At 66.0% G+C, this 45,405-nt stretch carries 34 protein-coding genes; 27 read left to right on the top strand and 7 right to left on the bottom strand.

The annotated features are described in order from the left end of the window. Window positions 1–242 precede the first annotated feature (242 nt). The 5 genes from rpmH (at window position 243) to mnmE (ending at window position 6,906) form a co-directional block, all read left to right on the top strand. A complete protein-coding gene (rpmH, locus tag AC1PLA_RS21150; protein ID WP_002805908.1) occupies window positions 243–383 on the top strand; it encodes a 50S ribosomal protein L34 in 141 nt (46 codons plus the stop codon). Between the two features lie 38 nt (window positions 384–421). Next, the gene (rnpA, locus tag AC1PLA_RS21145; RefSeq protein ID WP_039512801.1) at window positions 422–868 is read left to right on the top strand and encodes a ribonuclease P protein component; all 447 of its coding nucleotides are present in this window, start codon (window positions 422–424) and stop codon (window positions 866–868) included. Between the two features lie 15 nt (window positions 869–883). Next, on the top strand, window positions 884–2,605 hold the full coding sequence (gene yidC / locus AC1PLA_RS21140) for a membrane protein insertase YidC (protein WP_481105307.1): 1,722 nt from the start codon (window positions 884–886) through the stop codon (window positions 2,603–2,605). A 93-nt stretch (window positions 2,606–2,698) separates the two neighbouring features. After that, window positions 2,699–5,401 carry a polysaccharide deacetylase family protein gene (locus tag AC1PLA_RS21135; RefSeq protein WP_481105306.1) on the top strand — a complete coding sequence of 901 codons (2,703 nt, stop codon included), beginning with the start codon at window positions 2,699–2,701 and terminating at the stop codon, window positions 5,399–5,401. A gap of 164 nt (window positions 5,402–5,565) precedes the next feature. Further along, window positions 5,566–6,906 carry a tRNA uridine-5-carboxymethylaminomethyl(34) synthesis GTPase MnmE gene (mnmE, locus tag AC1PLA_RS21130; protein ID WP_481105305.1) on the top strand — a complete coding sequence of 447 codons (1,341 nt, stop codon included), beginning with the start codon at window positions 5,566–5,568 and terminating at the stop codon, window positions 6,904–6,906. A 102-nt stretch (window positions 6,907–7,008) separates the two neighbouring features. Here the strand turns inward: mnmE and AC1PLA_RS21125 are convergent, their stop codons facing one another. Next, window positions 7,009–10,041, bottom strand: coding sequence for an outer membrane beta-barrel protein (locus AC1PLA_RS21125; RefSeq protein WP_228600272.1), 3,033 nt, complete (start codon window positions 10,039–10,041; stop codon window positions 7,009–7,011). 721 nt (window positions 10,042–10,762) lie between these two features. Beyond that, window positions 10,763–11,623, bottom strand: coding sequence for an acid phosphatase (locus AC1PLA_RS21120; protein WP_481105304.1), 861 nt, complete (start codon window positions 11,621–11,623; stop codon window positions 10,763–10,765). Window positions 11,624–11,818: 195 nt separating this feature from the next. Between AC1PLA_RS21120 and AC1PLA_RS21115 the strand changes: the two genes are divergently transcribed. Beyond that, a complete protein-coding gene (locus AC1PLA_RS21115) occupies window positions 11,819–14,119 on the top strand; it encodes a TonB-dependent receptor (protein ID WP_016901849.1) in 2,301 nt (766 codons plus the stop codon). Between the two features lie 250 nt (window positions 14,120–14,369). After that, window positions 14,370–15,470 carry a glycerophosphodiester phosphodiesterase gene (locus AC1PLA_RS21110; RefSeq protein WP_481105303.1) on the top strand — a complete coding sequence of 367 codons (1,101 nt, stop codon included), beginning with the start codon at window positions 14,370–14,372 and terminating at the stop codon, window positions 15,468–15,470. Window positions 15,471–15,556: 86 nt separating this feature from the next. Here the strand turns inward: AC1PLA_RS21110 and AC1PLA_RS21105 are convergent, their stop codons facing one another. Next, window positions 15,557–16,342: a rhomboid family intramembrane serine protease gene (locus AC1PLA_RS21105; RefSeq protein WP_481105302.1), complete on the bottom strand. Its 786-nt coding sequence runs from the start codon at window positions 16,340–16,342 to the stop codon at window positions 15,557–15,559. A 356-nt stretch (window positions 16,343–16,698) separates the two neighbouring features. Then, window positions 16,699–17,655: a TerC family protein gene (locus AC1PLA_RS21100; RefSeq protein ID WP_016901852.1), complete on the bottom strand. Its 957-nt coding sequence runs from the start codon at window positions 17,653–17,655 to the stop codon at window positions 16,699–16,701. Window positions 17,656–17,916: 261 nt separating this feature from the next. Between AC1PLA_RS21100 and AC1PLA_RS21095 the strand changes: the two genes are divergently transcribed. Together AC1PLA_RS21095 and AC1PLA_RS21090 are read left to right on the top strand one after the other, a co-directional pair. Further along, window positions 17,917–19,083, top strand: a complete 1,167-nt coding sequence (locus tag AC1PLA_RS21095; RefSeq protein ID WP_104624473.1) for a class I SAM-dependent rRNA methyltransferase — start codon at window positions 17,917–17,919, stop codon at window positions 19,081–19,083. Window positions 19,084–19,114: 31 nt separating this feature from the next. After that, a complete protein-coding gene (locus AC1PLA_RS21090; protein WP_039816449.1) occupies window positions 19,115–19,432 on the top strand; it encodes a membrane protein in 318 nt (105 codons plus the stop codon). A 223-nt stretch (window positions 19,433–19,655) separates the two neighbouring features. Here AC1PLA_RS21090 and AC1PLA_RS21085 read toward each other — a convergent pair whose 3' ends face one another. Then, complete coding sequence (locus tag AC1PLA_RS21085) at window positions 19,656–20,150, bottom strand: hypothetical protein (protein WP_481105301.1); 495 nt, start codon at window positions 20,148–20,150, stop codon at window positions 19,656–19,658. 27 nt (window positions 20,151–20,177) lie between these two features. Here AC1PLA_RS21085 and AC1PLA_RS21080 point away from each other — a divergent pair, with 27 nt between their 5' ends. From AC1PLA_RS21080 to AC1PLA_RS21015, 14 genes are all read left to right on the top strand, one after another. Continuing rightward, a complete protein-coding gene (locus AC1PLA_RS21080) occupies window positions 20,178–20,501 on the top strand; it encodes a DUF3088 family protein (RefSeq protein WP_481105300.1) in 324 nt (107 codons plus the stop codon). Window positions 20,502–20,602: 101 nt separating this feature from the next. Further along, on the top strand, window positions 20,603–21,196 hold the full coding sequence (locus tag AC1PLA_RS21075) for an RNA polymerase sigma factor (protein WP_104575382.1): 594 nt from the start codon (window positions 20,603–20,605) through the stop codon (window positions 21,194–21,196). A gap of 2 nt (window positions 21,197–21,198) precedes the next feature. Then, the gene (locus AC1PLA_RS21070; RefSeq protein WP_481105299.1) at window positions 21,199–22,167 is read left to right on the top strand and encodes a FecR family protein; all 969 of its coding nucleotides are present in this window, start codon (window positions 21,199–21,201) and stop codon (window positions 22,165–22,167) included. A gap of 156 nt (window positions 22,168–22,323) precedes the next feature. After that, window positions 22,324–25,086, top strand: a complete 2,763-nt coding sequence (locus AC1PLA_RS21065; RefSeq protein ID WP_481105298.1) for a TonB-dependent receptor domain-containing protein — start codon at window positions 22,324–22,326, stop codon at window positions 25,084–25,086. A gap of 11 nt (window positions 25,087–25,097) precedes the next feature. After that, window positions 25,098–27,230 carry an acylase gene (locus AC1PLA_RS21060; protein ID WP_481105297.1) on the top strand — a complete coding sequence of 711 codons (2,133 nt, stop codon included), beginning with the start codon at window positions 25,098–25,100 and terminating at the stop codon, window positions 27,228–27,230. Window positions 27,231–27,311: 81 nt separating this feature from the next. Next, window positions 27,312–27,788 (top strand): hypothetical protein, encoded by a 477-nt coding sequence (locus AC1PLA_RS21055; RefSeq protein ID WP_102596594.1) that lies wholly within the window; start codon window positions 27,312–27,314, stop codon window positions 27,786–27,788. 121 nt (window positions 27,789–27,909) lie between these two features. Beyond that, entirely contained in the window at window positions 27,910–29,166 is a 1,257-nt protein-coding gene (locus AC1PLA_RS21050) for a dipeptidase (RefSeq protein WP_481105296.1), read from the top strand. 468 nt (window positions 29,167–29,634) lie between these two features. Beyond that, entirely contained in the window at window positions 29,635–30,945 is a 1,311-nt protein-coding gene (locus AC1PLA_RS21045; protein WP_184230769.1) for an MFS transporter, read from the top strand. A gap of 25 nt (window positions 30,946–30,970) precedes the next feature. Continuing rightward, window positions 30,971–32,140: a glycerate kinase gene (locus tag AC1PLA_RS21040; protein WP_481105295.1), complete on the top strand. Its 1,170-nt coding sequence runs from the start codon at window positions 30,971–30,973 to the stop codon at window positions 32,138–32,140. Window positions 32,141–32,303: 163 nt separating this feature from the next. Then, complete coding sequence (locus AC1PLA_RS21035; protein WP_046345186.1) at window positions 32,304–33,482, top strand: sugar diacid recognition domain-containing protein; 1,179 nt, start codon at window positions 32,304–32,306, stop codon at window positions 33,480–33,482. A gap of 142 nt (window positions 33,483–33,624) precedes the next feature. Then, the gene (locus AC1PLA_RS21030) at window positions 33,625–35,355 is read left to right on the top strand and encodes a sensor domain-containing diguanylate cyclase (RefSeq protein WP_372469989.1); all 1,731 of its coding nucleotides are present in this window, start codon (window positions 33,625–33,627) and stop codon (window positions 35,353–35,355) included. 137 nt (window positions 35,356–35,492) lie between these two features. Next, a complete protein-coding gene (locus AC1PLA_RS21025) occupies window positions 35,493–35,885 on the top strand; it encodes a DUF2628 domain-containing protein (RefSeq protein WP_016902101.1) in 393 nt (130 codons plus the stop codon). 577 nt (window positions 35,886–36,462) lie between these two features. Next, complete coding sequence (locus tag AC1PLA_RS21020; protein ID WP_481105294.1) at window positions 36,463–36,723, top strand: hypothetical protein; 261 nt, start codon at window positions 36,463–36,465, stop codon at window positions 36,721–36,723. Window positions 36,724–36,843: 120 nt separating this feature from the next. After that, window positions 36,844–39,321, top strand: coding sequence for a GH92 family glycosyl hydrolase (locus tag AC1PLA_RS21015; protein ID WP_481105293.1), 2,478 nt, complete (start codon window positions 36,844–36,846; stop codon window positions 39,319–39,321). Between the two features lie 454 nt (window positions 39,322–39,775). Here the strand turns inward: AC1PLA_RS21015 and AC1PLA_RS21010 are convergent, their stop codons facing one another. Together AC1PLA_RS21010 and AC1PLA_RS21005 are read right to left on the bottom strand one after the other, a co-directional pair. Further along, complete coding sequence (locus AC1PLA_RS21010; protein WP_016902104.1) at window positions 39,776–41,191, bottom strand: amino acid permease; 1,416 nt, start codon at window positions 41,189–41,191, stop codon at window positions 39,776–39,778. Window positions 41,192–41,372: 181 nt separating this feature from the next. Continuing rightward, complete coding sequence (locus AC1PLA_RS21005) at window positions 41,373–41,753, bottom strand: hypothetical protein (RefSeq protein ID WP_016902107.1); 381 nt, start codon at window positions 41,751–41,753, stop codon at window positions 41,373–41,375. A gap of 306 nt (window positions 41,754–42,059) precedes the next feature. On the opposite strand from AC1PLA_RS21005, the gene AC1PLA_RS21000 reads away from it, so the two are divergent. The 4 genes from AC1PLA_RS21000 (at window position 42,060) to AC1PLA_RS20985 (ending at window position 45,326) form a co-directional block, all read left to right on the top strand. After that, a complete protein-coding gene (locus AC1PLA_RS21000; protein ID WP_179464962.1) occupies window positions 42,060–43,595 on the top strand; it encodes a DNA recombination protein RmuC in 1,536 nt (511 codons plus the stop codon). A 183-nt stretch (window positions 43,596–43,778) separates the two neighbouring features. Next, a complete protein-coding gene (locus AC1PLA_RS20995; RefSeq protein ID WP_481106245.1) occupies window positions 43,779–44,183 on the top strand; it encodes a hypothetical protein in 405 nt (134 codons plus the stop codon). Between the two features lie 153 nt (window positions 44,184–44,336). Continuing rightward, entirely contained in the window at window positions 44,337–44,882 is a 546-nt protein-coding gene (locus AC1PLA_RS20990) for a glutathione peroxidase (RefSeq protein ID WP_481105292.1), read from the top strand. A gap of 3 nt (window positions 44,883–44,885) precedes the next feature. Then, entirely contained in the window at window positions 44,886–45,326 is a 441-nt protein-coding gene (locus AC1PLA_RS20985) for a hypothetical protein (RefSeq protein WP_481105291.1), read from the top strand. Window positions 45,327–45,405: the final 79 nt, after the last annotated feature.

The following is a 45,405-nucleotide window of genomic DNA, read 5'->3' as shown; positions in this document are numbered from 1 at the left end:
CAAAGTATGATCATCTGTTGCTGGCTGCGGCGCGCAGAAAAGCGCCGTGCTCGCAGCCCGGTAGTGAAAAGAGGATGCGCCAGACTAGCACCGAGGGCAGGGTTTTCCCAGACTTATTCACAGGTCCATCCACAGGGCTAGACCGCCGTCACTACCGCTAGCGTGTCCAGGGAGTTGACCCGGCCGTTGGAGGCCCTATAGAATTGCTGGTTCTATTCGTCTCCATTCATGCAGAGGGCCCCATGGCCACCAAGCGTACTTTCCAACCCAGCAACCTCAAGCGAGCACGCGACCATGGCTTCCGCGCACGTATGGCAACTGCCGACGGCCGCAAGATCCTGGCTCGCCGCCGCGCCAAGGGCCGCAAGCGCCTGAGCGCTTGATTGCCGCGCCGCTCCCTGCGGCCGAGGCAGTCCCTAACGTGAACGCATCGAACCCGTGCAGGCGATTTCCTCGCTCTGCGCGGGTTCGTACGCGTGCGCAATATACGGTCGTTTTCGATACTGCACGTCGTACCTCGGACCCGTTGCTCAGCCTGCACTGGCGGACCGGCGATACGCCGCCGCGCCTGGGCATGGCGGTGTCGCGCAAGGTCGATACCCGTGCGGTGGGACGCAACCGGATCAAACGCGTATTGCGCGATGCCATGCGGCATCTGCTGCCCGAGCTTGCCGGCGGCGATTACGTGATTGTGGCGCGCTCCGCAGCCGCAAAAGCGACCAATCCACAGATTCGCGACGCCTTCCTGCGTCTGCTGCGCCGTGCCGGCGCATTGCCCCTGCCTGCTGCGCCCGGCACAATGCCGCCCGCCAGGACGATGCACCCATCCTCCCTTTCCCCGACAGAGCCGGAACCCAGTTCCGACTGAGCGAGTTGCTGCCCGATGAACCAGACCCGTGTTTTCCTGATTTTTGCCTGGCTGATGGTCGCGGCGCTGCTGTGGATGGAGTGGGGCAAGGACAAGGCCGCCGCCAATGCGCCGGTGGTTGCGGCGACACAGTCGGTGCCGGCTGCGCGCGATCTGGACGCTACGGCACCGTCGGCCAATGTGCCGGCGGCCCAGGCCATTCCGCAGGCAGGCGTGCCGGGCGCTGCACCGGCGACCAGCACGACTGCCGCGACGCCGGCCGCTGCCGGCGCCGCGCCGGTGATCACCCTGACCTCGGACGTGCTGCGCCTGAAGCTGGACGGCCGCAGCGTGCTCGATGCCGAACTGCTGCAGTTTCCGCAGACCAAGGACGGCAACGCGCCGGTCAGCCTGCTGACCGAAGATGCCGCGCACCCTTATAACGCCACCAGCGGCTGGGCCAGCGAGCATTCGCCGGTACCGGGCGTGGGTGGCTTCCGCGCCGAACAGCCGGGCACCGCGTTCGAACTTGCCAAGGGCCAGAACACCCTGGTGGTGCCGTTCGTGTGGAATGGCCCCAACGGCGTGTCGATTCGCCGCACCTTCACCCTGGAACGCGGTCGCTATGCGATCTCGATCAAGGACGAGGTGATCAACAAGAGTGGCGCGCCGTGGAACGGCTACGTGTTTCGCAAGCTGAGCCGGGTGCCGACCATCCTCAGCCGCGGCATGACCAACCCCGATTCCTTCAGCTTCAACGGGGCGACCTGGTACAGCCCGCAGGAAGGCTACGAGCGTCGCGCGTTCAAGGACTACATGGACGACGGTGGCCTCAATCGCCAGATCACCGGCGGCTGGGTGGCGCTGCTGCAGCACCACTTCTTTACCGCGTGGATTCCGCAGAAGGACCAGGCCTCGCTGTATGTGCTGAACCAGGACGGCCCGCGTGACGTGGCCGAACTGCGTGGACCGGCCTTCACCGTGGCGCCGGGCCAGACCGCGACCACCGAAGCGCGCCTGTGGGTGGGCCCGAAGCTGGTCAGCCTGATCGCCAAGGAAGACGTGAAGGGGCTGGACCGGGTGGTCGACTACAGCCGCTTCTCGATCATGGCCATCATCGGCCAGGGCCTGTTCTGGGTGTTGAGCCATCTGCACAGCTTCCTGCACAACTGGGGCTGGTCCATCATTGGCCTGGTGGTGCTGCTGCGTCTGGCGCTGTATCCGCTGTCGGCTGCGCAGTACAAGTCCGGTGCCAAGATGCGCCGCTTCCAGCCGCGCCTAGCGCAGCTGAAGGAGCGTTACGGCGACGATCGCGTCAAGTACCAGCAGGCGACGATGGAGCTGTTCAAGAAGGAAAAGATCAACCCGATGGGCGGCTGCCTGCCGCTGCTGATCCAGATGCCGATCTTCTTCGCGCTGTACTGGGTGCTGGTGGAATCGGTGGAACTGCGTCAGGCGCCGTGGCTGGGCTGGATCCAGGATCTGACCGCGCGCGATCCGTACTTCATCCTGCCGGTGCTCAACATCGCCATCATGTGGGCCACGCAGAAGCTGACCCCGACCCCGGGCATGGACCCGATGCAGGCCAAGATGATGCAGTTCATGCCGCTGGTGTTCGGCGTCATGATGGCCTTCATGCCGGCCGGCCTGGTGCTGTACTGGGTGGTCAACGGCGGCCTGGGTCTGCTGATCCAGTGGTGGATGATCCGCCAGCACGGCGAGAAGCCGAGCAAGATCATCCAGGCCAACGCCAAGTAAGCGCAGTTGCACAGAGCCCGCCGCAAGGCGGGCTTTCTGCATGTCGCCGCAGCTACTGTCTGCCCTGTTGTCTTCATCGCCAAGGACGCCGTCGTGATGTCATCGCCGCTGTATCGCCTGTTGCTGTGCGCCGCTTGCGCCGGAATGCTGGCGATGGCCGGCTGCGGCAAGCACACCGCCGGCGAGGCAGCGTCTGCCGCCAGCACCGCTGCGCCGGCCGCCGCTGGTGCGCCAGCCGAAACCGACAACGACGACGCACGCGCACTGATCGCGCAGCTGCGCGAGCAACTGGACCGGCATCGCCGCATCATCGTGTTGCTGGCCGACGCGGATGCCCAGACGCCACGCGATCGCGCCACCTCCAGCAGCGTGGGGCAGCAGCTGTTCCATGAAAACCTCCAGCAGCGCGAACGCATCGCTGCGCGATTCGAGACGGTGCTGACGTCGAACGCAGCGCGTCGCTTCGCAACGATCGCCACGGTGCTGGACGAGATCGAATCGGCACCGGATCTCTACGATGCCGACCGCCTGGCGTTTGCCGAAGTGTTGCGCGACCTGCACGCACGCATTGGCCGCGATTCGGCACTGCCGGCGGTGAAGCTGCATCAGCGCATCGGCGAGGATCTGGAAGCGCTGGACGAGATCGAGCGCAGTTACAACAAGGAACTGACGCAGATTTTCAGCCGCTTCGATCGCAGCCGCGCGATCGTGCCTAAGCGCGAGAAGTGGGACGACTACGTGGCGCATCTGCGCAGCCTGTACACGCGCGAAAAGATCCTGCGCGATCATGGCGTGGTGGAGCCGTACCCGTTCTCCGCGCGCGATAGCGACAGCGAGATCTTCGGCCGCGACCTGCCGCCCAAGACGGTGGTGCTGACCTTCGACGACGGCCCGCACAAAGCCTATACCGAGGAGATCGTGGCCATCCTCAAACGCTACGACGTGCCGGGCGTGTTCTTCGAAGTGGGCCACAACCTGGGCAGCCTGGACGCGCAGGGCAAGCCGACACTCGCGCCGCTATCCAAGATCAGCCACGCGCTGATGGAAGAGGGTTATGCGGTGGGCAACCACAGCCTGACCCATGCGCAGTTGTCCAAGACCACCGGCGATGCGTTGCGCAGCCAGGTGCTGGACACCGACACGTTGTTGCGCGCGGTGGACGACAAGCGTGCGCCGTTGTTCCGGTTTCCGTATGGGGCGCGCAATGCCGAAGGCTTGCAGCTGCTGGGCGAGGCAGGCCTGAAGTCGATCATGTGGAACATCGACTCGATGGACTGGGCCGACCCGGTGCCCGAGTCGATCGTGCAGCGCGTGCTCGACCAGGTGAAAAAGGAGCAGCGCGGCATCGTGTTGTTCCATGACATCCACGACCGTGCAGTGAAGGCGCTGCCGCAGATCCTGGATCGCTTGATCGCCGATGGCTACCAGTTCGCCGGCTGGAATGGCCGCGAGTTTTCGGTGGCGCACGCGCCCAGTGCGGCGGCCGAGGCGACCGTGACCACCGGCTACGCCAACTCCTGGGCGATCGTGATCGGGATCGACGACTACGCGCACTGGCCCAAGCTCGAATATGCCGCCAACGATGCGCAGGCCATCGCCAGCACCTTGACCGGCCCGTTGGGGTTTCCGTCCTCGCAGGTGATCGTGCTCAAGAACGGGCAGGCCACGCGCAACAATATTCTTGCGGCATTCCACGATCGCCTCGGCGAAGGACGCGCGCAGACCAACGACCGTGTGTTCGTGTTCTTCGCCGGGCATGGCGCCACGCGCCGGCTGGCATCCGGGCGCGACCTGGGCTACATCATTCCGGTCGACTCGGATCCGCAGCAACTGGCCAGCGATGCGATCGCGATGAGCGACCTGCAGAACATCGCCGAAAGCCTGCAGGCCAAGCATGTGCTGTTCGTGATGGATGCCTGCTATAGCGGACTGGGATTGACGCGCGGCGGGCCGACGCCCGGCGCCTACCTGCGCGAGAACGCACGACGCATCGCCCGCCAGATGCTCACTGCCGGCGGTGCCGATCAACAGGTGGCCGACAGCGGCCCGAACGGGCATTCGGTATTTACCTGGGTGCTGCTGCAGGCGCTGGCGGGCAAGGGTGACCTCAATGGCGATGGCCTGATCACCGGTACCGAACTGGCGGCCTATGTCGCACCGGCGGTGTCGGCAGTGTCGGCGCAGACCCCGGCGTTCGGCAGCCTGCCCGGCTCGCAGGGCGGCGAGTTCGTATTCCAGGTACCGAGCGGCGAAGAGTTCCTGACCGCCGGCACCGCGCAGCTATCTGCCGATGCGATCGCACTCAACGGACGCGTGGATGCGGCGCGTCCTGCCGCCGCGGCCAGCGGTGCTGCAACAGCTGCGGCGCCGGTGACGGTCAAGACGCTGCAAGGTGGCGAAGCCAGGCTGGTCTTGCCGACCGCGGTAAAGAGCAGCGACCGCCAACGTGCGCAGCTGGCCAACGAACGCGGACTGCAGTTGTACAAGGAAAAACGCTACGCCGAAGCGGCCGAGCAGTTTGCCGAGGCCTTGAAGCTGCGTCCGGACTTCGCCTTGGCCGCCAACAACCTGGGCTTTGTGTATTACCGCCAGGAACGCTTTGCCGAATCGGCGCGGTGGCTGGAAAATACCTTGAAAATCGATCCATCGCGTGCAGTGGCCTATCTCAATCTTGGCGATGCCTACGCAAAAGCCGGCGATCGCGACAAGGCGCGCAAGGCCTATTCCACCTACCTGGAATTACAGCCGCAAGGCAGCGGCGCCGCGCAGGCACGCATGCAGTTGCAATCGCTGTGATTCGCGGCGGCTGACGCAGCGTTGCGAACAGGCGTCAGGAGAGCGCGTGCCGCGATGGAGGCTTGATACACCAGGGACCCGGGCATCGGCAGGATGCCGCTGCCGGCCGCGCAGTCGCTGCATCGCCGCGCTTGTCTTCTTCAATCCACCTCAGAGCAATGCCCATGTCGTCTTCCACGTCTACCATCGTTGCCATCGCCAGTGCCGCCGGAGCCGGTGGGGTGGGGATCGTGCGCCTGTCCGGGCCGCAGGCGGTGCAGATTGCCGCCGGGCTGGGCGTTGCGCAGTTGCAGCCACGGCAGGCGCAGTACGCACGCTTTCGCGATGGGCAGGGCGAGGTCATCGACGATGGCATCGCGTTGTGGTTCAAGTCACCGCGCAGCTTTACCGGCGAAGACGTGGTGGAGCTGCAGGGACACGGCAGCCCGGTGCTGTTGCGGCAGCTGGTGGCACGTTGCATTGCACTGGGTGCGCGGCAGGCACGCGCGGGCGAATTCAGCGAGCGCGCGTTTCTCAATGGCAAACTCGATCTGGCGCAGGCCGAAGCCATCGCCGACCTGATCGCCGCCGGCGATCTGCGCGCGGCACGTGCTGCGCGCAGATCACTGGACGGTGTGTTTTCGCAACGTGTCGATGCGCTCAGCGACAGTCTCACCCGGCTGCGTATCCATGTGGAAGCGGCGATCGACTTTGCCGACGAGCCACTCGACACCCTGGGCGGGGCGCAGGTGCGCGACGGGCTACAGCAGGCGCGCGCATTGCTGGCACACCTGCTGCGCGATGCCGAGCGCGGGCGCAAGTTGCGCGACGGCCTGCACGCGGTGCTGATCGGCCCGCCCAATGCCGGCAAGAGTTCGTTGCTCAATGCACTGGCCGGTAGCGAGCGTGCCATCGTCACCGATGTCGCCGGCACCACCCGCGATACCTTGCAGGAAGCCATCCAGCTCGATGGCTTCGAACTCATGTTGGTTGACACCGCCGGTTTGCGCGAGGGCGGTGATGCGATCGAGCGCGAGGGCATGCGTCGCGCGCGTGCCGAGCTGCAGCGCGCCGATCTGGCGCTGGTGGTACTGGATGCACGCGACCCGCAAGCCGCGCGCGATGCGCTCGGCGATGCCATCGATGCGGTGCCGCGTCAGCTGTGGATCCATAACAAATGCGATCTGCTGGCCGGCCCCGCAGCGCTCGATCGCGACGCGGTCGCGGTCTCGGCGGTGACTGGGCAGGGACTGGAGCAGTTGCACGCCCGGTTGCGCGAGCTCGCGCTGGGCGACGGAGCGGACAGCGTGGAAGGCGAATTCTCTGCACGCACGCGGCATGTCGAGGCATTGCGCCGCGCCGAACAGCATGCAGACGCAGCGGATCTGGAGCTGGGCTTCGAACAACTCGAACTGGCCGCCGAAGAATTGCGCCTGGCACAGGAAGCACTCGGCGAGATCACCGGCAAGCTGAGCGCCGACGAACTGCTGGGCAAGATCTTTTCGAGTTTTTGTATCGGCAAGTGATGCGGCGCGGCACCACGTGCAGAGATGAATGCAGCATTCGCCAAATAAAAATCCGGCCTCTCACGAGGCCGGACATCGTATGTAAGACACGGATACTGCGACTTAGAAGTCGTAGCGAGCGGTCAACCGGAACGAACGAGGCGTCTGATAGTTCTGATCGTTCAAATAGTTCGGGCTGATCACATCGCGAGACGCTTCACTGAACTCGTTGTACTCGGTGACGCGGTCATTGTTGAACAGGTTGAAGACATCCAGCTTGATACGCAGCTTGTTATCAGCCCAGTTCGGCATGTACACCGCAGCCAGGTCGAACGTCCAGGTCCAGGGTGTCCGCCCCTCATCGCCACGCTGACGCAGCACACGCGTGCCTTCAGCATCCAAGCAATAGAAACTTGAACCACTGTAGTTGGTCAGCGTTCCTTGGTCGGGCTGCGGGATGTCGTCCAGCGGGATATAACCTTGGCAATTGACCGGACGGCCGGACTGCAGAATCAGGTTGCCGCCGAGCTGCCATTCCGGTGTGAGCGCGTAAGCGCCGAACAGCTTGAGTGTGTGCTGGCGATCGTTGGGTGTCGGCCCGTAGGTGCCGTCGGTGAACAGACGGTGGTCGAAGTCCTGCGTCAGGCCCGGATCTTCCTGCTCCAATGTGGAATTGACGTAGCCCTCCACATTGCCGCGCGTTCTGGCAAATGTATAGGAGCCCTGGAAATTGAATTTTTCCCCGGTGCGCTCCCAGAAGAACTCCAGTGCGGTGTGAATGCGCCGGTACTCGGGAAGGCCGAGATACGAGGCTGGCAGGGTTGCCAGTTCCACTTCACCATCGCCGTTCAAGTCGACATTGATGGTGACGTCGCTACCCGGATTCAGGAAGTAGCAGCTCGGGACCGAACTCGGATCAAAGTCGGTAAAGCCATTGTCTGCGGCCCAATCGATCCACGGATTGGTCGTGCAGGTATCGTCCATGCCCGATTTCACTTCGCGGCGGATCATACGTGCGCCCGCCATCCAGTTTTCCGTCAGCTGCAGTTGCCCACCCAGAATCACCTCGTCCTGATACATGGGCGAAAGATTGGTGGATGCAACCGAAGCCGGGTTTGGCGCAACCAGCGAGCCGTTGGTCTGAGTCGCACCGATCTGCGCGCCCTGGCCGACCGGTGTGCCGTCTGCTTCACTCCAGCCGTTGACGAAGTACCAGTTGGAGACCGTGGATTCGGCACCCGTTGCACGGATGCTTGAGTTTGTGGCGACCGGAATGTAGTACCGACCGGCAGTTCCGAACAGCTTCAAGCTGGCATCGCCGAGCACGTCCCACGAGAAACCAAGCCGTGGCGCGAGTTTGTAATCCGATTCTACCCAGGCGATACCGTCGCCGTTCTTGTTCTCGAACTTCTCGCCGCGCAGACCGAGCACGGCGAGGAAGTTTTCCGTTACCCGCCAATTGTCTTCGACATAGAAGGCGCTGTTGATGTTTTCATAGGTGGAGCTGCTGGTCTGATAGACACGGGAGCGCGCGTAAAGCGCACCACGTGGTACCAATTGACCATTCACCGTCCGCCCCGGCTGGCCAGCAAAAGCGCCAGTGGCCACGGCATTGCCAGGAACCGTGTAATACGCCCAGTTGATTCCGCCGGCGTAGGTCTGACCGCGATGACTGGACTCGTACTTTTCCTGATCCACACCAAAGCGCACGCGGTGGTCGCCCAACACCCACTCGCCATCAACGCGAAATGCCTTGCGGATGTCCTCGTCCGGCTCAGCATTGCGATCGGCAACCGTTGAGATCGTGCCAGGGTTACAGCCGATGTAGCGATCGACCACGCTGGTAGTCAGGCCGAAGCTGTAGGCCCACGGACACTCACTGCCGGCCGGATCGGTCGGCAGGCGTGAGTCAATGAGATTGCTCAGATAGCCGTATTGCGCCGACAGGGTGAAGTTGTCAGTGAAGTAGCCGGTGTATTTGAGGATGCCGACCTTGCCGCCGTTTTCCATCTCGTACTGTTCGATCGGCGCTTCGTGTCGACCGACGTTGTAACGGCTCTCGCCGTTGGCGTCCGGGTTGTATTCGTAGGTGCTGTACTTGGTTTTGGCCTGGTTGTAGATGCCGGTGAACTCCACCAGGTTGCTGTCGTTGATGTACCAGTCGAGTTTGACCAGACCTTGCGGCGTGGTGTCGCGCCGACGTTCGCTGTTGACCGATCTGAAAATATCGATCGTTTCGTTGCGGCCCTCGGCCATGGCGAAGAAGAACAATCTGTCCTTGATGATCGGACCACTCGCATACGCCGAATAGATGGTGCTGTCGAACTGGTTGTCGCTGCGATATTGGTAGAGCGGATCCGCAGCATCCGGATCACGATCACGCACGTTCTTGCCCTTCGCAGCCCCCCAATCCGGAGCCCACTCGACGCTGCCACCGTAATGCCAGTCATTGGAGCCGGACTTGGTCACGATGCTTACAATGCCGCCCAGCGAGCGACCGTACTCGGCCCCATAACCACCGGTCTTCACCTGCAGCTGCGCGATCCCCTGGAACGGCACATTGGCGAACGACAGGAACGTACGCATGTTGGTGACGTCGAAGCCGTTGATGTAATAGCCGTTTTCGGCCACTGAGGAGCCACCGAACGAAGCAAGATTGCCGTTGCCGAGACCGTTGTCGCCCAGGCCGCCATCGCCTCTGGTGGCACCAGGAGCCAGCAAGGCAACCGAGGAAACGTCGCTGGCCACAGGCAGCGAGATCATCTGTTCGGCCGTGAATACCGTGGTGGATTCCACCGAGGACACGTCGATGGGATTGAGCGCGCGTGTACCCACCACATTGATCCTGTCCAACTCGGTGGTTTGCTTCCCGAACAGCACCTGCGAGCCGCTACCGACCTTGACCTCGACCTCGCGGGTGACCCCGTCTGCGGTGATCACATATTTGCCCGGAGGCAGCTGACTGAAGGTGAATCGGCCATCGGCAGCAGCGGTGGCCGAGCGGCTTACACCTGTCTGGGGGCTTTGGATGGCAATGGTGCTGCCAGGCTCCACGCTACCGAAGATGGAGCCAACCGCGCTCTGTGCTTGCACACCGCCGGCAACGCACATGCTCAGCGCAATGCTCAACGCGCTGCGCGTGATGTTCTTCGACAAAGACCTACGAACCCCTGGACGTGTCATTCCTCTCTCTCCTGATGAAGTACCGTCACAACGACTGCAAACCGTAGAACCCAACTGCATTGCCGCAGCTGAGGGGGGGAGCCTCTTCGAAGGGAGCCGACCAGCCCAGCTCGTCACTTTCCTGAAGGGTGTCTGAAGATTAACCCAAGATTTACGGCCGTGTCATTTTTCGGGAACTTTTTCGTGAAACAGGGCTTACGGACCAGGACTTGCTGATCCGTTTCGTGTATGGCTGCTGGTCCGGTTGAATACGGATGTCGTCCGCGTCCCGGGTCCTGTACAGGCGACAGGTACTCGCTCTCCCAATAGTCATGAGCTGACCGATCAGCTAGGCGCAGCTAGATTGCGAAGGGGTCTTCACAGTACGGGCGGCAGTGAGACGACGATTGCCGTGAACGTGCCAGCGCCACGCTGGATATCCGGGTCGGCAGCGATGTGCTTGCATCGATCCTGCGGAACTCGTGCAAGCAGTCGGCGGCGTGCGTGCGCGCAGAAATAGCGGGGCCAGGTGGTCTCGATCAGCGCATGGCTGATCTGGCTGTTGTGTCTGCGGCCGGCCTGTGTCAGTGGAACGACATGCATCCGGGATCAGACAAAAATCCGGTGACGCTGGACAACAGAGCGCGGATGCACGTCCGACACTCTCTGTACTGCGCGAGGTCAGCAACAGCGCGCAGGCGGAGTCATCCTGCTGCTACATCACACCCGGCAACACCGTCTGCAATGCCGCGTTCTCGGCATCGCATGCTGGCGATGCAGCGGCGGTGGCAGGTTGCTTTGCACGCGCCTTGTCGATCTCGCCGCGTGCGGCAGCCAGATCTTTCTGGAACTCGGGGTTGTCGTGCAGGGCGGCGACGGTGGCGGCGCCCATGATGCGGCCCTGCAGGACATCGCTCTGCCAGTGCACGTTGCAGACCAGGCGGCTGTCGCCGAAGGCGCGGCCGCGGGCGAGCAGGGTGTCGCGCTGGGCGGGAGCCAGCTCGGCCAGGATCAGGCCCCAGCTCCAGCCGATCGCGGTGTGGCCGGATGGGTAGGAGCCGTTCTTGCGCAGCGCCGCGTCATCGTCGGGCGTGCACATCGGCTGGTCGTTGCGCATGAACGGGCGTGGCCTTTGGTAACGGGCCTTGGCTGCGCTGGTGCTGGTGCTGGCGTCGCGCATGCTGCGTTCGAGCAGGTGCAGCAGGTGCGGGGTGTGTGCCTGGTCGATCTGGATGCCGAGCGCGCAACTGAAGTGATTGGCGGCCGCCGGGAAACTCAGCGCAGCGTCCTGCGTGGCCAGGTCCCAACGCGGTGTGCCGCGCAGGGCAAGCATGGAAGTGGCGATGGCCTGATCGTTGGCGAGCGCGGCGCTGCCGTCCTGTGGCGGTGGCGGTACCAGGCGCAGGCTGTCGGGCACCTGTGCTTTTTCCAGGTAGCCATGTGCATCGGTGGCGATCACCGAGCCCGTCGGGGCCACCTTGTCGCGCGCGCTTGCACTGCCGCATCCCACTGCCAACACCGCGATGGCGACGCTGGTCAGCGTCCGGAAACAAGCGCGGGCAATACGATCGGACATGCAGCAACCCTCGGACAACACGGATGGATGAGGGCGCAGATTACGACGCGCAGATGACATCTGCATGCCAGCGCAACGCAGCTGCGGCGCGGAATGCGCAGCCGCTGTCGCAGCACTGTCATGTCCCGGTCGCATCGACGCAAGACAGCTGTCGCACGCTTGCCGTCATCTTTTGACTCGTCCCCCCTGCCGCTCATGCCCAAGACCCATCTGTTAAGTGCCGCCGTCCTTACCGCGCTCGTGCTGTCGCCGGCCGCCCATGCCGCCGATCCCGAGGTGACTGCCGACACCGGCACGACCGTGCAGCAACTCGACGCGGTCTCGGTGATCGGCCAGGGCGAAACGCGTCAGGTGCAGCGCATCACCCAGCAGGACATTCCGGTGTTGCCGCCGGGCACCAGCATCCAGAAGCTGCTCAACCGCATGCCGGGCGTCAATGTGCAATCCAACGATGCCTTCGGCGCCAACGAGGAGTCGCAGACGATCAGCCTGCGCGGCTTCAACGGCACGCGCCTGGGTTATACGCTCGACGGCCTGCCGCTGGGAGACAACGCCTACGGCAACTACAACGGCCTCAATATCAGCCGCGCCCTGATTGCGGAAAACTTCGGCGGCGTGGAGCTGGCCTCGGGCATCGGCGCACTGGGCACCGCGTCCACCAGCAACCTGGGCGGCACCATCCAGTACTACTCGGCCGATCCGTCCAGCGTGTTCGGCGGGCAGCTGTCGCAGACGGTGGGCTCCGATGCCAACCGCCGCACCTTCCTGCGCGTGGACACCGGCGACTACAACGGGTTTTCGGCGTATCTGTCCGGCATCAATGCCGAAGCCGACATGTGGGCGCGTCCGGAGTCGCCGACCACCACGCGCCAGTTCAATGCCAAGGGCGTGTACCAGTTCGATGGCGGCAAGCTGACCGCGTTTGCCGACACCTCGCGGACCTCGCAGGCCGATTATTCGTATCTGTCCAAGAGCGGCATGGCGCGTGGCCTGGGCTGGGACTGGAACCTGTACGCACCGGACTGGAACCGGGCGTTGGCCGCAGCGTACTGCGCACCGGCCACGCGCAATGCGGCGCGCTGCGGTTTCAGCGGCGGCGTGGACAACATCGACGATGCGTACTACCAGAGCCGCGCGTTGCGCGACGACGATCTGTTCTATGTGGCCGGCGACTTCCAGCCCAACGATGCGATCAGCCTGCACACCCAGGTCTACCACCACGAAAACAAGGGTCAGGGCCACTGGTGGTCGCCGGGCCAGGCGTCCAACCCGGGCACGCCGCAGGCATTGCCGATCTCCATCCGCAGCACCAATTACTGGATCAACCGCACCGGCGGCATCGCCTCGCTCGGCTGGAACCTGGGCCCGCATCATCTCGAAGCCGGGCTGTGGTATGAGCGCAATCACCACGATGTGGAGCGCAATTTCTACTGGATCGATGGGCCGGTCAGCGACGACAAGTTCCTGCAGGATCCCGATCGCCGGCTGTTCTCGCAGAACTACATCATCACCACGCGGCAGTTCTACGTGCAGGGCAACTTCAAGTTCCTCGACGAGCGCCTGAGCGTGGATCTGGGCATCAAGAGCCCGAGCACCGAAATGACCGCGCGCGAAACGCCGGGGCTGGCGGTGGAAGCGCCGGTGGCGACGGGCTCGATCAAGGCCAGCGAGTCGGTGCTGCCGCAGGTCGGTCTGGGCTATCGCATCGCAGACGGGCAGGAAGTGTTCGCCTCGTACGCGGAAAACATCGCCGCGTTCCAGGGCGGTGGCGCCGGTGGTCCGTTGCTGGTGACGCAGGCCTCCTTCGATGCCAGTGTCGGCGCACTGGAGCCGGAGAAGTCGCGCACCGTGGAAGCCGGTTACCGCTTCGTGCGTGACCGCTTCGAAGCCTCGCTGGTGGGTTACGACGTGACCTTCGACAACCGCCTGCTCTCGCTCAATCCCTGCGCCAGCATCCAGCAGGGCACCACGCCGGCCTGCACCACGCGCTTCTTCAACGTGGGCTCGGTGAGCAGCCGCGGCGGCGAACTGACCGTGATCTGGAAGCCGACCAGCTACCTGCAGTGGTACAACTCGGCCTCGATCAACCGTTCGACCTACGACGACAACTACGTGCAGAATGGGGTGATCATTCCGACCGCCGGCAAGACCACGGTGGATACGCCCAAGCGCATGTTCGCCAGCGAAATCGCCTTCAACTACGCCAACTGGAACATCAACCTGCGCGGCAAGTACACCGGCCAGCGTTATTACACCTACACCAACGACCAGGGCTTCGGCGGTTACACCTCGTTCGATGCGGGCGCCGGGTACGACTTCGGCCAGGCCGGCGTGCTGCAGGGGCTCAAGCTCTCGCTCAACGTGACCAACCTCACCGACAAGCGCTATGCATCCAACCTCACCGCGTTCGCCAACAGCGATCCGAATGGCCGTCAGCTGGCATTCCATGCCAGTGCGCCGCGGCAGGTGTTTTTGACCTTGGATGCGAAGTTCTGAGTTAGGGATTGGGGAGTCGGGATTGGGGATTGGTAACAGCGGGTCTTGTGGCTGCTTATTGATTTCCGGTGGCGATCGACGTGGATGGTTTTAGAGTAGCTGGCAAGACTTAGGGAATGATTGTCAGGTTAGTGCGGACGATGCGGAGAAAGCGGGATGTACACGTCGTACATCCCGCACCAACCATCGGCAGCGCTCGCCTGGCGGTCGTGCCGTGGTGTTGATGGCTGCTTTTTTGTTGGAGAAAGGCATGATGCAGTTCCACCGTGCGTTGGTGTTGGGGGCGATGATGGTCGGCATGAGCGGGCCCGCGTTGGCAGAGGCGCCGTTGGCGAAGACGGTACAGATCTTTGCGCACCGTGGCGCCAGCGCGTTGCGCCCGGAACACACCCTGGCCTCGTATGCCAAGGCGATTGTCGATGGCGCCGATTTTGTCGAGCCGGACCTGGTGTCCAGCAAGGATGGTGTGCTGGTGGCGCGCCATGAGAACGAGATCGGCGGCACCACCGATGTGGCCAGTCACCCGGAGTTCGCCGCGCGCAAGACCCGCAAGACCATCGATGGCCAGGCGATGGAAGGCTGGTTCACCGAAGACTTCACTCTTGCCGAATTGAAGACCTTGCGTGCGCGCGAGCGGTTGCCGCAGTTGCGCGGCACGCGTTGGGATGGGCAGTTTCAGATCGTCACCTTCGACGAGATCATCGATTTTGTCGCAGCCGAATCGGCAGCGACCGGGCGCACGATCGGGCTGATTCCGGAGATCAAGCACCCGAGCTATTTCAGTGCGCTGAATCTGGCGATGGAAGACAAGGTGCTGGCGAGCCTGCGTGCGCATGCCTACACGCAGACGGCGCCGGTGGTGATCCAGTCGTTCGAAACCGGCAACCTGCGTGAGCTGCGTGGCAAGATCGGGCGCAGCAGCAATATCCGTTTGCTGCAGCTGTTGGGCGGCGCGCAGATGGCGCTGCCCGATGCGGGCGTAGGCAGCGCACCGCGCACCTACGCGCAGATGATCACGCCCGAAGGGCTGAAACAGGTTGCCAGCTATGCCGATGCGATCGGCCCGGACATCCGCAGCATCATTCCACTGGATGCGCAGCAACGCCTGGGCACGCCGACCAGCCTGGTGCACGACGCGCATGCGGCAGGATTGCAGGTGCAGCCGTATACCTTCCGCCCGGAGAATTATTTCCTGGCCGCCAACAACCGCAGCAGTGGTGCGGTGACCGAGCGCAACGAGGCCGGCGCATTGGCCGAGTTGAAGGCGTACCTGGATGCCGGTATCGATGCGTTCTTTGCCGATGATCCCGGCTTGGCGCGGCGTGCGTTGAGCGAGCGTGCAACGCGTTAAACGTTGGACGCATATGCGGTCTGTAGGAGCGCGCTTGCGCGCGATGAAGCGTTCCCGATAACGCTCCATCGCGCGCAAGCGCGCTCCTACGTCCCAGGTGGCCGTTCGCGTGGCGGGAAGTGCAGCACCACGTTGTGCGAGCCGTCTTCCTGGCGCTGCCACAGCACTGGCACCTGGCGTGGCGGCGGCGGTTCCAGCACGTCGCGTTCGGCGTTGCTGATCTCCCAGGCAGCGTCTTCGTCCTCGTCTTCCCAGCTGTAGCGCGGCCTGGCCTGTTGCGGGTCGCGCAGGCGCAGCAGCAGCGCGGCGATCAGGCCGGCCACCGCGCCGCCCAGATGCGATTGCCAGGACACGCCGGCCTCGTGCGGCAGGATGGTCAGCAACATGCCGCCGTAGAACAGGAAGGCGATCATGCTGGTGGCAATCGCCGGGCGGTCGCGGCGCAGCAGGCCCAGCACGAACACCAGGAACATCAGCCCGTGGGTGACGCCGCTGGCGCCCAGATGCCGGCTCCCGGGCTCGCCCAGCAACCACGCGCCCAGCCCCGAGCCCAGCCACAGCAACGGCAGCGCCAGGGCGGTGGCGCGCGGATACACGCTGCCGGCCAGTGTGCCCAGGATCAACAAGGCGGCGGCGTTGGCGCCCAGATGCGCGAGCGAGCCGTGCAGCAGCGGCGCGGTGAGGATGCCGAGCAGGCCGTCGGCCTGCAGCGGTGCCACCGCCCAGGCGCGCCAGTCGAACATGCCCTGGGCGGTGAACACCGCCACCAGCAGCAGCACGGCGGCCAGGCTGAAGTTGAAGGCACGCAAGACCCGGGAACGATCCAGGCGATCTTGCGAGGTGGCGTCGGCGGCAACAGGATGCGGTGTCATGCCTTCACGGATGGCGTCGCGCGGATATTTTACAAGCCTGTCCGGCGCGGGATAAGCAGGCCCGACGACGGGATAATCTAGTTCCGCCACCGGTGATTGGCGCAGCGTCTCGCGTGGCATCACGCAGGTGACTGGCGCGCGACACCGATTGGCTGCAGGGTCCTTGCCCACCCACCATCGCGGGCCACGCCGCAAGTACGTCCCTGTAGGCGCTTACGCGGCATCCATGCCGCGTAAGGTCCCGCGACGGTGAGCGGGAAAGGACCCGTCGAGCTGGTCGGTGCGCTTGGATGCGAGCAGCGCACGCGGCGCTGCCGTTCCCGATTCCCTAATCCCGATTCCCGACTCCCAGCCCCTCAGTGCCGAGCCGGCTTGGGCGGCCGCAGCAGGCTGAGCACGATGGTGAAGACCAGGATCACGATCACCACCGCCAGCGAGACCAGCACCGGGATCTTGTACAGATCGATGATCATCATCTTGGTGCCGATGAACACCAGGATCACCGCCAGCCCGTACGGCAGCAGGTGGAAGCGGTCGGCCATGCCGGCCAGCAGGAAGAACATCGCGCGCAGACCCAGCACCGCGAACACGTTGGAGGTCAGCACGATGAACGGGTCGGTGGTGATCGCAAAGATCGCCGGGATGCTGTCCACCGCGAAGATCACATCGATCACCGCAATCAGGATCAGCACCACGAACAGCGGGGTGAACCAGCGCTTGCCGTCCTTGATCACGCTCAGCGCATGGCCGTGGTATTGCGGGCTCAGGCGCAGATGGCCGCGCATCCAGCGCAGCACCGGGTTGGCTTCCAGGTCCGGCTCCTTGCCGGCGGAGAACCACATCTTGATGCCAGTCAGCAGCAGGAAGGCGCCGAACACGTACAGCAGCCAATGGAACTTGGTCAGCAGCACCGAACCGGCGAAGATCATGATCGCGCGCAGCACGATCGCGCCCAGCACGCCGATGATCAGCACGCGCTGGCGCTGCTCCTCGGGCACGCCGAAGTAGGTCATCACCATCAGGAACACGAAGATGTTGTCGACCGCCAGCGATTTCTCGACCAGGTAGCCGGTCAGGAACTCCAGCCCGATGCGGTCGGCCGCCGCATCGCCCATGCTGCCCTGCAGGTACCACCACAGCCCGGCGTTGAAGGCCAGCGCCAGCAGCACCCAGCCGATGCTCCACCAGGTGGCTTCCTTGAAGGTGACCTTGTGGGCACCGCCGTGGCGCATCAGCACCAGATCGACCAACAGCGCCACGATCACCACGATCGCGAAGCCGCCCCATAACCAGACATTGCCAATGGTTTGCATAAAAGAATCCCGAAAGTGAAACGACCTGGACAGCCGGTGGGCTGAGGCCTTGTGACACGGAAATCGTGGATTCCGGGTGACGGACCTTCGCCTGCGCGGCGAAGGTCTCGCTCACAACCGGCCGGGCCGGTTGCCGTTGCACCGGAGCGCCTGTTGGCAGGGCTCGTCATGACGGCGACAACGCTGGGAGCTACTCCCCTTCTGCAGCCGATTCTGCGTGCCCGGGGCAGGCACGTCAATCCAGCCGGATACAATGGGCGGATGAATACTCCTGTCCCCGTCGTCCGACTCAAGAATGCGTGGCGCTCCAGCCACCCGTGGATCTTCCAGAAGCTGGTGGAAAAGCCCGCCGCCAAGCCCAAACCCGGCACCATCGTCGATGTGGTCGGCGTGGACGGGGAGTGGGTCGGCCGCGGCTTCTACAACGGCCACTCGCGCATCGCCGTGCGCATCCTGGAGACCGACCAGGCGGTGCCGGTGGATGCGGGCTGGTTCTCGCGCAAGATCGCCGCGGCAGTGGGCCTGCGCCGCGACTGGCTCAAGCTCGACGCGGTGTCCGATGCCTGGCGCGTGGTGCACAGCGAAGGCGACGGCCTGTCCGGCCTGGTGGTGGACCGTTATGGCGACCTGGTGGTGGTGGAGTTCTTCGCCGCCGGCATGTTCCGCCACCGCGAATGGATCTACGAGGCGCTGCGCGAGCAGTTCCCGGGCTGCCGCTTCCACAGCTTTGCCGACGAACACGTGCAAAAGCAGGAAAGCTTCGATTTCCACGGTAACACCACCACCGAAGCGTCGGTGATCACCGAGTACGGCATCAAGTTCCGTGCCGACCCGGCCGGTGCGCACAAGACCGGCTTCTTCGCCGACCAGCGCGAGAACCGCCAGTGGCTGAGCGAGCAGGTCGAAGGCAAGAGCGTGCTGGACTTGTGCTGCAACACCGGCGGCTTTGCGGTGTATGCGGCTGCGCGCGGCGCGTCCGAGGTGCTGGGCGTGGACATCGACGAGGACGTGATCGCCATCGCCAAGGGCAACGCCAAGCTCAACAACGTGCGGCCGAAGTTCGTGCAGGCCGACATCTTCCCCTGGCTGCGCGATGCCTCCAACCGCGGCGAGCAGTTCGATGTGGTGATCCTGGACCCGGCCAAGATGACCCGCGACCGCGAGCAGGTGATTCCGGCGCTGAAGAAGTACCTGGACATGAACAAGCTGGCGCTGGGCGTGGTCAAGCCCGGTGGCCTGTTCGCCACCTTCTCGTGCACCGGGCTGGTGGCCGAGCAGGAATTCCTGGACATGCTGCGGCGCGCCTCGTATTTCTCCGGGCGCACCATCCAGATCCTGAAGGTGGCCGGTGCCGGTCCGGACCACCCGTTCATGGCGCACGTGCAGGAATCGCGCTATCTGAAGGCTGTTTTCTGCCGCGTGATCTAGCGCGGCGATCAACCCCTGGAGCGGCCAGTCGATGACAGCGGACGATGAGGAACGCAAGGCGCTGAGCCGGTTGCTGCGCGAGATCGAGCGGCCCCATGCCAGTCTGCTGGCCAGCAACTGGCCGGTATTCGGCGTGTGGCTGCTGTTCGCCGGCGCCTTCATGTACCTGTTCCAGACCGGTAGCGGCTCGCCGTTGCATCCGTTGCTGCTGGCGCTGGGCTCGACCTGCCTGGGCGTGCTCGGTGCCTGGATCGTGCTGCGCTCGGTATGGGCGCGGCAGTGGCTGCACGTGCGCGAGCATGTCGATGTCGAGAGCGTGCGCGCGCGTTTGGCCGAACTGGGCGATTGAACGACGCGCAATACCACTGCGCGCCGATCGGGCGCGTGCGATGGATTGCGCGCAAGCCAGATCAAATCGCTTGCATGCTGCGCGCTGTGAGCAGCCCATTTTGAACGTCTGATCGCTTCTGCCAGCCGCGCGACATACCGCGTGTCGCAGGCCATAACCGGCCTGCGCGTATCGGTCACATCAGCGATGACCTGCGGTGGGTTGCAGCTGCAGCGGCAACCGATCACCCAGCCACCGGCCGCGCGGTGATCTCCGGCACGGCCTGGCGCAGCTCGGCACCGAACTCGGGATTGCGCATCGCCGCGCCATCGGCGTAGCCGTAGAACACGCCTTGGGTGGGCGTTGTGCCTTTGCGCAATTCGATATCGCCACACGGCTGCGTGGTGCCGGCAATGTTGACCGCACCGAACGCGCCCGGCCTCATGAAGACGGTATTGGCCTGCGCATCGGCGCCGATCGTTGCGCCCGGATGCCATCCAGTCAGACCGCCAGGTACCGCATTGCCCTGCACGGTGCCGCCCATCGCCATGGCGTGGCCATCCGCGTGGCAGCGCGCCCTGGTGCGTGGCGCGCCTGCATAACCCAAAGCAGTCAGGTCATTGCCAACGGCCATTTCGTTGGCCGCATCTGAGCGGACATTGTCGATGTCTGCCGCGATCTGCGCGGCGGCGGTCACCAGGCTGGACACACCCGCAGCGATCGCGATCGATGCTTCCACGCAGCGAGGACGCCACCGCCATGTCCGATGTGTCCACGTCCGCGCTGTCTAGCGCCAAACCGGTTCTGCTGTTGCTGGAGCACGACCTCGAAGATCCCAAGCACGCCGGCCGACGCTTTTTCTGTCGCCATGGCTGGTTGCTGGAAGCTGCGTTGCCGGGCATCGACGGAGTGCGCGGCCCGGCTGGAGGTGCGCCGGATCGGCTTCCCGCGGCCGCGTCGCGGTGTGATCGGCCTGGTCGGCGAAAGCGACCGATCGCTGCCCACGCTGGTGACCTGCAGCGCGCGCTGCGCGGGTAGTGCCATCGCAGCGAACCACCCGTCAGAGGGCATGGCGGAGTTGCGGCGCTGACGCATCGTGCCTTTGAAGAGCAGGTCATTCGCTCGAATCCCCCGGAGAACGCAATGACTTCCTCACCTCGACGTGCGGGCACGTCAGCGGCCGCGTCCTAGATGCCGGCCATCGATTCCCAGCGCGCCGCCTGGCTGGCGACGCAGATCCTGCCGCACGAGCCGGCGCTGCGGCGCTGGCTGCGCAAGCACGCCCCCGGCAACGTCGATTGCGACGATGTCATCCAGGAGACCTACGCCATCCTCGCCGGGCTGGGCGAGGTGGGCCATATCGCCAACCCGCGCGCCTATCTGTTCACCGCCGCGCAGTCGGTGCTGCTGCAGCAGGTGCGGCGCGCCAGAATTGTTTCGATCGAAAGCGTGGCGGAAATCGAGCGCCTGGACATCACACAGGACGAGCGCTCACCCGAGCGCCACGCCATTGCCGGTCAGGAGCTGCGCCGCATCGGCGAAGCGCTGGCGGCACTGCCGGACAAATGCCGCCAGGTGTTTCTGCTGCGCAAGGTCGATGGCCTGTCGCAACGCGAGATCGCCGCGCGGCTCGGAATCAGCGAGAACACCGTGGAAAAACACATCGTGAAGGGATTGCGGCTGCTGATGGCGCGGATGGGCCGCACCCCCGCACCCGCACCCGCATCGGCCGCCGGCCAGGCCGCGCCGGCCACGCGCCTGGCCGATCCGCAGCGCGGCAGCTGAGCATGCGCAGCATCGACGACATTGCCGCTGCCTGGGTGGGCCGCGAAGACGGCGACCGGCTCACGCCGGCCGAGCGCGTGCAGCGCGACCGCTGGCTGGCCGAAGACGTGCGCCATCGCGGTGCCTATGCACGTGCGCACGCGGTGCACCTGCATTTCGATCGCGCGCGTGCGTTGGGGCAGGGCTTTGGCGCGGAAGCGATGCGTTCACGGCGCACGCATCGACGCGGCAGGTGGCTGGCCGCACTGGCCGCCTGTGTGGTCGCTGCGGCCACCGGCATGCTGGCACTGCAGCAGGCCGTGCCCGACCACGGCGCGCCCGGCAGCGGCCATCACCTCACCCGCATCGGTGAGGTATTGCGCCTGCCGTTGGCAGACGGCTCGGCGGTGACGCTGAACTCCGGTTCGGAGGTGGCGGTGGAGTTCAGCCCCGCCCGTCGCCAGGTTCAGTTGCTGCGCGGCGAGGCCTTGTTCGACGTGGCCAAGGACCGCCATCGCCCGTTCGTGGTGATGGCGGCCGGCGCGGAAGTGCGCGCGGTCGGCACCAGTTTCAGCGTGCGCCGGCGGCAGGACGATGCCGTCAAGGTCGTCGTGCGCGAAGGCACCGTCGACGTGGAAGCCGACCAGCGCGTACCGCAGCGGGTGACAGCCAACATGCTGGCCATGGTCAGCCCGACGCGGGCGGTGCAGGTGCAGCCGCTGCCAGCACGGCGCGTGCAGCAGTTGCTGGTCTGGCGCGAGGGCATGATCGCCTTCGACGGCGACACCTTGGCGCAGGCCGCTGCCGAATTCGCCCGCTACAACGACATGCGCATCCTGATCGACGACCCCGCGGTGGCGCGGCGCACCGTGGTCGGCCTGTACTCGGCCAACGACCCGGAAGGCTTTGCACGCTCCGTTGCGCTGAGCATGGGCCTGCAGATCGAACACACCCGCGGCGGCATCCACCTGCGCGGCGCACTCGCGCAGTGAGGTGCAGCGCTGCACGTCATCACCAGCGATGTCGATGGCGGAAAAGCGGCGGCCACGCATCCAACAGACAGGGGGCCACACAGCAACGGTGACAACGACCGGATAGCGGCGCACGCGCGCCAGCGGAGAGCAGTGATGCAGGCAGCAAGCAGGCGTTTGAGCAAGGCCATCGGCACCGCCGTGGCGATGATGGCAGCGGGACATGCGCTGGCAGCGTCAGCGCAGGGGCGCACCTTCTCGCTCCCCGAGAGCAATGCGGTGGTGGCGCTGCCGGAGTTTGCGCGGCAGGCCGGGGTGCAGATCGTGGCGCCCGGCGAATACCTGCAGCAGGTCCGCACGCCGGCCGTGCAGGGCACGCTGGAAGCGCGCGTGGCATTGCGGCAGTTGCTGGCCGGCACCGGATTGAGCGTGGTCGAAGATGATGGCGAACGCATCACGCTGGCCTCGGCGCAGCCGCTGACGGCCGCGCTCCACGGCCATCCGGGGACGGGGTATGCGCAGGTGGACGCATCCGCGCCCACGCCACCAGCGTCCACGCCACCCGCAGATGCCGCCGTCGGCAATCTGGATGCAGTGGTGGTCACCGGCGCGCGCGGCGTGCAGCGCACCGTCACCGAAAGTCCCACCCCGATTGATGTGATCGGCGCGGCGGAACTGGAAAAGACTGGTCGCCCGGGCCTGCTGGCGGCGCTCAACGATCTGGTGCCCTCGTTCAATGCGCCAGCCAAATCCGGCAACGGCACCTCGTATGTGATCGCCACCGGCGGGCTGCGCGGGCTCAATCCGGATCACACCCTGGTGCTGGTCAACGGCAAACGCCGCCATCGCACCGCCAGCATCAACATCGCCGGCATCGTCGGGCGCGGCTCGGTGCCGGTGGACATGAGCCTGATCCCGGTCTCGGCGGTGGACCACATCGAGGTGCTGCGCGATGGCGCGGCCGCGCAATACGGTTCGGATGCGATCGCCGGCGTCATCAACATCCTCCTCAAATCCGATGCCGATGGAGGCAAGGCCGACATCCTGTGGGGCCAGAACATCGACCGCGCCGATGGCGACAGCAGCAGCGCCAGCATCGGCAAGGGCCTGGCACTGGGCAGCGACGGCTTCGTCTATCTGGCCGCCGACGCCAGGTATCAGCAGACCTCCAATCGCGCAGTGCCGGTGGCCGACGATTACCGGCTGTACTACCCGGTCAACGGCCAGCCGGACCCGCGCGAGGCCACCGCCGACCGCCTGATCACGCGCAACTTCGGCCAGCCCTGGCAGAAGGGCGCCAACTTGTCCTACAACGCCGAACTCGGCCTGGGCGGCGACCTGCGTGGCTATTCCTACGCCACTTACAGCCGTCGCCTGAGCGACCTGGAATGGTCGTTTCGCAATCCCAACGCCAACAATACGCTGCAAGAAATTTATCCGGACGGTTACAGCCCGCGCCTGCGCATCGACGAGACCGATTACGAGTTCACTGCCGGCATCAAGGGCCTGTGGGGCGAATGGGATTGGGACCTGGCCACCAGCTACGGCCGCAACGCCTCCGAACGCGACGGCCTGCACACGCTCAACGCCAGCCTGGGGCCGACCAGCCCCACCGCGTTCTATCTGGGCCAGCTGACCTCCACCGACTGGACCACCAGCCTGGACATCACCCGCGGCCTGCAACTGGCCGAGCGCCCGCTGCAGGTATCGCTGGGCGTGCAATACCGCTACGAGAAATACCAGATCCAGGCCGGCGAGCAGGCGGCGTATGCGGCCGGTGACTACGTGTTTCCGGCTAGCCATCCGCGTGCTGGGCAGGCGCCGCCGCCCGGCGCGCAGGGCGCGATCACCTTCCAGCCCGACGAAGCCGGCAGCCTGGATCGCACCAGCGGCGCGGCCTATGTCGACCTGACCTGGGACGTGGCCGACAGCGTGTCGCTGGGCCTGGCCGGTCGCTACGAGCGCTTCGACGATTCGGCCGGCGACACTGCGGTGGGCAAGTTCACCGCGCGCTGGGCCATCACCCCCACCTTCGCGCTGCGTGGCGCGGCCAGCACCGGCTTCCGCGCGCCCGCGTTGGCGCAGGCCTTGTACGCGGCCACCAACAGCAGCTGGCGCACGCTGGACAACGGCGATCGCGAACTGTTCCTGGCCAAGACGCTGCCGGTGGATTCCCCCGCCGCGCTGGCATTGGGCGCCGAACCGCTGAAGCCGGAAGAATCCACCAATGCCAGCATCGGCTTCACCTACAACCCCACGCGCGCGCTCAGCCTCACCGTGGATGCCTACCGCATCGATCTGGACGACCGCATCGGCATGACTGGCTACATCACCGGTGCGGCGATCACCGACCTGCTCACCCGCGCCGGCGTGTCCGGGGTCGACAGCGCGCAGTACTTCACCAATGCCATCGATACCCGCACCGAAGGCGTGGACGTGGTGGCGACCTGGCGCATGGAGGCCGGCGACTGGGGCCGGGTCAACTGGAACCTGGGCTACAACTACAACACCACCGAGATCACCCGCATTGCCGACAACCCGGCCGCACTGGACTCGCTGGGCGCCGGCTACGAACTGTTCGACCGTGCTTCGCGCGGCTATCTGTCGCGCACCCCGCGCAGCAAGGTGCTGCTGGGCGGCAACTGGGTGATCGGCGACTTCGCGCTCAACGTGCGCGTCAACCGCTTCGGCAGCTTCGATGTGCTGGAGAACAACCCGGCCAACGACGAACACGTGCCAGCCAAATGGATCACCGATCTGGAAGCGTCCTACGCACTGTCCGGGCGCATCACCTGGACGCTGGGCGCCAACAACCTGTTCAACCAATACCCGAAAAACATCGGTGCGGTCGCCAGCACCGGCAGCGGTTTCTACGTCACCAGCGTGCCGTACGGCTTCACCGGCGGGTCCTATTACACCAAGTTGACCTACACCTTTTGAGGAGTGATCCAGTGCCGCGACTTTCTTCGATGCGGGCGCATGCGCGCAGCGCTTCCCTCTGCGCAGGGCTGTTGATCGCATTGTTCTGCGCCCCGCAGGCGGCGCTTGCCGGCACCGGCAAGGACAGTGGCGAAATCCTGTGGGACCGCTACGGCGTGCCGCATATCTATGCCAGGACCGAAGCCGGCACCTTCTACGGCTTCGGCTGGGCGCAGACCCACAGCCACGGCAATCTGTTGCTGCATCTCTATGGCGAAGCACGCGGCCGCGCCGCCGAATACTGGGGCGAGAAGTACGCCGAACAGGATCGCTGGCTGACCAGTAACGATGTCTACCCACGCGCGCAGCAGTGGTACCGACAACAGACCCCGAGCTTTCGGGCCGACCTAGACGCATTCGCGCAAGGCATCAACGACTACGCAGCCGCACACCCGCAGGCCCTGGACGCAGAGGTCAAGGTGGTGCTGCCGATCACCGGCGTGGACGTGGTGGCGCACGCGCACCGACTGATGAATTACGTCTACATCGCCTCGCCGGCCAAGGTGCTGGGCGAGCCACCCAAGGACGGCCAGGCGCGCGATGGCTCCAACGCCTGGGCGCTGATGCCGAGCAAGACCCGCGACGGCCACGCCATGCTGCTGGCCAATCCGCATCTGCCCTGGGGCAGCGGCTTTTTCACCTATTACGAAGCGCATCTCAACGGACCGGGCGTGGATCTGTATGGCGCCACCCAGGTGGGCCTGCCGATCCTGCGTTTCGGCTTCAACAAGCAACTGGGTTTCACCAATACGGTGAACACGCTGCTGGGCCAGACCACCTACAAACTCACGCTGTCGGGCGAGGGCTATCTGCTGGACGGCAAAGTGCTGCCGTTCAAGCGGGAAACCAAAACGCTGAAGATCCGCCAGGCCGATGGCGCGCTGAAAGAACAGACCTTGCAGGTGCGGCAGTCGGTGCACGGCCCGGTGTTCCAGCGTTACGACGGCAGCACCGTGGCGCTGCGTGTGGCCGGCCTGGATCGGCCCGACATGCTCAAGCAGTACTGGGACATGGGCAAGGCGCAGGACTTTGCGCAGTTCCAGCGCGCGCTCAAGCAACTGCAGGTGCCGATGTTCAACATCGTCTATGCCGACAACGCCGGCAACGTGCTGTTCCTGGACAACGGCATCCTGCCCAAGCATGCGCAAGGCGATCTGAAATACTGGAGCGGGCTGGTGCCGGGCGATACCGCGTCCACGCTATGGCGCGATGTGCACAGCTACGACGAGCTGCCCAAGGTGATCAACCCGGCAGGTGGCTTCGTGCAGAACACCAACGACCCGCCGTGGCTGGCCAGTTGGCCGCGCGTGCTTGACCCAAAAAAATTCCCGTCCTATGTCGCACCGACGGGGCCGATGTCGCTGCGCGCGCAGAACTCGGTAAAGATGCTGGCCGAGCACGACAGCATCGACTTCGACCAGCTGGTGGCGCTGAAGCGCACCGCGCAGGCGCTGGCGGCCGATCGCACGTTGCCGCAGCTATACGCTGCCGCCGCAGACAGCACCGATCCGGACATTCTCGCCGCGATCAAGGTGCTCAAGGCCTGGGACCGTCACTTCGAAACCGATAGCCGTGGCGCGCTGTTGTTCGAGCAATGGGCGCGGCTGTTCACCGGCGATGCGCGCTATCTCTCGCAGGCCGGCTACGCCACGCCGTGGTCGCTGGACGCTCCGCTGACCACGCCCAGCGGCCTGAAGGACCCGGCACTGGCGCTGCGTCAGCTCAAGCAGGCCGTTGCCAGCACCAGGCAGGCCTATGGCGCCATCGACCGCCCGTACGGCGAGGTGTCGCGCTTCCATCTGGGCGATGTCGATGTGCCCGGCCGCGGCGGTTTCGGCAATCTCGGCGCGTTCGACGTGATCACCTGGAACCCGCCCAATGCCGATGGCCAACGCCTGCCGCAGCATGGCGAAACCTGGGTCTCGCTGGTGGAGTTTTCCACCCCGATCAAGGCCAAGGGCCTGATGAGTTACGGCAATGCCAGCCAGCCTGGCTCGGCGCATATCAACGACCAGTTGCAGCTGCTGTCCAAAGGCGAGTTCCGCACCTTGTGGACCACCCGCGAGCAGGTCGAACAGCACCTGGAATCGCGCACCGACTTCTGACGATTACCCCGACGATCGCCCCAGCTTGAAGCAGCTACCCGACAGCACCGCCCGACATCCCAGCATCCAAGGACACAGACCATGCGCACCTTTCCGACCGCCGCCTTGTTCGCCATCGTGGCGTTGACCGCCACGTTCACCGCGTCTGCGGCCGACCCGCACGACGGCGCCTGGACCCTGGTGGAATCCAAATCCAACTGGAGCGACGGCAAGTTCCCCAAGGGCATGCGGCTGACCATCAATGTGCAGTTCTCCGACAACCGCATCGAATACCACTCCATCAACACCACCCGGCCGCAGACCCCGTACAAGGTCGATTACGTCACCACGCTGGATGGCAAGCCCAGCCCGCTCAACGAGCAGGCGCGCTTCAACCAGATCGCGGTGAGCAAGACCGGCGCCGACACCTACCAGATCCTCAAGATGAAGGACGACGACGTGATCGTCGGCGAGTTCTGGACGTTTTCCGCAGACGGCAAGACGCTGATCCGCAATGGCGTGGGCAAGTCGCCGGAAGGCAAATCCAAGGCCTACCACGAGTTCTTCGAACGCAAGTGAGCACTGGCGCGTGGTCGCGGGCAGCAATGTCTGCGGCCACGCGCCACGACAGCCAGTGATCGTGCAGCGGCTGAGGCAAGCGCAGCTATGATCGATGCACCCCCATCTTCTGCGAGCTGCCATGACCCTGCATCGCCTGTGCACCGCCATTTTCCTGAGTCTGGCCGTGGCCGCACCCGGCCACGCGCTGGAGTTTTCCAAGGCCGAGCTGGCGCGCGCCACGGCGCTGCAACAGCGCCTGGTCACGCTGGATTCGCATCTGGACACGCCGGCCAATCTGGAGCGCCCTGACTTCGACGTGTTGCAGGCGCATGCCGGCAACCGGCTGTCGCAGGTGGACTACCCGCGCATGGTCGAAGGCGCGCTGGATGGCGGCTTCTGGGCGGTCTACACCGGGCAGGGCAATCGCAGTGCGGCCGCGCATCTGGACGATCGCGATGCCGGTCTGCAGCGGTTGTTGAAGATCCACACGCTGCTGGCCGCGCAACCACAGCGCTTCGCCTTCGCCACCACGCCCGCCGATGCCGCGCGCATCAAGGCCGATCGCAAGCGCGTGGTGTACATCAGCATGGAAAACGCCAGCCCGCTGGTGGCCGACCCCACGCTGCTGCGCTTCTATTACGCGCAGGGCCTGCGCCTGATGAGCACCGTGCATTTTCTCAACAACGAGTTCGCCGACTCGGCCACCGACCCCAAGGGGCCGGAGTGGAAGGGCCTGAGCCCGGCCGGCAGGCAACTGGTGCAGCAGGCACAGGCGCTGGGCATCGTGATCGACCAATCGCATGCCTCCGATGCGGTGTTCGACCAGTTGATCGCACTGTCGCCGGTGCCGATCGTGCTCTCGCACAGCGGCGCGCGTGCGGTGTTTAACCATCCGCGCAATATCGACGACGCGCGGCTGAAGGTGCTGGCCGAGCACGGCGGGGTGATCCAGGTGAATTCCTACGGCGGCTATCTGGTCGACAGCGGCGCCAGCCCCGAGCGCAAGGCCGCCGAGAAGGCGCTGACCGAGCAATATGGCGGCTGGGAGCACATCAAGATCGCCGACGGCACGGCCCTGAGCGCCGCGCTCAAGGAGCTGGATGCGCGCTACCCGATCAAGCGCGCCACCGAGGAGGACTTCTTCGCCCATCTGGAGCATGTGCTCAAGGTGGTCGGGCCCGAGCACGTGGGCATCGGCATGGACTGGGACGGCGGCGGTGGCGTGGTCGGCCTGGAAGACGTCTCCGACCTGCCGCGCATCACCGCCTGGCTGCTGCGCAAGGGCTATACCGAGCAGCAGATCGCCGGCATCTGGGGCGGCAACCTGCTGCGGGTGATGGGGCAGGCGCAGGCGTATGCGGTGGGGAATGGGGAATCGGGAGTTGGGAATCGGTAGAGCGGGATTGGGGAGTCGGGATTCGCAAGGCCGAGGCGGTCTGTTGTGCGGGGCTGGGTGCTGTGTCGGGCTTGGCGGTGGCCGCCGGCTTGGTTGTGAGTGCAGGGCTGGGGTAGAGGCGCGTTGCTGCTGCGGGCTTCTTCGCCGGATGGGCTGATTGGGGCGCGCGCGGAGTGCGCCGGCGCTAGTTGTCAGCCAGGTGGTTGGGGGCGGGCGCCGTCGCAGCATCGGGGTCGCCAGCCTTGCACCAACAGCATGGTTGCTGTTGCGTTCCGAGCCCGGCATACGCCGGGAGCGGTTGTGGCTGATTTAGGCAGTTGCACAAAAACCCGCGTCTGCTTGCCCGCAGACAGGCAGCAGGCTGACGATGCTTCCGGGAAAAAGCTCCAACTAGAATGCGCCGACCCCTGTGTGGTGCCGGTGCCAGCACTGCGCGCCGGTGGGGCCCACCGACTGCTGGAGCGTGCGATGACCCAAGCCACCCGGCCACTGCCGCCCCCCGATGGCATGGCCCCGACCTACCGCAAGATCCTGTGGCGGCTGATCCCGTTCCTGTTCGTCTGCTACCTGTTCAACTACCTGGACCGGGTCAACGTGGGCTTCGCCAAGCTGCAGATGCTCGGCGATCTGGGCATGAGCGAGACCGTGTACGGGCTGGGTGCGGGCATCTTCTTCATCGGCTACCTGGCCTGCGGGGTGCCGAGCAATCTGATCCTGCAGCGCATCGGTGCGCGCCGCTGGGTGGCGATCATGATGGTCAGCTGGGGCCTGCTGTCGACCTGCCTGATGTTCGTGCGCACGCCGGCCGGCTTCTACACCCTGCGCCTGCTCACCGGCGCGGCCGAGGCCGGCTTCTTCCCCGGCATCGTGCTGTACCTGACGCGCTGGTTCCCGCGCGCCCAGCATGGCCGGGTCATGACCGTCTTCATGTCGGCCATCCCGATCTCCGGCGTGCTGGGCGGGCCGTTGTCGGGCTGGATCCTCGGCCATTTTTCGGCCGGGCAGGGTGGCCTGGCCGGCTGGCAATGGATGTTCCTGCTGCAGGGCCTGCCGACCGTGCTGTTGGGCATCGGGGTGTGGTTCCTGCTCAGCGATGGCGTGCAGCAGGCGACCTGGCTGGACCCGCAGGAGAAGCAGGCACTGACCCGCGCGCTGGCCGCCGACGAAGCCGGCAAGCCGGCCGGCGCCTCCAGCTCGCTGGGCGCGGTGCTGCGCAACCCGGCGGTGTGGATGCTGGGCACGGTGTACTTCTGCATCCAGAGCGGGGTGTATGCGATCAACTTCTGGCTGCCCTCGATCATCCAGGGCAGCGGCGTCACCGACCCGACCCGGATCGGCCTGATGAGCGCCATTCCTTACCTGGCCGCGGCGGTGTTCATGCTGCTGATGGGGCACTCGGCCGACCGCCGCCGCGAGCGCCGCTGGCACCTGGTGATCCCGTTGCTGATGGGGGCGGCCGGGCTGTGCATCGCTGCCAGCGTCACCGACAACCTGGCTCTGGCCCTGTTCGGCATGACCCTGGCCACGATGGGCGCGGTCAGTGGCTTGCCGCTGTTCTGGCCGCTGACCAACGGCTTTCTCACCGCCGCCGCCGCGGCCGGCGGGCTGGCGCTGATCAACTCCACCGGCCAGGTCGCCGGCTTCGTCAGCCCGTACCTGGTGGGCTGGATCAAGGACGCCACCCACAGCACCGAGCTGGCGCTGTACGTGCTGGCCGGGGCCATGCTGCTGGGCGCCGCGCTGGTGCTGCGGGTGCCGGCACGCGCGGTGAACCAGTGATGCGTCCGTCCCAGCGAGTGTGCCCATGAAGATCGTCATCGCCCCCGATTCCTACAAGGAAAGCCTGTCCGCGCTGGAGGTGGCCACCCAGATCGAGGCCGGCTTCCGCGAGGTGTTCCCCGACTGGCAATACCGCAAGGTGCCGGTCGCCGATGGCGGCGAAGGCACCGTCGACGCCCTGGTGGCGGCCACCGGCGGACGGGTGATCGACTGCACGGTCAGCGGCCCGCTCGGCACCCCGGTGCAGGCGTTCTTCGGCCTGACCGGCGACGGCCGCACCGCGGTGATCGAAATGGCCGCCGCCAGCGGCCTGGCACTGGTGCCGCCGGCCGAGCGCGCGCCGCTGCGCACCAGCACCGCGGGCGTGGGCGAGTTGATCCTGGCCGCGCTGGATGCCGGCGCGCGGCGCTTCATCATCGGCATCGGCGGCAGCGCCACCAACGACGGCGGCGCTGGCCTGGCGCAGGCGCTGGGCGTACGGCTGCTGGATGCGCAGGGCGAGTCGATCGGCCCGGGCGGCGGTGCGCTGGCGACGCTGGCGCGGATCGACACCCAGGACCTGGACCTGCGGCTGCAGGACTGCCAGTTCGAAGTGGCCTGCGATGTGGACAACCCGCTGATCGGCCCGACCGGCGCCTCGGCGGTGTTCGGCCCGCAGAAGGGTGCCACCCCCAGCATGGTGCGCCAGCTCGACAGCAACCTGCAGCGCTACGCCGATGTGCTGCAACGCGACCTAGGCGTGCGCCTGCATGACCTGCCCGGTGGCGGTGCGGCCGGCGGACTGGGCGCGGCGCTGGTGGCCTACCTGGGCGCGCAGTTGCGGCCCGGGGTGGAGATCGTGGCGCAGGCGCTGGGGCTGGATGCCCTGGTCGCCCAGGCCGATCTGGTCATCACCGGCGAAGGCCGCCTGGACAGCCAGAGCCTGCACGGCAAGACCCCGGTGGGCGTGGCGCGGCTGGCGCAGCGCCACGGCAAGCCGGTGATCGCCATCGCCGGTTGCCTGGGCAATGGCGCTGCGCTGCTGCATGGGCACGGCATCGACGCGATGTTTGCGGTGGTGCATCGCGCCTGCACGGTGGAGCAGGCGCTGGCCGAAGCGGCCAGCAACGTGCGCATCGCCGCACGCAATGTGGCCGCCGCGCTGCAGCTGGGCCGGGCCTTGGCGCAGTTGCCTGCGAATGCAGCCACGCGCTGACGGCAGCGCGCGGGATGCCGTGCGCAGGCAACTGCCGCGCGGTCGCCACGTGATCCACGGGCGCTGCCTGCCTGATGCATGAGCGCATAGGACGGGGCGCCGCCATGCAGCACCGAACGTGCCACCGTGTCCTCCCGCGATCGCGCCAACAGACCCCACGCCCATGCTCACGCTCGACCGCACCCTGGCGCAGTCCATCGTCGACCGCGCGATGACCATCATCGACGGCAACGTCAATGTGATGGACCACACCGGCGTCATCATCGCCAGCGGCGAGCCGGCGCGCATCGGTCAGCTGCACGAGGGCGCGCTGCTGGTGCTGTCCAGGCAGGGCCGGGTGGAGATCGATGCAGCGCTGGCGCAGCAACTGGATGCGGTGCGCCCGGGCGTCAATCTGCCGCTGATCGCCGATGGCCGCATCGTCGGTTGCGTCGGGCTGACCGGCGACCCGCAGCGGATCGGGCAACAGGCCGAACTGGTGCGCATGGCCGCCGAAGCGATGCTGGAACAGGCCGGCCTGCTGCGCCTGCTGGCCCGCGATGCGCGCCTGCGCGAGGAAGTCACGCTCGGCCTGATCCGCGCCGACGGGCCGACCCCGGCACTGGCCGGCTGGGCCGAACGGCTCGGCATCGCGCTCGACCTGCCGCGCGTGGCGGCGGTGATCGAAGTGGAAAGCGACACCCTCGACCTGGACGCGATGCTGGTGGAACTGCAGCGCCTGCACACACTGCTGTCCACGCCCGAACGCGGCAACCTGATCGCCGCCACCGCGCTCAACGAACTGGTGGTGCTCAAGCCCGCACTGGACCGCCGCGGCCACTGGGATGTGGACGAACAACGCCGTCGCGCCCACACCTTGCTCGAGCGCATGCGCGCCAGCAGCCCGCTGCGGATCCGCCTCGCGCTGGGGCAGTACTTCCCGCAGCCCGGCGGGCTGGCGCTGTCGCACCAGATCGCGCGCACCACCATGCGCATCGGCAAGGCGCGCGCGCCGCAGGCCGATGCGTTCTTCTACGACGACCATCGCCTGCCGGTGCTGGTGGACGACCTGCGCCAGGCCTGGCAGGCCGAGGAACTGCGCAAGCCGCTGCAGGCGCTGCTGGCCCAGGACCGCCGCGGTGACCTGGTGCAGACCCTGTCGGTGTGGTTCGGCGCCGGCATGCGCATGGCGCCCACTGCCAAGGCACTGGCCATCCACCGCAATACGCTGGATTACCGCATGCAGCGCATCGCGGAACTCTGCGGCGTGGACCTGCGCAATACCGACGACTGCGTGCGCCTGTATCTGGCCTTGCAGATGCGCGATGACACTGCGGCAAGCGGGACCGAGCCCATCCAGTGACGGAGCGTGTGGGCTGCGCACAACGCACCTTCTGTGCGATGGCGCACGCAACGCTGCGTTAGCAGGTATGTTCGGTCCGCTAGACTGAGCGGATTGCCCGGGGGACCAAGCGAGCATTTCATTGAGCCACTGCGACGCCGTCGTGTCATCCACCTCCCGCGAGGCCGAGCGGCTGTCGCGTCTGGCGCTGTTGCAGGTCGTCGACACCGATGCCGAGCCGTTCTTCGATGCGTTGGCCGCCGCCGCGCAGGCGATCGCCGGCACGCCGATCGCGCTGGTGTCGCTGGTGGACGAACATCGCCAATGGTGGAAGGCCAATATCGGCCTGCCCGACGCCAGCGAAACCCCACGCGAACTCGCGTTCTGCGCCTACACCATCCAGGACGATGCGGTGATGGAAGTACGCGATGCGCCGGCCGATCCGCGCTTTCGCGACAATACGCTGGTCACCGATGCGCCGGGGATCCGTTACTACGCGGGCGCGCCGATCGTGTTGTCCGACGGCTTGCGCATGGGCACGGTGTGCGTGATCGACCAGCGCCCGCGCGCGCTGGAACCGGCGCAACTGGCGGCCTTGCAGCAGCTGGCCCGGGTTGCCGCCGAAGGCCTGGAGCAGCGCCGGCTGATGCTGGAACGCCAGGCCGCCAACGAACAGCTGCAGCAGCGCCTGCGCGAGAGCGAGGCGTTCCTGGAACGCACCGGCCGCGTTGCCGGCGTCGGCGGCTGGGAAGTGGACGTGGCCAGCGGCACCCTGACCTGGTCGGACCAGACCTGCCGCCTGCACGATCTGCCGGCCGGCTACCGGCCGACCCTGGCCGAAGGGATCGGCTTCTATCCGCTCGATGCGCGCGCGGTGATCACCGAAGCGGTCGAGGCCTGCGTGCGCGATGGCACGCCCTGGGATCTGGAACTGCCGCTGGTCAGCGCCACCGGCCGGCAGCTGTGGGTGCACAGCACCGGCTCGATGGAGCATGTGGACGGACGCACGCGCCTGATCGGCGCGATCCAGGACGTTACCGACCGCCATCGCGCGGTGGATGCGCTGGCCGCCAGCGAACGCAAGTTCCGCAACATGTTCCAGTACAGCCTGGGCCTGATCTGCACCCACGACATGGATGGCCGCCTGATCAGCGTCAATCCGGCCGCCGCGCGCTCGCTGGGCCGCAGCGTGGAGGGCATGGAAGGCCGCTCGTTGCTGGAATTCGTCCGCCCCGAGCTGCATGCCGCCCTGCACGGCTATCTGTCGCGGATGGTGCTCGACGGCCAGGACGCCGGCGTGATCGAGCTGGTCGCCAGCGATGGCAGCCTGCGCCACTGGCAGTACCGCAACGTGCTGGACGTGGAGGCCGACGCCACCATCGTGCTGGCGCACGCCCAGGACATCACCAACCAATACCAGCAGGAGAAGCAGCTGCTGGAATGGTCGTTCACCGACCCGCTCACCAACTGCTACAACCGCCGCTTCCTGGACGAGCTCGACAAGCGCGACCCCAGCGTGCGCTGGGGCTGCATCGTGGTGGATCTGGACAAGTTCAAGCTGGTCAACGACACCCATGGCCACCAGCGCGGCGACGAGGTGCTGGTGCAGATGGCCTGGTTCCTCAACCAGCCGCTGCGCACCCAGGACCGTCTGGTCCGCCTGGGCGGCGACGAGTTCCTGGTGCTGCTGCATCAACCCACCCAGCCGCAGCTGGCGGCCCTGGTGCGCGACTACATGGCCGCCATCGACGAGGCGCCAATCCGGTTCACCCTGGGCACCGCCCTGCGCAACGACGGCGAGGCGCTGGCGGCGGTGGTCGACCGCGCCGACCACTCGCTGTATGCGCTGCGCCGGGCGCGTCGCGGTACCGGCCTCAGCGACCAGCGCGAATAACGCGCGCTGCACCGCTGCAAGCGGCCACTGCCGAAGCTGATCGGCGGCTGACCCTGTCTTCCGTCCGGCGCCCGCAGACGTGTCCGGTGAATACGCGATCGCCTATCATGTAACCGTTTTCAACTACATGGTTTGGAATGGACACCTTCGATCGCACCCAGCTCAGTCCCAAGTGGCAGTTCCGTTTCGACTTCTTCGACCGGCACGGTGGCCCCAAGGACCCCAGTTACAAGAACGCACTGAAGACCTTGAGCTTTGGTGAGAAGGTCAAGGTCGGCATGAACTTCTATGCCTTCTTCTTCGGCGTCATCTACTTCTTCATCATTGGCCTGTGGCGCAAGGCGTTGAGCCTGATCGGCATCAGCGTCGTGGTGAGCATCGTGGCCTCGTTCCTGCCGGCCGCGTTTCAGAATGTGCTGTGGCTGCCGCTGTCGTTGTTGACCGGCATGATCGCCAACTACGCCTATTACCTGGACAAGGTGAAGGGCAGCACCAGCTGGAACCCGTTCGAAGGCATGCGCTGGATCTGAGCAACTGCGTCACCGGCGCGTCGGCCCCTCCCGCCGCCACGCCAGCGTCGCCAAGCCCGGTCACTGACCGGGCTTTTTTTATGGGCCAACCAAATCCCCGGGATCCAGCCCCTCTCCCCCCGGGGGCGATAAGGCACAGCTTCCGCGCCACCGGCGCGCGTGCCTGGGAGCGCCCGCGCTGCCAGCGCGGGCCGGGGCGCGGAGCGGGGGTTGGGGGTGAGGATCCGTTCCCCGACGCGCAACACGCCCAGGCGCACGCCCCTCAACCAACCGCGCGCAACGCAGCCAAATCACCCCAAGCCAGCTCATCCGTCAGCACAACTGACACGCTTCAAAACTGCTGCACCCGGCCACGCGCAGCAGCCTGATTCAAAACGCCTAAAACACCGAAAAACTGCCAGAGCCCGCACACTTTGCTGCGCCGCGGTGTGCAGCCGTGGGTCGGGAATGCTTAATCTTTGCCAACCGATGACACAAAGCGGCACAGGATTTAGATCGATCCAAGTACGCCATTCCCCCGCAAGTGTTTGAAGACGAAGTCTTTCCGTCGTACCACCGCCCTCGACGAGACGCTTGAATGACCGATTACCGCCGTTGTCGCCCGCAGCAGCTGTCCCGTGCCGTGCTGCTCGTATTGCCGTCGCCCCTGTCCGCCCTGGCCCAGCAGGCCAGCGCCCCGCAACAACTCGATGCCGTCACCGTGACTGGTTCGCGCATCAAGCGCGTCCAGGCCGAAGGGCCGGCGCCGGTGCAGATCATCGGGTCCGAGGAGATCCGCAGCCGCCTGTTCAGCCCGGTCGGGCGCGAGATCGCGGCAGAATACGTGTTCGATTTCTGAGCCGCTGCCCACCTGTCGCAAGCCGCCGTCAGGCGGGTATCGACCGGTCGCCGCGTCTGGGGCGTCGGCACGCGTCATCCACCTGCGGCCTCGGCCGCTCTCTCCCCCGAGGTGTCCTGCATGCCCTTCGCCGTTGCATCCGATCGCTCTTCGTCGCATCTCCCATCAATGCCGCGGTGGCGCCGCGCCGCCGCCGGCCTGTGCCTGCTCGGCATGGCGGTGTGCGCGCCGCTGGCCGCGCAGGACCCGGCGCAGGTCAACACCTTCATCGGCAGCAAGGACGACGGCAACACCTTCCCCGGTGCCTCGGCGCCGTTCGGCCTGGTCCAGGTCAGCCCGATCGGCGCGCACTACGCCGGCTGGCGCTACGACGACCCCAGCATCCGCGGCTTCGGCCATTCGTTCCTGTCCGGGGCCGGCTGCTGGGAGCAGGGCGGGCAGGTCTCGGTGCTGCCGGTCACCGGCCGCATCGGCCCGGGCGGCGACTTCGACACCGGCGACGCCAAGGCCTTCGACCAGAAGCGCTACGCCGCCCGCTACACCCATGACGGCGAAGTCGGCCAGGCCGGCTACTACAAGGTGCGGCTGACCGACTACGGCGGCATCGACGCCGAAGCCACTGCGCTCACCCGCGCCGCCGCCGAGCGCTACAGCTTCGCCCCCGGCGCCGACACCGGGCATGTGCTGGTCAACCTGGGCCAGGCCAACGACCGCCACGTGGTGATCGGCAGCCAGCTGCAGGTGGTCGGCGACCGCGTGGTCGAAGGCAAACTGACCACGCAAAGTTTCTGCGGCGGCCACGAATACACCACCTGGTTCCGGCTGGAATTCGACCGCCCGTTCACCGCACACGGCGTCTGGGGCGAAGACGGCGGCGTGCCCGACGCGCGCCACGGCATGGGCGGCGAACTCAAGCCCAATGGTGCCTGGCTCAGTTTCCCGCTGGGCAACAACAAGAACGCGCGCGCAGTGACCGTGGTCAGCGCCATCTCGCACGTGGATGCCGAAGGTGCACGCAACAACCTGCGCGCCGACGGCATGCTCGGCGGCAAGCTGCTGGGCCTGGAGCAGATGCGCCAGCGCGCGCAACAGGCCTGGCGCAAGCAGCTGGACAGCCTGCAGCTGGATGGCGCCAGCAACGACGATCGCAGCGTGGCCTACACCGCGCTGTATCACGCCCTGCTGCAGCCGCTGACCGGCAGCGATGCCGATGGCCGCTATCGCGGCTTCGACGATGCGATCCACCGCGCCGATGGCTGGACCTACTACGAGTATTTCTCGCTGTGGGACACCTATCGCTCGCAGAACCAGCTGCTCGCCTTGCTGCAGCCGGCGCGCGCGCGCGACATCGGCCGCTCGCTGCTGGCGATCCATCAGCAAGGCGGCTGGCTGCCGCGCTGGGGCTATGCCAACTTCGATACCAACATCATGACCGGCGACCCGGTGACCCCGTTCCTGGTCGACCTGTGGCGCTTCGGCGCGCTGCAGGACAACCAGGCGCAGGCGTACGCAGCGCTGCGCCAGAACGCCTTCGAACAACCGCCAATCAACTCGCGCCACGCCGGCCGCTCCGGCAACGCCAGCTACCTGGCCAACGGCTTCGTGCAGTACGACCGTGCGTTCCCGTCCAAGGGCATGGACGTGGACCCGCACCACGGCGGCTCGGCCACGTTGGAATACGCGCTGGCCGACTGTGCGCTGGCACAGATGGCGCAGGCGCTCGGCCACCCCGACGACAGCGCGCTGCTGCGCAAACGCGGCGGCAACTGGCACAACGTCTGGGACGCCGGCGTGCGCGATGCCGACACCGGCTTCAGCGGCTTTCCACGGCCCCGGCTGGAAGACGGCAGCTGGTACGCCCCCTCGGACGATCGCTACAGCCCGCGTTCGCAGCACGGCTTCCACGAAGGCACCGCCTGGCAATACCAGTGGCTGGTGCAGCAGGACATCCCCGGCATGCTGCAGGCCATGCACGGCAGCGAGCAGGCCGGCCAACGCCTGGATGCCTTCTTCGCCTACGACGACCTGCTGAAGGACCCGCTCAATGCCGCGCGCACGCACTGGGTGGTCGGCCCGTACAGCTACTACAACCAGTACCGCTACAACCCCAACAACGAACCGGACCTGCACGCACCGTGGATGTACACGTTGATCGGCCAGCCGTGGAAGACCGCCACCGTGGTGCGCGCCGCCCAGCAGCTGTTCACCAATGCGCCCAACGGCGTCACCGGCAACGACGACCTCGGCACTATGTCGGCCTGGTACCTGTTCAGCGCGCTGGGCCTGTATCCGGCGGTGCCGGGCAGCGGGCAGTTCCTGCTGCATGCCCCGCGCTTCAAGCGGGCCACGCTGGACCTGGGCAACGGCAAGCGCCTGCGCATCGACGCCCCCGGCGCCGACGGCCGCGCGCTGCAGTACGTGGACAGCGTGCGTTTCAACGGCACACCGCAGCGGCAGGTGTTCCTGGACTGGACCCAGCTGCAGCAGGGCGGAACGCTGTCGTTCGCGCTGACCAGGCAGCCCCCGACCCAGGGCTGGGGCACGCAGGCGGATGCACTCCCAACCTCGTTCTGCGCCACCCCTGCAGCCGCGCCTTGAGCCAACGCTTCTCCCCGGGTTGTGGGGAGTGCGAGGGAAAGCCCTGATGTTGCCGGAGCATGTGCTCAAGCCCCTCTCCTGCGGGGCGATAAGGCACAGCTTGCGCGCTACTGGCGCGCGTGCCTGGGAGCGCCCGCGCCTCATGCGTGGGCCGGGGCGCGGAGCGGGGGGGCGAGGGTAGGGAGCGAAGCCCCCGACCAAGTTGGATAACACCACGCGTCGCCCGTACCCTCATCCGGCCTTTCGGGCCACCTTCTCCGATGGGAGAAGGGAGTGGTCAGCGTGCATCCGCAAGCAGTCGTGCAGCACGGGACTGCTACCGCCAAGACTTTCCCATCGACGATTCAACCTTGAAGGCGCGTGGCGACGCGTTCGTCATCGCTGGCTATTGGTGGATATCCGGGGTGCCCCTCATCCGGCCCTTCGGGCCACCTTCTCCCGATGGGAGAGGGAACTACGCGACCTTCGCCAAGCGGCTATTCCGCCGTCCATAGGCCACATACACCACCACGCCCAGCACGTTCCAGACCAGGAACCAGCCCTGTGTGGTGCTCGGCAGGCTCCAGAACAGGTACAGGCAGCCCAGGATCGCCACCGGTCCCACCACCCACGCCAGCGGCGTGCGGAAGGAGCGCGCACGCGTCGGCTCGCGCACGCGCAGCACCAGCAGGCACGCCGCCACTGCAGTGAACGCGGCCAGGGTCCCGGCATTGGCCAATGCGGCGATTTCATCCAGGCGTGCCACACCGGCCAACGCGGCCACCAGCACCGCCGTGAACAGGGTGATCGCCACCGGCGTGCCGGTGCGCGCGTTGACCTTGGACAGGCCGCGCGGCAACAGGCCATCGCGCGACATCACGAAGAAGATGCGGCTCTGCCCGTACAGAAACGCCAGCAGCACCGTCGGCAGCGCGATGATCGCCACCGCACCGATCACCAACGCCGCCTTGCCGTGGCCAAGTTCGCGCATGATCAGCGCCAATGGTTCCGGGCTCTTGCCGAACACGGTGAAGCTCATCGCGCCCACCGCCGACAACGCCACCAGCACATAGATCAGCGTGCAGCCGATCATCGAACCGACGATGCCGATCGACAGATCGCGGCCCGGGTTCTTGGTCTCTTCGGCCGCGGTGGAGATCGCATCGAAGCCATAGAACGCGAAGAAGATGATCGCCGCAGCCGCCATCACCCCGCGCTCCACGCCATCCGGGCCAGCGGTCTTGGGGAAGCCATACGGCATGAACGGCTGCAGGTTGGCACTGTCGAAGGCCGGCAACGCGATCGCCACAAACACGCCCAGCGCCACGATCTTCAGCACCACCAGCACCGCATTGAGCGTGGCGCTTTCCTTGGTGCCGGCCATCAGCATGCCGGCCACCAGGAAGGTGATTACCACCGCCGGCAGGTTGACGATGCCGCCGGCGTGCGGCCCGGCCACCAGGGCATGCGGCAGGTTGACCCCCAGCCACTGCAGGAAGCCCACGAAGTAGCCCGACCAGCCCACCGCCACCGTGCTCACCACCAGCGAGTACTCCAGCACCAGGCTCCAGCCCACCACCCAGGCGATGCTCTCGCCGAGCGCGGTGTAGCTGTAGGTATAGGCGCTGCCGGCAGCCGGCATCATCGTGGCCATCTCCGCATACGCCAGCGCCGCGCAGGCGCACACGATGCCGGCGGCCACGAACGACAGCAGCACCGCCGGGCCAGCCTTGTCCGCGCCCACCCCGATCAACGTATAGATGCCGGTGCCGACGATCGCGCCGATACCCAGCGCGATCAGATGCGGCCAACTCAGGCTGCGGACCAGTTGCCGACCGGCCTCGTGCACGGTGACCTGATCGATGGATTTGCGCCTGAGCCAAGACGACATGCGGACCTCGCGGGAATCAAAGAATCCCCGAGTGTCGCCCAACGCGCCGCAGCAAAGCTATCGGTCCAAGGTCATGCGTCGGCGCAAGCATGGCAGCGCCGACACGCCCACCGCGTTATTTGAGCGCGCGGCGCACCTCGCCGTTCCCTGGCCAAACGCGACCGCCCCGCACAATCCCCGCTCACTCAACCGACGGGCGATGCGGTGGACGCACATTGCGATACACCAACTGCACCGCCCACGCGCCCACCAGACCCACCGCGCCGGCGGCAAAGTGGGTCCAGTCGAGCAGGCGTGGCGCCGCCCCGTTGGCATCATGTCCCCAGAAGTTGAACCACAGCAGCACCAGTGCGGTGACCCCGATCCCGATCCAGAACCACAGCCGCGTGCCGCCGATCGCATAGAACCCGAACGGCAAGGCCGCGCCGATCAAGAAGTGCACCGGGAAGAAATACGCCGTACCGTACGGCCGCATCAGGTACCACACGATTGCCGCAAAGCTGCCGAGAAATGCGAACAGGCCCAGCGCGAACAGACGGGTTTGGTTGGTGGCAGTGGTCATCAGCTGGCCTGGCAGGAACGAAGCCCCACCCTAGCCATGCGCAGGTCACGTTGAGGTCAATGCGCTGCAATCTGCCTGCAACTCCATCACCGCGGCGCTGTCTGGTCCGCTTCGCGCGGCGACTGCGGCATCTGCGCGAAGTGGCACCGACGTGCTGCGTTGGCGCGGTGCGCGCGCCCCCCAATTGCGCCCTGCAGCCGCCGCCGGCCGGCAAGCCGCTGACGCAGCCCCTGCGACCGGCCCGGCTACACTGCGCACATGTCATCCGAATCCCTGATCCTTCTCGGACTGCTCGTCGCAGTCCTGGTGTTGCAGCTGATCGCGTTGCTGCGACGTCCTTCCACCAGCGGCCTGGAGCTGGCGCTGCGCGCCGAGCAGCGCGATGGCCGCGGCGAATTGCGCGAACAACTCGAAGGCCTGGCGCGGCAGCAGGACGGCCGCCTGGAAACCTTCGCGCGCAATCTCACCGAACTGTCCACGCGCACCGACCAGCGCCTGGACCTGTTGCGCGATGCGCTCGGCGAAGATGCCCGCAAGGCCCGCGAAGAAAGTGCCCTGGCGCAACAACGCACCGGCGAACTGCTGACGCTGCGGCTGACCGAATTGCGCACCCAGCTCGACGGTTTCGGCCAGCAACAGGAAACCCGCATCCAGGTGTTCGGCCAGCAACTGACCGAGCTGATCGCACGCACCGATACCCACATGGCCGCCCTGCGCGATGCGCTGGCCGAAGATTCCCGCAAGGGTCGGCAAGAGGCCGGCGAGTCGCAGCAGCGCTTCACCGAGGCCTTGGGCCAACGTCTGACCGAACTCACCCAGCGCAACGAACTGCGCATCGGCGAAATGCGCGCCACGCTGGAACAACAGCTGGCCAACCTGCAGAACGACAACGCCAGCAAGCTCGAACTGATGCGCGCCACCGTCGACGAAAAACTGCAGACCACGCTCAACACGCGCCTGGATGCCTCCTTCAAGCTCGTCTCCGAACGCCTGGAGCAGGTGCAGCGCGGCCTGGGCGAAATGCAGCAGCTGGCCACCGGCGTGGGCGACCTCAAGCGCGTGCTGACCAACGTCAAGGACCGCGGCGGCTGGGGCGAGGTGCAGCTGGAGAACATCCTCGAGCAGACGCTGACGATGGAGCAGTACGCGCGCAGCGTGCGGGTCAAGCCCGACAGCGCCGAAGCGGTGGATTTTGCGATCCGCCTGCCGGGGCGTGGCGACGACACCGTGGTGTGGCTGCCGGTCGATGCCAAGTTCCCGCGCGAGGACTACGAACGCCTGATCGATGCGCAGGAAAAGGGCGACCTGGACGCGATCAAGAATTCGACCGCGCAGCTGGAGCGCGCCATCCGCATCCAGGCCAAGTCGATCAGCGACAAGTACGTCTGCCCGCCGCAGACCACCGACTTCGCGGTGATGTTCCTGCCTACCGAGGGCCTGTACGCCGAAGTGATCCGCCGCGCCGGCCTGGTCGACCTGCTGCAGCGCGAACATCGCGTGGTGCTGGCCGGCCCGACCACGTTCACCGCACTGCTCAACAGCCTGCAGATGGGCTTCCGCACGCTGGCGATCGAAAAGCGCTCCAGCGAGGTCTGGCAGGTGCTGGGCGCGGTGAAGAGCGAGTTTGGCAAGTTCGCCGGCATTCTCGAAAAGGCCGAGCGGCAGATCAGCACGGTCGGCAAGAGCCTGGGCGAGGCCAGCCGCAAGACCCGCACCATCGAACGCCGCCTGCGCGGCGTGGAAACCCTGGCCAGCGAACAGTCTCAGGCGCTGCTGGACGATGCCGGCAGCGACGACACCGGAAGCAGCAGCGAAGACGACGGCAACGACGAGCAGGAGTAAACCGGCCGCAGACGGCGATGCCACACGCCATGACGTAGGAGCGCACCTGGGCGCGACCAACCGTTACCGATAACGCTTCATCGCGGCCAGGGCCGCTCCTACAAACGCAGGTCTTTGGCGTGTCCTCTTGCGCCGATAGCCAGCACGCCACGCAGACATCGCCGCCGCGATGCTTGCACCCACCTGGTTCAAGACGAGAGTTTCAACATGGCAACCCGATGGATCCACGCAGTGCTCTGCGCGCTGCTGCTGACCGCATGCAGCAATACCCCGGCGGCCAGGTCGGGCGCTGCGGCGGACGCCCCGCAGCCTCCGCGCGCCGTTTCCGCTGACGCTGCCGAATGCACGGCAAAGGGCGGGCAGCTGCGTCCGGTCGGCCGCATGCAGACGGTGCGTTGCGTGGTGCCGTATACCGACGCCGGCAAGACCTGCAGTGACAACTCCGACTGCAGCGGCGATTGCCTGGCCACCAGCATCGTGCCGACCGGCACCGCGACATCCGGCACCTGCCAACGCGACAGCGACCGCTTCGGTTGCCACCAGGAGGTGGTTGGCGGCATGGGCCAGGCCGCGTTGTGCATCGATTGATGGCTGCGAACAGGGTCAAGCGCGCGCACAGGCCGATCAGTCGATCGGGCTGTGCGCGTCGCTGCAGATAACTGCAAGCGCCGTGAGCCAGCGGCATCGCTCGCTCCACCCTGGCGGTTTATGCTCTCGGCTCCACCTGTCCAGGACGCACCGATGAGCCAGACGCTGTACGACATCCCCGTGGCCCGCATCGACGGTGAGCCCGCCACGCTGGCCGACTATCGCGGCAAGGTGTTGCTGGTGGTCAACGTCGCCTCCAAGTGCGGGCTGACCCCGCAGTACGAAGGCCTGCAGGCGCTGTATCGCGACAAGCAGGCACAGGGGCTGGAGGTGCTGGGCTTTCCGGCCAACGACTTCAACGGACAGGAGCCCGGCAGCGAGGCGGAGATTGCGCAGTTCTGCCAGCTCACCTACGACGTGAGCTTTCCGATGTTTTCCAAGATCGCCGTCACCGGCGCCGAAACCCATCCGCTGTATCAGGCATTGACCAACGCCCGCCCGCAGGCCACCGGCGATGGCCCGATGCGCGAAAAACTGGCCGGCTACGGCATCACCCCCAACCCGGCACCGGGCGTGTTGTGGAACTTCGAGAAATTCCTGATCGGCCGCGACGGCCAGGTCATCGACCGCTTCGCCCCCGACGTGCCGGCAGACGACGCGCGCCTGCGTGCAGCGGTGGATGCGGCGCTGGCGGTGTAGTGCGTGGCGGAGTCCACGCCAACGTTACGCGCGCTGCTGCATTCGCTGACACCTGACGAATTACGCTTCATTGCCGAGCGCGATTATGGTCAGGACGTAGAGCTGCATTCACTGGCGCTTGCATCTGTGATTGCGCGCGGTGGCCGGTTCGAGCCAGGTGAGGATTGGTATCCGTACGAAGTTGTCGAGTTGAGCGCCCACACCCTTGTGCCGGGCCACGCCCGTGAGTTTGCGATGTGCACGCTACTGGTGATCGCTGCGGTGGCGGAAGGCTTTGATCTGTCTACCGCACTTCTGGACAAGTTCCAGGAACGTGCTGACGACTATGCGAAGCTGCCGACGAATCTTCAGCAGGCAATTCTGGCAGCGTATGTCGCGGCTGGAAGTACAACTACCGACTTGATCCAGGCACGCAGCGTCGACCGTTTCTTGCTTGGAGGGTAAGCAGGCAACGTATCGGTAGCATCGTCATCGCGGTCATATTTGGCATCGCAACAGGTCAGACCAATGTATGTTTCGTCCC

The organism is Xanthomonas sp. NCPPB 1826 (assembly GCF_056725285.1).
The sequence above is the reverse complement of the archived record's forward strand: the minus strand, read 5'-3'. Positions and strand labels throughout refer to the sequence as shown.

Bases quoted from the DNA above. Each gene is read 5' to 3' on its own strand.
- yidC (WP_481105307.1), top strand. From the start codon at position 884: ATGAACCAGACCCGTGTTTTCCTGATTTTTGCCTGGCTGATGGTCGCG.
- AC1PLA_RS21050 (WP_481105296.1), top strand. From the start codon at position 27,910: ATGACCCTGCATCGCCTGTGCACCGCCATTTTCCTGAGTCTGGCCGTG.
- AC1PLA_RS21025 (WP_016902101.1), top strand. From the start codon at position 35,493: ATGGACACCTTCGATCGCACCCAGCTCAGTCCCAAGTGGCAGTTCCGT.
- AC1PLA_RS20990 (WP_481105292.1), top strand. From the start codon at position 44,337: ATGAGCCAGACGCTGTACGACATCCCCGTGGCCCGCATCGACGGTGAG.
- AC1PLA_RS21100 (WP_016901852.1), bottom strand. From the start codon at position 17,655: ATGCAAACCATTGGCAATGTCTGGTTATGGGGCGGCTTCGCGATCGTG.
- AC1PLA_RS21115 (WP_016901849.1), top strand. From the start codon at position 11,819: ATGCCCAAGACCCATCTGTTAAGTGCCGCCGTCCTTACCGCGCTCGTG.
- AC1PLA_RS21035 (WP_046345186.1), top strand. From the start codon at position 32,304: ATGCTCACGCTCGACCGCACCCTGGCGCAGTCCATCGTCGACCGCGCG.
- mnmE (WP_481105305.1), top strand. From the start codon at position 5,566: ATGTCGTCTTCCACGTCTACCATCGTTGCCATCGCCAGTGCCGCCGGA.
- AC1PLA_RS21075 (WP_104575382.1), top strand. From the start codon at position 20,603: ATGCCGGCCATCGATTCCCAGCGCGCCGCCTGGCTGGCGACGCAGATC.
- AC1PLA_RS21095 (WP_104624473.1), top strand. From the start codon at position 17,917: ATGAATACTCCTGTCCCCGTCGTCCGACTCAAGAATGCGTGGCGCTCC.
- AC1PLA_RS21040 (WP_481105295.1), top strand. From the start codon at position 30,971: ATGAAGATCGTCATCGCCCCCGATTCCTACAAGGAAAGCCTGTCCGCG.
- AC1PLA_RS21045 (WP_184230769.1), top strand. From the start codon at position 29,635: ATGACCCAAGCCACCCGGCCACTGCCGCCCCCCGATGGCATGGCCCCG.
- AC1PLA_RS21020 (WP_481105294.1), top strand. From the start codon at position 36,463: ATGACCGATTACCGCCGTTGTCGCCCGCAGCAGCTGTCCCGTGCCGTG.
- AC1PLA_RS21005 (WP_016902107.1), bottom strand. From the start codon at position 41,753: ATGACCACTGCCACCAACCAAACCCGTCTGTTCGCGCTGGGCCTGTTC.
- AC1PLA_RS21055 (WP_102596594.1), top strand. From the start codon at position 27,312: ATGCGCACCTTTCCGACCGCCGCCTTGTTCGCCATCGTGGCGTTGACC.
- AC1PLA_RS21070 (WP_481105299.1), top strand. From the start codon at position 21,199: ATGCGCAGCATCGACGACATTGCCGCTGCCTGGGTGGGCCGCGAAGAC.
- AC1PLA_RS21090 (WP_039816449.1), top strand. From the start codon at position 19,115: ATGACAGCGGACGATGAGGAACGCAAGGCGCTGAGCCGGTTGCTGCGC.
- AC1PLA_RS21110 (WP_481105303.1), top strand. From the start codon at position 14,370: ATGATGCAGTTCCACCGTGCGTTGGTGTTGGGGGCGATGATGGTCGGC.
- rpmH (WP_002805908.1), top strand. From the start codon at position 243: ATGGCCACCAAGCGTACTTTCCAACCCAGCAACCTCAAGCGAGCACGC.
- AC1PLA_RS21105 (WP_481105302.1), bottom strand. From the start codon at position 16,342: ATGACACCGCATCCTGTTGCCGCCGACGCCACCTCGCAAGATCGCCTG.
- AC1PLA_RS21010 (WP_016902104.1), bottom strand. From the start codon at position 41,191: ATGTCGTCTTGGCTCAGGCGCAAATCCATCGATCAGGTCACCGTGCAC.
- AC1PLA_RS21120 (WP_481105304.1), bottom strand. From the start codon at position 11,623: ATGTCCGATCGTATTGCCCGCGCTTGTTTCCGGACGCTGACCAGCGTC.
- AC1PLA_RS21015 (WP_481105293.1), top strand. From the start codon at position 36,844: ATGCCCTTCGCCGTTGCATCCGATCGCTCTTCGTCGCATCTCCCATCA.
- AC1PLA_RS21080 (WP_481105300.1), top strand. From the start codon at position 20,178: ATGTGTCCACGTCCGCGCTGTCTAGCGCCAAACCGGTTCTGCTGTTGC.